This is a genomic window from Microbispora oryzae (genome assembly GCF_017896165.1).
Taxonomy (GTDB): Bacteria; Actinomycetota; Actinomycetes; order Streptosporangiales; family Streptosporangiaceae; genus Microbispora; species Microbispora oryzae.
Genome location: NZ_JAFCNB010000016.1, coordinates 1 through 57,238 on the forward strand (window position 1 = coordinate 1; position 57,238 = coordinate 57,238).

Sequence of the window (57,238 nt, forward strand, 5' to 3'; positions counted from 1 at the left end):
ACCCTGGCCAAGCGCGGCAAGAACGCCACCGACCTGCGTCCGTACACGCTGCTGTCCGCCTGGGCCAGCGTTGTGCCCGGAGTGCGTTCCACGGACTTCACCCCGGAGGAGGGCGGTCACCCTATCTACGGCGCGGACAACCTCTCGAACCCCTGGAGCAACCCGCAGATCCAGCGCGTGCAGGCGGCGTTCAACCCGGTGGCAGCGGTCGACCTCCCGTACTGGTCCGCCTCCGGCGCCTCGGACTCGAACGGCAGCTTCCCGCTGCCGCAGGCCGTGCCCACCTACGCCCCGAACGCCTCGGTGACCCGCAACATCACCGTTTTCAACGACGACTTCGCCGACACTTCGGTGGGCTTCACTTGGACGGCGCGGCTCGACGCGCCGGACGGCGCGGTCGTCGCGTCCGGAAGCACGACCTTGACCGTCCCGCTCGGCTCGCGGGTCACCCAGCCGGTCACCTTCACCACACCGGCCACCGGCAACCGCGTGTACCTGCAGCTGTCGACCACGAAGTCCGGTAGCCCCGTCTTCACCGACGCGGTGGAGTACTTCAACCTCGGCGGAAGCAGCGGAAGCGGACCCGCACCGGGCACCTACCGCATCGTCAACCGCAACAGCGGCAAGCCGCTCGCTGTCGCGGGCAACTCCACCGCCGACGGTGCCAAGGTGGTCCAGCAGAGCGGCACCGCCACCTGGACCATCGCCACAACCTCCGACGGCTCCTACACCCTCAAGTACGTCCCGAGTGGAAAGGTGCTCGACGTCAACGCCGGCAGCAGCACGGCCGGGCTGCAACTGCAGCAGTGGACGGCCAACGGCGGCACCAACCAGATGTGGTATCTGCGATCCACCGGCAACGGCTACTACACCATCGTCAGCCACAACAGCGGACTGGTGGCGGACGTCTCCGGTGCGGCGACGAGCGACGGGGCACCGGTCGTGCAGTGGGCCGCCAACGGCGGGGCCAACCAGCAATGGCAATTCAACCAGACCTGACCGGACGACCCGGTTCTCGCCTGCTGCCGCGGCGTCGACCGCTACCCCTGGCCGCTCCGCCCTGCGGCCAGGGGTAGCGGCGAGATGTCAACTCCGAACGTCGGCAAGCGACCACCACCGGGCACCTTGTCTCCGCTCCCATCGGTACGGCCCGGCAGACCACCGCGGTGAACGCATCGAACCGCCTCGCTCGCGAGCGGTAGGCGCTCGTCATTGATCGAACCCCCATGGGGGTTCGATCAATGACGGCTCAATGGACCCCCACGCTGATGGAAGTTCCTCAACCGCCTGGCTCTCCCCTCGTAGCGTGGAGACCTGACCTAAGGAGAAGGTTGGGTCGTGGGAGAGACCAGACGCAGGTTCGATCCGGAGTTCCGGGCGGGTGCGGTGCGCATCGTCCGTGAGACGGGTAAGTCGATCGCCCAGGTCGCAAGGGACCTGGGAATCAACTCGGGCACGCTGGCCAACTGGGTGCAAATGGACCGGCTGGCCCGAGAGCAGGACAGCGGTTCCGGCGGAGAGTTGGCCGAGTCCGAGCGTGAAGAACTCGCGCGGCTGCGCAGGCAAAAGGCCGAGTGGGCCAAGGAACGCGCTGAGCTGGAGATGGAGCGTGATGTCCTCAAGCGCTCCGTGGTCCTCTGGGTCAAGGAAGCGACGGGCCGGTGAGCGTGGCGGCCTTCATCGCTTCCCAGAAGACCGAGCATGACGTTCCCCATGTGCTGACCTGCCGGGTCTTGGGTGTCTCGCAAGCCTGGTTCTACAAGTGGCGCGATCGGGCGCCGACCGCCCGCCGGCAGCGGCAAGACCGGTTGGATGAGGCGATCGCGGCACGGTTCACCGCCTCCGCCGGGACTTACGGGTCCCCGCGAATCGCCCGGGATCTGCACCAGGACGGCTGGCGGGTCTCGGTCAACACCGTGGCGGCGCGGATGGCCGAACTCGGTCTGGTCGCCCGCGAGCGCCGCAAACACCGAGGGCTGACCAGGGCGGGGAAACGGGCCGCGGCGCCGGATCTGGTGCGACGGCAATTCACCGCGATAGCGCCGGACGTGCTGTGGTGCGGCGACGTCACCGAAATCCCCACCGGCGAAGGCAAGCTGTATTTGGCGACAGTGGAAGACCTGTTCTCTCGCCGGATGCTCGGCTATGCCATGTCCACCCACCACGACGCGGCCCTGACCATCGCTGCGCTGCAGATGGCGGCCGTCACCCGCGGCGGCACCATCGAGGGAGTGATCTTTCACAGCGACCGCGGCAGCGAATACACCGCCGCCCGTTTCCAGGCCGCTTGCCGGCACTGGGGCGTGGTGCAATCCATGGGCCGGGTGGGCTGCGCCCTGGACAACGCCGCGGCCGAGTCGTTCAACTCCACCCTCAAAGTCGAGTTCGTGCGCCGGCACCGCTTCGCCACCCGGGACCAGGCACGGATGAAGATCGCCATCTGGATCGCCGACTTCTACAACCCGCGCCGGCGCCATAGCGCCGCCGACGGCCTACCCCCGATCGAGTACGAGCAACGGATCATGGCCGCCCGAGCGACCGCCACGGCGGGGGCTCACGAAGCCATCGCCGCATAGAAACGTCTCCACGGTTTCAGGGGATTGCCACCGCTCTCCTCCCCACCTCGTGTCGGCCCCGCCCCCAACGATCTTTCGGTGGCCGGGTTACGCCCGATGCTCGTGCCCTCGTCACGCTGCAGACCTAGACTGAGGGCATGAGCGTCATGCGCGAGGAACTGCACTACCTCGTGGACCAGTTGCCGGAGTCGGAGCTACGCCCGGCTCTGGAGTTGATTCGCGGCCGTCTGGACGAGCCTGCCCCGGTGGAGCGTGACCTTCCGTTCTTCGCGTCGTTCGAGGCCGAGCCGGACCTCGCCGAACGCCACGAGGAGATCCTGCGCTCCGAGATGGGCCGCTGACGTGCTCCTGTGCGACACCGGCGTCCTTCTCGCTGCTGGCAACGCCAAGGACGAGCACCACCAGGCCTGTCTCAAGCTGCTGCGCCAGGCGGAGGGGCCGTTGCTTGTGCCGTCGCCGGTGATGGGAGAGGTCGGCTACCTCTTGGAATCGCGTGTCGGCCCGCAGGCTGAGGTCACGTTCCTGAAGTCTTTCGGCGGCAACGGGTTCCACGTGGCTGAGTTGGAGGACGAGGATCTTCCTCGGATGGCGGAACTCGTCGAGAGGTACGTCGATCTTCCTCTCGGATTGGTGGACGCTGCCGTCATCGCGATCGCGGAGCGTCTGGGGCTGAGGGAGGTCGCGACAGTCGACCACCGGCACTTCCGGATCGTGCGTCCACGCCACGTCGAGGCCTTCACGCTGTTACCCGGCTGATCACGGACGCTGCCGCCTGAGTGACTATCTGGGTGACAATCGCGGTGGACGAGGCCGGACGGCGGTGGACAACGGGGGACCGTAGGCCCAGGTCAGGGCGGGTAGCGGTGCTGGTCCCGCCCGTTCCTGGGTTGACTTACAAGCGAGGGGTCACTGGTTCGAACCCAGTACCGCCCACCTGCGAAAAGAGCCCCGTCTCCCATCAGGGAAAACGGGGCTGCTGGAACCTGGCCGAGCACGCCGGGTTGAGCGGCCCGCAGACCATGCAACGCCTGCTGCGCAGCGCACCGCTGCTACGCACCCACCCCGGCACCACTGGCCGCCCTGGTGCGCATCGCCGGCATCCGCTGGACGGTGGAGGAGTCCTTCCAGGCTGTCAAGGGCCAGGTCGGGCTGGACCACTACCAGGTCCGCAGCTGGGACGGCTGGCACCGCCGCATCACCTTGGCGATGCTCGCTCTGGCCTTCCTCGCGGCCCTGGCCGCATCCCAGCCCGACGGCGACGAAGAGCATCTGCCCTTGACCATGCCGGAGATCCGCCGCTTGCTGGCCGCCCTCGCCCTCACCCGACACCGCCGGACCGAGGAGATCCTGCACTGGTCACACTGGCGACGCCGCCATCAAGCCACCGCCCGCCGATGCCACTACCAGCGCAGATCCCAGCGCGTCAACATCAGCGAGCAGCACCCGGCCGCCTGCAAGGCCCCTCATCGCCCTGTCGTCGGAGGTGGAAGAGGCCGCCGCCGCTGCGGGCCTCAACCCGCTCCTGGTCGAGCTGCTGAAGATCCGCACCTCCCAGATCAACGGCTGCGCGTTTTACCTGCGCACGCACACCCGCGCGGCCCTCAAGAAGGGCGAAAATCCCGACCGGATCGCCGTGCTGCCCGCTGGGAAGAGACCGACTACTTCTCCGAGACCGACCGCGCCGCCCTCCCGCTCGGATCGGGACGGCGGCGCCGTGGGTGTGATCAGCTGGCCTCGCCGGTGGGCATGATCGTGACTTGCTGAAGGTTGACGCGTGCCGGCTGGGAGGCGAGGAAACCGACGGTGTGGGCGATGTCCTCCGCCGTCAGCCACTCCATCGTCTGCTTGGAACCCTCCAGCCACTCCAGTGCCCCGATGTCGGTCACGTGGCTCTGCAGTTCCGTACCGACAATGCCCGGCTCGATCGCCGAGACCCGCACCTTCTTCGGGCCCAGCTCCATACGCAGGTGCCGGGACAGGTGCGAGACATAGGCCTTGGTGGCCGAGTACACGGCGAAGTTCGGGAAGAGGTTCTGCGCGGCGATGGAGGAGGTGTTGATCAGGTCACCGACGCCGCGTTCGGCGGCCGCCTCGACCAGCTGGGGAACGAACGCCCCGATGGCGTTCATCAGGCCGGTGATGTTCAGGTCGATCTGGCGCTGCCATTGATCGCCGGCCAGCTCCTGGATCGGAGCCGGGAGCATCACGCCTGCGTTGTTGAAGAGCAGGTCCGCGCCGCCCAGGTCGTTCTTCACGCGGTCGGCGGCGGCGCGTACGGCTTGGGCGTCGGTCACGTCGGCGGCGATCGTCAGTGCGGTGCCACCGTTGGCTTCGATGCGGGAGACCAGCTCGGCGAGCCGGTCCTCGCGCCGGGCCAGCACGGCGACCTTCGCTCCCAGCGATGCCAGGTGCTCAGCGGTCGCTTCACCGATACCGCTGGATGCGCCGGTCACGACGGTGACACGGCCGGCAAGCGGGGCGACAGAGGTCTGCGAGGTCATGGAGGTACCTTCCGTGGAACTTTCGGGCGGTGGTCCGTTCATCCGGGCCGCCCATCCAGCACACCACCGCCGGACCCACCGCAAAGAGCACCTGCCGTACCCTGCGGAGACTGGTACCGGCAGGGTCACCCACGCCGGAAATGCCGGACACGCGAGACGTCACACTGGGGGTATGGACAGCCGACGCGAGCTCGCCGATTTTCTGCGTACCCGGCGTAACCGCCTGACGCCTGACCAGGCAGGACTGCCCGAGGACGGCCGCACACGCCGGGTTTCGGGACTGCGCCGGGACGAGGTCGCCCGGCTCGCCGGGATGAGCACCGAGTACTACACGCGGCTCGAACAGGGCCGGGCCGGTAACCCCTCACCGGAGGTCCTTGAGGCTCTGAGCCGGGCCCTGCACCTGGACGCGTCCGAGACGGAACACATGCGTGATCTGCTGACCCGGCCGAACGCCGCCACTCGCCGCGCCCACACCGGCCCGCAGAGAGTCCGTCCAGGCCTTCACCTGATGCTGCGGACGCTGCAGCACGTGCCGGCGTTCGTCCTCGGCCGGCGGACCGACGTCCTAGCCTCCAACCGACTGGCCCGGGCCGTCCTCACCGACTTCGACGCCCTGCCCGTGCCGGCCCGCAACCTGGCCCGCTACTACCTGCTGGACCCCTCCGCCCGGCAGACCGTCGGCGACTGGGAGCGCATCGCTGCCGAAACCGTGGGAATCCTCCGCCTGGAGGCCGGGCGCCGACCCCACGACCGGCAACTCGCAGACCTGGTGGGCGAGCTCATGCTGCGGTCGCCGCACTTCACGACCTGGTGGAACGACCACCGGGTGCTACGGTGCACCCACGGCGCGAAGCTTCATCATCACCCCGTCGTTGGTGACCTGCACTTCGCCTTCGAGTCCTTCCCGGTTCCCGGAGACGCGGAACAGACCCTGTACGTCTACAACGTGGAACCGGACTCGCCGACCGAACAGGCGCTACGCCTGCTCGAGTCCTGGAACGCACCCGCCCCTGACCGAGAATCGGCCCGGCCCGGGCCGCCCTCAGCCTGATGCCGCACAGCCCTCGGCCTCCGCGGGGATTCATTCCCCGCCGGTCTCCTGGATGAATTCACATAGGCGCCGCAGGAGCGTCTCCGGCTGTTCCTCGGCGATCCAATGGCCCGAATCTTCGATCGGCCGGACAGTGACGCTTTCCGCGACCTCGGAGAGCATCTTCTCGGCCACGGGCAGGAAAAAGCTCGCGGTCCCTCCGAGCCCGAGCACGGGCATATTGAGTTTACCCTTCTCTGACAGAACGCGCCGATTGTCATCTGCGTCCTTCTCGAAAGCCCGAAAGAGCTCGAGGCCCGCTCGCATGGCTCCGGGAGCCGTGTAGTCGGCGACATAGCGCTCCGCATCCGACAGCGAGATGGCATCGGGATTCGCGCTCAGCTTGACATAGAAATTGCGCAGATAGGGAAACTCGCTGCCGGCGATGAGCGTCTCGGCCTCGTTGCCTGCTGCGCCGTGGAAGTGGAAGTGCCAAAGCCTGTTCTTGCTGTATCTGGTCGTGGCCAGGCTGCTCTCGTACGTTTCGGTGCCCGGGATCGGAGCCTCCATGAGCACGAGACGCCTGACATCAGCCGGGTAAAGGGAGGCGTACGCGTAGCCGACCAACATCCCGAGGTCGTGACCGACAAGGGTGATGGGCTTCTGCACGCCGAGATGATGGAGCAGCGCCCTGATGTCTCCTGCCATCGTGTGCTTGTCGTAGCCGCTTTCGGGCTTCGACGACCCGCCGGCCCCTCGATAATCGGGAGTTACGACGAACCAGCCATCGGAATGGAGAGGCTCGATGATGTGACGCCACTCCCACCAGGTCTGGGGCCAGCCATGCAACAACACGATCGTCTGATCGTCCCCGCCATTGCCTGGAGGTGTTCCCGCGGTCACGTGGTGGATTCGGACCTCCACGGCGTCGAACATATTGTGGCGGAGTCCCTGCATATCCGTACCTCCTGACGAGAAGCGGCAGATTATGTGATCTTGAGCTCGCTACTTCGAGGCGGCCCGTACATGCCTGCGAATGTGCGCCGCCCAGGTTTCCGGGGAATCGACGGGGCTGAAATGCCCCGTGTTCTCCATGATGTGGAGGTCGTAGTCGCTGTAGTAGTCGTCGAGCGTGTCGCTCCATTCCAGGGGGAAGAGCGCATCGCTGTCCGGCCACAGGATGGTGATGTTCTTCGAAAACCTGTCACCCGGCGCCGGTTTGGTCTCGTTGGCGTAGTAGGTGATGGGGTTGCCCTCGGGGTGGCGGAACCACATCGCGCTGGCCAGAAATGCGCCTGGCTCCGAGTGATTCTCGGTGAGATGGTCGAGGAGCTCGTCGACCGCGGGGGAGCCGGGGGGCGACCAGCTCACCAGATTCTCCCGCAGTACGGCACGGACGGCTTCCGGCTTTCCGTCGATCAGGTCCTCGACCAGGCTGGTCTTGTACATGATCGCGTGCAGGAAGGCGTTGACGGCCTTCTCCTCCAGAATCCGCCGCCCGACACCCATGGTCGGCGGTGCGATGACCAGGGAGTGCGTCAGATCCGGGCGCTTCATGGCGATAGTCTGGACGGTGAAACTGCCCACGTCGTACCCGCACAGCACCGCGTTGGCGATGCCCAGTTCGTCGATGAGCGCGATGACACCGTCGACCTGGCCGCTGAGCGAATAGGCGTTACCGACGTCCTTCAGGTGTTTGTCGGACTTCCCGTACCCGCGCAGGTCCGGGGTCACCACGTCGACGGTGTCACCCAGAAGCGGCACCACACGCGAAAACTCCATGTGATCTCCCGGGTTGCCGTGTACGAGCACAACAGGCGTTCCGCGGCCCGAGCGTTCGTAGAAGTTTCTGAAGCCCTGTGTCGGCTGTGAAAAAGGCATGGAGAACGCCTCCAGTCGCCTCTCGGTGACTACCCGGAGATCAGCGCGGCCTGAGCGTGAACGCTGCTCCTCCCGTCGTGTTGTCCCCTCGTGAACGCTGTTGGAGTGTGCTGCCGTACCACACATCGGGGGGGCTCTTCGGGATTTTGACGCCTTGAATGCCGAATCATGGGCATGTGGAGACCTCGGAGTCCCTGGTTCTCCGAAACCTCATCGCGTCGAAGGTCATGGAGTCTGATCGGCGTGACGGGACCGCTCGTTCCGCTGTGTCCCGCTGTGCGGGCGGTGCCACACTAAGATCGCATCCCGTGCCTCCGAATAGCTTTTGGCGGATTATCAGGATTGTTTTAGCCTCGATCTTTCGTGCCCATCCGGTGGGCAGGGCCGTTGCGTTCTCGGATCATGAGTTGACAGGGCGGTGTGGCGATGCCCCCAGGGCTGCTTGCGCCTTGTGAACGACAAGCGCGGCCCCTGATGATCGTGGGTGTCTAAGCCAGTCGATCAAGAACAGGGCCGCGCTCGCGTGCCATCTTCCCCCACCGACGTGCTCGCTGGCCGTACTCGCCGCAGCGACCTCGCTCGCGGCCGTCATCAGATACATCACCGGGTGCGACCCGGCCCTCCTGGCACGTATCGGGCTGCCGGCCACGGCCACCCGGCTGGCGGCGACCACGCTGGGCCGCCTACTGTCACGGCTGGACGGTGATGCCCTGGACAGCGTGGCCGGCCACTACCTGGCGACGCCGGCCGGCACCACACATCCAATCCAACCGTCCGGCTGCTTTCAGGTATGGCCGCACTGGGCGCCGATCTGGGTGACAACCGCGATGGACGTGCCCGGACGGTGCTGGACCGTACGACCAGGTCGGGACTGGTGGTGGTGCTGGTCCCGCCCTTTCCTGGGTTGACCTACAAGCGAGGGTCGCTGGTTCGAACCCAGTACCACCCACCAGCCAAAACAAGCCCGTAGCGACCACGCCACGGGGCTGCGTGCGCCGGCACTGGCCGCGATCGTGTTCCCGGTGCGGCGGAGATCGTGGCGGTGGAGGCCGGGGACGGCTGCTCAGCGCAGGACGGCCGCCAGCAGGTCTGTGCCCAGCGTCGTCATCTCGGGCAGGTTGAGGGTGTAGTTGACGTAGCGCCCGCGCCGCCGGGTTGTGAGCAGGCCCGCGCGGCGCAGGACGGCGAGGTGGCGGGAGACCTCCGGGGGAGAGAGCTCCCAGGCGTGGGCCAGTTCGCCGGTGGTGTGCGGGCCGCGGGCCAGGGTGCGCAGCAGCCGCATTCGTACCGGATGTGCGAGCGCCTCCAGCCGGAGGGTGACCGTCTCCAGCGATACCGGCTCTGACGGACTCGGCTCGGCCACGGGGTACTGCACCACCGGCTGCCATCCAGGCGCGTGGATCACCACCAGGTGCGGGCGGCCGAAGTGACTGGGGATGAAGGTGACCCCGGTGTCGTGTGCGGCGGTTGCGTTGTCCTGCAGCTTGTCCACGATGATGCGGTCGCCGTCCGGTGCCAGGGTGACGGCGCCGGAGACCGAGGAGAGTGCCGCCCCGATGCCCTGGCGCTTCAGCAGGTCGTTCTTGAGACGCAGGTCGGTGGCCAGGTGTACCGCGACGCGCGTCCAGGCGGCGTCGAAGAACGCCTCTGCGCACTGTTCGAGGGTGTGGCGCACCCGCGCCCGCACCGCGGCCGGGTCGGCGAGCAGCAGCTCCGCGAATGCTTCTTGGAGTGCCCCGCGGGCCTGGGCCAGGTCCAGGGCCCGCTCGCGCGCGGTTGCGTCAGAGAGCGGCGACGGCGCGGTGAAGCGGACCCGGTTGCTGCCGCACGTGGTGGTGAGCGCGGCGGTCACATAGGTCTCGTCGTCGATCCGGTCCACATCGTCCAACTCCTCGGCGAGGGTCTGCCGAGGTCGGGCGGGGACCAGGAAATCGGCTCGTGAGGAACGCCAGAGGAACTCCGCCTCCCGTAACCGCTCGGCCAGCTCTGGCCGCAGCCCGGACCAGACTTCCCCGGCCCAGCCGGCCAGCCGCGGGTGATGCCCGGGTTCGGCCAGGACGTGCAACATCGCGGTCAGCTCGGCCAGCGGAGAGGCGGCGAACCGCAGCCGCTCGGCCGGTAGCCCGGTGATGTCGATGCGCAGCGTCATCCCCCCATCTTTGCTGGTCGGACGGCTGGCGGCGGCGTCGGTTGACGATGTCCGTCAACCGGCGTGCCGCATCCGGCTGCCCGGCACAACCGTAGGCGCCATGGCAACCACCACCGGAATCCAGCCCCGCGCCCTCCTCCGTGCCTCCGGAGGCCCCCGCTACGCCGTTGCCCTGGCCGTGGACGCGCTCGGCACCGGTCTGCTGCGGCCGTTTCTGCTGCTCTACGGAGTAACGGTGCTGAGGCTGTCCACACCGGTCACCGGCACCGCCATGACGGCCGGCGTCGTCGCGGGCCTGGTGTGCGTGCCTGTGGTGGGCCGATGGCTGGACCGGGGCGCACGCAGCACGGTTGTGGCGGCATCGATGCTGGTACGGGTGCTGGGCGTGGCGCTGCTGCTGGCAGCCCCGACGGGGAACGTCTGGCTGTTCGCGACAGCCTCGCTCTTCCTCGGCATCGGCAACCAGGCATGGCCGGCGGCCCACGCCGCCCTCGTGGCCACAGTCGCCCAGGGCCGGGAACGCGACGCCGCTCTCGCAGGGGGACGCGCCCTGCGCAACGCCGGCCTGGGCGCCGGCGCACTCGTCGCCACCGCCTGTCTGGCGGGTGGAACCACCGCATTGAGAGCGTTGGCAGGCGTGACCGGGCTCGCCTACCTCGCCGCGGCGGCCCTGGCGTGGTCGGTCCACGTGCACGCGCATCCGGCCGCCGCCGCCGCCGCTGGCGCTGCCAAGGACAGGGACAGGGACAGGGACGACGAGCCGACACCCCGGATGGGCGCGCTGCTGGCCGCCAACGTGATCTACGTCTTCTGCCTCAACGTCCCCGAAGTCGCCCTCCCTCTGGTCCTGGTGACGCAGATGCACGCCTCTCCGGTGTGGTCGGCGGCCATCTTTGTGGCCAACACGGTGCTGGTGGTCACCCTGCAGGTTCCGGTCACCGTCCTGACGTCACGCTTCCCCCGCCGGTCGGTGCTGGCATTCGCCGGCTTGGTGCTCACCGCGTCCTATCTCGGCTTCCTCGCCGCCACCTCACTGGGACACGGCTGGGGTGCCCCGGCGGTCGCCGCGGTGTCCGTGGTCTGCACCCTCGGCGAGATCATCTATGCGGGCAGCGCCACCGCGCTCGTCACCGCCCTCGCCCCGGCCCCTGCCCTGGGAGGCGCTCTCGCCCGCTTCCAGCTCTCCACGGGTTTCGGCCTCGCCGTCTCCCCAGCGGTCATCACCGCTCTCGCACCGCACGGTCCGGCTGCCCTGTGGGGCGGCCTCGCCGCCGTGACTCTTCTCTCCGCCTCCGCCGTTGTCCGCTGAGCATGATGCACCTCGAATTCCTCGAGTAGCTCGTTCGGTGGCCGGTGTCCCCAACCGCGCGTGTCCGCGCGGCTTTTATACGGGGAGGGCGTCTCCGGGGAAGCCGTGGCACGGGTGGACCTCGCAGCGCATCATTCCGGCTCGAACGCAGGGGTCCCCGGCCATGATCTCCGCGGCTTCTTCGGCCGGCACGGTCATGATCGCGACGCCGGCCACGGTGCCGGAGGCGACCGGGCACAGGATCGCGATCACCCCCTCAGCGCGCAGCGACACCATGCGTCGCTGGTGTTCGAGTTCGATGGCGTCCGCGTTGTCCATGGTCCGCTCCGGCCCCCACTGAAGGAGCGCCAGGCTGTAGGGCTTCGCGGTCGCGGCCAGAGCCCGAATCTGTTCGTCGGTCACGGTCGTGCTCATGATGTCTCCTTATTTCTCGATGCGCTCGGCCAACGAGACGATGATTCCTTCGGGTCCCCGGACATAGGCCATCCGCCACACGCCTTCGTATTCGCCGATGCCTCCCACCAGGCCGTAGCCGTCGGCTGCGGCGTGGTCGACTGCGGCTTGGAGGTCGTGCACCTCGAAGGCGACGTTGCGCAGGCCCAGCTCGTTGGCCGGCGCGGCAGGCGAACCCGGGAGGTGGTCCGGCCGCGTAAAGCTCGAGAGCTCCAGCGTCGTACCTCCGCCGGGCGCTCGCAGCATGACGATCTCGGTGCGGGCGCCGGTCATGCCGATCACCGTGTCCAGGAACTCGCCTTCGACGGCCATCTTCCGATCGGCCTCCAGACCGAGGCTGACGAAGAACGCCGTCACGGCATCGAGGTCGGCGACGGTGATGCCGACGTGGTCGAAGCGCCTTATGAACGTCATCGGATCCCTTTCGAGGTTTCTTCAAGAGACGCTAAGAAGGTAACACCCTGGGTTCCTTAAGGGAACTCAACTTGCTAGGTTGCTGCCATGCAGCGAACGCGGTTCGGGGAGATGGCGTGTTCCATCGCGCGTACCTTGGACGTGATCGGCGAGCCCTGGTCGCCGCTGATCCTGCGCGACGTCTGGGCCGGGGTGCGCCGCTTCGATCACATCCAGGCCGACCTGGGGATCTCCCGCAAGGTACTCACCGAGCGGCTCAACCACCTGGTCGAACAGGGTGTGCTCGAGCGACTGCCCTACGATGCCCGCCCCCGCTACGAGTACCACCTCACCGTCAAGGGCGCCGATCTCGTCGAGATGCTCATGGTGATGGCCCGGTGGGGTGACCGCTGGCTCGCCGGCGAGGCCGGGCCTCCCGTCCTGTACCGTCACCATGCCTGCGGGCGGATCGGACACGTCGACCCACGCTGCAGTCACTGCGGAGAGCCGATGCACGCCGACGACGTCGACCTCCTCCCGGGCCCGGGTTCGGCCTGATGACAACGTCGTTGTAGCCCCACCCAGGCTGATCGCTCACGAACCGCCCCTGGCAGAAGTGCTGCCGGACGTGTCGGAGTGGCGACGCCATCCGCGACGGCTACCAGTCCGATGAGCGAAATGGCTCGTACTTTGGGCTGATTGTGGGTGGCGGCGGCTCTCGTACGATGACTTCGTGCCCGGCCTTATTCGCTCTGTGTGGTACGAGCCCCGTTCCCCCAACGCACCACGGCGGGTGTGGCGAGACTGGGTGCTCCTGGGGGTGTTGCCGCTGGTCGCGCTGCTCGAAGGAGTGGTGCGGCCGGACATGCCCTCACGGGTCATCTCGGTGAGCCTCGCGGTCGGGCTGGTGCCCACCTTGTTGTGGCGCCGTACCCAGCCGCTGCTGATGGTCCTGATCGCGTTCGGGCTGTCGGGTGTGGCCCAGGTGCTGGCGGGTGGCGACTCGCCCGAGTCCAACACCATGATCTATCTGCTTCTCCTGCCGTACGCGCTGTTCCGGTGGGGGTCCGGGCGAGAGGCGATCATCGGGTTGGCGGTCATTCTCGTCAAAGCCACGTTCTCCGTGGTCGTGGACTATCCCGGTCCCGGCGACACGATCGCCGCCTTCGCCGTCGTGTTCTCGGTGAGCGCCGTGGGAGCGACGTTCCGGTACCGGACGAGGGCGCGGACGCGGGAGCTCGATCAGGTCAAACTGCTCGAACGCGAGCAACTGGCCCGGGATCTGCATGACACCGTCGCCCATCACGTCTCGGCGATGGCGATCCGGGCACAGGCGGGATTGGCGACGGCGGCGTCGCGGCCGGACGCCGCCACCGAGGCGTTGCAGGTGATCGAGGCCGAGGCGGCCCAGGCGCTCGCCGAGATGCGCGCCATGGTTCACGTCCTGCGCCGGAACGCGCCCGCGGACCTGGCGCCCGGGCGGAGCATCGCCGATCTCTCCCAGCTCGAAAGCCCGGCGCAATCCGGCCCGTCCGTCCAGGTGGAGATCGAGGGCGACATCGTCGGCCTCCCTCCTTCCGTCGAGGCCGCGATCTACCGCCTCGCCCAGGAGTCGGTCACCAATGCCCGGCGCCACGCGCGGCACGCCACCCGAGTCCTGGTTCGGGTCAGCGCCGACGACACGTCGGTCCGTCTGAACGTGAGCGATGACGGCGATCCCGTTCGCCCCGCGGGGACACCCGGTTACGGGATCACCGGCATGATCGAACGGGCCGATCTCCTCGGAGGGACCTGCGTGGCGGGCCCCAATCCCGACCGGGGATGGAGCGTCACCGCCGTGCTCCCACGTGCCGGAGTGGCCAGATGAGCATCAGGGTGCTGGTCGCCGACGACCAGGAGATCGTCCGTACCGGACTGGTGATGATCCTCAACGCGCAGCCGGGGATCGAGGTGATCGGCGAGGCCGCCGACGGGCGGCGGGCGGTCGAACTCGCCCGGCGGCTACGTCCGGATGTGTGCCTTTTCGACATCCGGATGCCCGTGGTCAGCGGCATCGAGGCCACCCGGATGCTCGCCGGGCCCGCCGTCGGCGACCCACTCGCCGTCGTGGTCATCACTACCTTCGACCTCGACGAGTACGTCTACGCGGCGCTGCGCGCGGGAGCCCGGGGGTTCCTGCTGAAGAACGCCGGCGCCGGGCTGCTCTCCCAGGCCGTACACGCCGCGGCGGCCGGTGACGCCATCATCGCTCCGAGCGTCACCGCCCGCCTGCTCACCGCCTTCGCGCACGCCGGGCCCGCCGCGCCGCCCGTCCGTCCCATCGAGGCGCTCACCGAGCGTGAGGAGCAGATTCTCGTCACGGTGGCCCGGGGGCGTACCAACAGCGAGATCGCCGACGAACTCCACATCTCACTGAGCACCGTCAAGACCCATATCGCCAGCCTGATGGCCAAGCTCGGCGCCCGGAACCGGGTGGAAATCGCCATGTGGGCGTACGAGACCCATCGGGTCAGGAACTAGCGTCTCCGGATGATCCACTCGGCCACGGCGAGGTTGATGACCCATCCGGCGGCCACGAGCAGGGCTCGGGGGATCTCGCCGAGCGGGCCGACGAGGAGCATCCAGGGGAGCTGGGTGAACGCCTGGGTGCCCGCCGCCACACCGATCGCGTAGGCGCGGATCATCCAGGCGCGGTGGCGGCGGAGATCTCTCCGCCGGACGGCGGCGAAGCCGAGCACGAGGGAGGCCGCCATCGCCGTGCCGAACACGAGCCGGAACGCCTCCAGGAGATCGCCGTCACCTTCCGGGCGAGGATAGAACAGGGTCATCCACAGCCCGGAGAGTGCGGCGACGAGTCCGCATGCAACGAGGATTCGTCCTGCCATGCGGTGCCAGCCCGGCCTCCGGCGACGGAACCTCTTCGCGAACTGGAAGGCGCCCACGATGCCGTAGAGCGACGCTCCGATGATGTGTGCCACCACGGGCAGCGGTGTCGCGAAGAATCGCGCGTTGGCGGGGGTGACGGCCGCGCCACCGGCCAGTTCCCCCAGACGCAGCGCACCGGCGACCACTGGAATGACGCTGAGCAGGATCAGGCCGGTGGGCCCCATCCATCCGGGGACTTTGGTGTCCCGTCCGCCGGGCCGTACCTTCTGGGGATTGGCGCCCCGCACGCTGCTTTCTGTCATGAGGGGATCGTGGCTTCTTCGCCCAGGCGGGTTCATCACGCGAACGGCCCGATTCGGGTCAGCCGATCATCCAGCGATCAGGCGTACTTTCGGCTGATCCGGTGGTCCGGTCGCGTTTCTTAGCCTTTGGCTGCCTCCGCACTTGCATTGACTCGCATAGGGAGATGGCGATGAAGGCGTTCGTCTCACGCTCGTACGGGCCCCCCGACGTCCTGGCGCTTACCGAAATCCCCGTCCCCGTTCCTCGCGACGACGAGGTCCTGGTCCGGATACGTGCGGGCTCCGTCAATCCGTACGACTGGCATAACATGCGCGGGGAGCCGTACCTGGCCCGCCTGATGCCCGGCGGTCTCGCGCTCCGCACCCCCAAGGTCACCATCCTGGGCGCCGACATCTCCGGTCAGGTCGAATCCGTCGGCAGGAACGTCACGGAATTCCGTCCCGGCGACGACGTATTCGCCGTCATCAACGGCGGCGGCTTCGCCGAATATGTCTGCGTCCGCGAATCCGACCTCGCCCCGAAACCGGAGAACCTCTCCTACGAGGAGGCCGCCGCGGTTCCCATGGCCGCCAACACGGCCCTCCTCGCCCTGCGCGACGAGGGCCAGATCCTGCCGGGCCAGCGTGTTCTCATCAACGGCGCGTCCGGTGGGGTGGGCACGTTCGCCGTGCAACTCGCCCGTGCCCTCGGCGCCGAGGTCACCGGCGTCTGCAGCGCCCGGAACGTGGACCTGGTCCACTCCCTCGGCGCGACCAAGGTCATCGACTACACCACCCAGGACTTCACCCGCGAGACCCAGCGCTATGACCTGTTCCTGGACATCGCCGGGAGCCGATCCGTCTCCGTCTCCCGCCGCATCCTGCGCCCCAAGGGGTCCTACGTAGTGGTCGGCGGCCCGCCCGGCCGCTGGATACAACCCATGGGCCATGTGCTCTCCGCCCTGGCGGCATCCCGCTTCGCCGGCCAGCGGATATCGGTGGCTGACGCCCTCAAGTGCCCCAGCCCCAAACAGAACCTGCGGACGTTGAGCGCGTTCCTGGACGACAAACGAGTGATCCCGATCATCGACCGTCGCTACCCCTTCGAGGAAATCCCCAGGGCGATCGGCTACCTGGAGGAGGGCCACGCCCCCGGCAAGGTCGTCATCTCCGCCTGAGCGCCGGGGCAGGCCGGGGAAACCTGGCAGCCGTGGACGACGGCTTGACCTTGACACAGTGACAAGGTCTTCACTGTGGGGCCAAGGAGGTGGTCCCGGTGACCATGCAGAAAGACACGGACACGACGCGAGCTCTCCAGGGGTTGGAGAGCGGCAGCTCGTCCGTGCGGCTGCAGGCGGCGCTGACGGTCGGCACGACCCCAGACCCGCGGTTCATCGACAAGCTCATCGAACGGTGCGGGATCGAGCCCGACTTCTTCGTACGCGACATGCTTACGTGGGCACTCACCCGCCACCCGGCGTCGCTGACGGTCCCGAAGCTCGTCGGCGAACTCCGCTCGGAGCGCGCGCAGGCCCGGAGCCAGGCCCTGCACACGCTCTCCAAGATCGGGGATCGGCGGGCGTGGCCGGCGATCACACGGGCACTGCTGACCGACGCCGACGAGGAGGTGGCGCGGAGCGCCTGGCGAGCGGCGGTCGTACTCTTGCCCGAAGGCGAAGGACTCGAGTTGGCCGGAGTGTTGACGACACAACTCGGGCGTGGCGAGCGAGAGACGCAGTTGAGCCTCAGCCGGGCGCTGATCGCACTCGGTGAGGTGATCATGCCGGCCCTGCGCGCCGCGACGCAGGATCCCGATCCTCGCGTGCGTCAGCACGCGATCGCCACGGAACGGCTGTCGCGCGACCCGGATGCCGGATTCGAGTTCGCGATCGAGGAGGCGAAGCGCATCGCCGTTCTCGGCACGACCAGCCAGGAGGAATGACAGGCAATGTTGATCGGTGATGTGGCACGGCGGTCCGGGGTCAGCGCCCGCATGCTCAGGCATTACGACTCGCTTGGCCTGGTGCGGCCAACGGGTCGTACCGAGGGCGGCTATCGGGAGTACTCCAGCGAGGACATCCGGCGAATCTTCCATATCGAGAGCCTGCGGTCGTTGGGGCTGTCGCTGCGTGAAGTCGGGCGTGCGCTGGATGATCCCGCCTTCAGGCCCTCCGAGCTCGTCGGCGACCTCATCCGCCAGACGCGAGAACGGATCGCGGGCGAGACCGAGCTGCTCACGCGACTGCTCCGCATCGGTGCCGCGGAACCCGCCGACTGGGAGGACGTCCTCCGCATCGTGGCACTCCTTCAGGCGCTGGGGTCGGAGAGCGCTGGAAAGCGTCAGCGCGCGGCCCTGTCCTCGGTCGAGGATTCGCCGGTGCCGGTGGAAGCTCTGGTCGAGGCGGCGCTGACCGAGACGGACCCGAACGTCGCCGGAGCCCTTCGATGGGCTCTGGCGCGTTCGGGCGACGGCGGAGTGGCGCTGCTGGCGGAGGGCCTCGGCTCACCGGCGGCCGAGGTGCGGAAACGCGCCGTCCTGTCCATCGCCGAGATTCCCACCGGTGAAGCGACCGCACTGCTGCGGGGCGCCCTCACGAACTCCGACATCGTGGTCCGCAGGTGCGCGGCGCTTGCGCTCGGAGCGCGTGGCGTGGCCGAGGCGGTCCCGACGCTCATCGACATGATCGTCGAGGGAGCGAACGACGTCGATGCGGCCGACGCGCTCAGCGCGCTGGCGAGTGATCCAGCGTTGGCGGATCAGATCGCTACCAGGCTCGTCGACCGCCTCACCCACGGCACCGTCGAGCCGTCCGGACGTCAACGGCTGACGCAGGCGCTTGCGGAGGTCCCGGGAATCACGACGTCACGTGCCCTCGCGGACCTGTCGCATGACGAGGACCGTGTCGTCGCCCTTACCGCGACCTACATTCTCAAGCTTCGCCAGGCCCGCTGACGTGAGAAAGCGCACCCGGCTCATTCGCGCGGTGAGGGCGGTGACGATCGTGCTGGTCAAATCCGCGAACTTCCGTCCCAGCAGCTCGGGCTCTACGATGGCGCGGCGACCGACTCGTGATCATGGTCTCGGGCAAGATCACGAATCTTGAAAGCGGCTGTTTCGCCGTTTCTTGAAGATCGGCTGCGTCGAGAACAGCCATGGTCTACGAGAACCGCGGGCGTCTTTCGTCCAGGGCCGACCGCTACCTCATACCGTCGCTTACAGTGATCTAGCGGTTATCCCGCCCTCCCCGATCGAAGAGCCATGAAGGTAGTCGTTCGAGACCGTTCGCAGTGGGGCAGATCGCGTAGGCGCAGTTGTTCAACTCGCGGGCGAGCCTGCTCGACGGCTCGATCGACATCGCGTCGTACCCGTTCGACGGCATGGCCTGTGGACCGGCCCTGCTGTCGGAAGGCCGCTCGCTGGCCGTGGCCGCCGATCACCCGCTCGCCCGTGAGACGTCGGTGTCCCTTGAGGTGCTCGCCGAGCACCCTGTGATCCAGTATCCCCAGGTCACGTCGGCAGGGTTCAAGCGCGACCGCACGCCTGACCACACGCCGTCAGGCAGGCCCGTGCAGAAGGGCCCGGCGGGCAACACCTTCTCCGAGATGTTGTCGCTGGTCGCGATGGGCAAGGGCGTGCTCCCCGTGGGCGAGCACAGCCGCCGATACTATCCCCGGCCGGACATCGCCTACGTGCTGATTCACGACGCGCCCCCGATCGAACGGGGCCTGGTGTGGCTTGAGACCAACACCACCGCCCGGGTCCGCGAGTTCGTGCGCGCCGCGACGGACGCCAACCGCCGGGCCACCGCGGATGCCGGCTCCCGTGCGGTGACGCCGTCCACGCGACGTCATCAGGTTCGTACGGTTCATCCGGCCGGCGGGGCCGGCGACTGAGTGGAAGGCGCTGCGAGCTCGGTCGCGGGACGGAGTCGCGCGTCGGCCTGCAGGCGGCATCATGTTCCCAAGTGGTGCGATTGCCTGGGCCGCGCCGGGTACCCGTACGTACACTGGCGGCATGAGCGCGCAACCGCAGGACTTCACTTCCGAAGGTTCTCTTCCGGAGAAGAATCTGCGCGCCATCCGTAGAGCGCTGGTCGTGCCGCAGGACCGAGATGGGTTCGACGCAGGTCTTGACGTCGTCCTGGCTGAGGTCCGCGCGAGTCTGGACCTCGGTCGGCTGAGCGAGTTCGTCCACACCTGGTGGCTGATCGCGTGTGATTCGGTCAAAGATCCGCAGGGCCGCAGAGACGTCTATGAGCGGGCTGTCCGCGTCCAGGAACTGGCCGACGCCGGTGAACCGGTTCCTCGGGGCGGCAAGACGTGGCGCCAACTGCTGGCCGAGCGCGGGGTCGAGCGGTAGGTGTACTCGATCGTCGAGCCCGATCCTGTCGCCCAAGAACAGATCGCGGCTCTGCCAGAGGATGCCTTGCGGTATCTGGCTGGGGCGCTGGACCTGATCGAGCTTGAGCCCTGGGCCGGTGGACCGCAGTCGCCAAGCAAACCCGACGGCAACATGCGGGTCATGCCGTTTGGGGAGCGTGGGCTGGTGACCTATCTCGTCATGGAGCCCCAACGCGAGGTGTACGTCCTTCGCGTGCAATGGATCTGATTGGTGTCCCTGCAGTCGCGCCAACGACTTGCCTCTGGCTCAGTGGGGGCGGAGGCCGTCGAGGACCAGGTTCACCGTCCGGCGGCGTAGGTCGTCGGACCAGCCGGCGGCCATGGCGCCGTGGGTGGTGGCGGTCAGGAGGGCGATGACCTCGTCGGGGCGCACGTCCGGGCGGACGGCGCCGGCCTCTCGTGCCGCGTCCATCAGCGTGCCGAAGGCGTGGGTGAGAGCCATGATCTGCTCGCCCGGCTCGATGGACGGACCCTCCTCGGCGAGGAGGTTCACAACTGTGCCGATCTTGGCCGAGCTCTCGACCAGGTAGGTGAAGTAGTCGAAGAACGCGGTTTTGGGGTCGCCGTTGGCGATGAGGGCCTCCGCCTTGTCGATGAGACGCCGCCTCAGGTCCTTCATGATCGCGGCGAGCAGGTCGCGCTTGGCGGGGAAGTGGCGGAAGACCGTCCCGATGGCGACACCCGCGCGGGCGGCGACCTCCTCGGTGGACGCCGAGGCGCCGTGTTCGGCGAACACCTCTTCGGCGGCGGCGAGGATGCGGGCGCGGTTGCGCCGGGCGTCGGCGCGCATGGGTCTGCTCGGTGTCATTCGTCCACTCATTGACAAGCTGAGTCGCGACTCATATTTTCAACATGAGTCGTCACTCATCTTATCGGAAGGATTCTGATGTCCGAGCAGACCCCGCGAGACCTCTTCGCCCGCTTCCAGCGCAACGCCCTCGCCGGAGAGGCCGCGCTGGACGAGGAGATGCTGGCCGACGACGTCGTGGTGGAGTGGCCGTTCGGTCGGGTGGGGCACCGCAGGATCAAGGGACGCGAGCAGGTCGTGGCCATGACGCGGGCGGGCCGTGAGGCTCTGCCCGTCGTTTTCGAGGAATTCCGCGACGTGATGATCCATGAGACCGCCGATCCGGAGGTGATCGTCGCCGAATATCAGATGGTGGCCACGATCCCGGGGAGCGGCAAAGAGGCTCAGGCCCCGTTCGTGGTGGTGCTGCGCGCCAGGGACGGACGGATCGTGCACTGGCGTGAGTACCAGGACCAGGCGATGATCGCCGAGGCCCTGTCCTGAGGGCGCGCTAGACTCCCGTGCCATGCCGGAGACCCGCCTCGACATCGATCGGATCCGGGCGGCTCGCCGGATGATCGACCCGGTTTTCCTCGACACTCCGCTGTATCGCTGCGATGCGCTCGACCCGGCCCTCGGGTGCGCGGTGAGCATCAAGCTCGAAACGGCGAACCCGGTCCGCAGCTTCAAGGCCCGCGGCACCGAGTTGATCGCCGGCCTGCTCGCGGGCGACGGCGCGGGAGCGGTGGTGTGCGCCAGCGCGGGCAACCTCGGTCAGGCCCTCGCCTGGTCCGGCCGTGGCCGTGGGCTCGACGTCACCGTCGTGGCGCCTCGCTCCGCGCCCGCGGCCAAGCTTGATCGCATCCGCGCGCTGGACGCCAGGTTGGAGCTGGTGGACGGTGACTTCGACCTGGCTCGCGAGCGGGCGGCGGCCGTCGCGCGGTACGAGGGCATCCGGCTGATCGAGGACAGCCAGGACATCGAGACCTGCGAGGGCGCGGCGACCATCGGCCTGGAACTGGTGGGCGCCGTGCCCACGTTCGACGCCGTTCTGATCGCTCTCGGCGGCGGGGCGCTGGCCACCGGTGTGGGGCATGTGGTGAAGGCGCTGGCGCCCGAAGTCGAGGTGATCTGCGTCCAGCCGCTGGGCGCGCCGGCGATGACCCACTCGTGGCGCCAACGGCGCGTCGTCACCACCGGCTCGACCGACACCATCGCCGACGGTGTCGCCGCCCGGCGCCCCATCCCGGCCGTCCTCGACGACCTCCTCCTGGTCGCCGACGACGCCGTCCTGGTCCAGGAGTCGTCGATCATGGCCGGTATGCGGATGCTCCTCGACCACGCCGGTCTCGTCGTCGAGCCGTCGGCCGCGCTCGGCGTCGCGGCGATCCTCGAAGACCGCGACCGCTTCGCCGGCCGGCACGTGGTCACCATCGTGTGCGGCGGCAACGTCGACATGGACGCCTATCACCGCTGGGTCGGTGTGGCCCCCGACCACACGCCCTGACAGCCGCCCGCGCCGAGGTACGGAGGTCAGGCGGTCAGAGGGCGGCCGATGAGGTTGTCGAGGATGTCGCGGGCGGCCGTCATGTCGTCGATCGCCGCGGTCATCCGGGCGCGTTCCTGTGCCAGTCCGTCGAGAAGCTCCTGGCACTGCCCGGTCAGCACCACGGTCTCGTCGATGGTGCAGGGGAGGATCTCCGCGATGACCGAGGTGCCGAGTCCCGCCGAGAGCAGGATCTGGATGCGGCGCACGGTCGCCACGGTACCTTCGCCGTACTCGCGATAACCGCTGGGGAGCCGCTCCGGCATGAGCAGACCCTGTTCCTCGTAGTAACGCAGGGAACGGCGGCTCACGCCGGTCCGCCGGGACAGTTCGCCGATCTTCACGAACCCGAGTCCATCAAGGCTTGACCCTCACGTCAATGTGAACCTTTACCGTCCTCGCATGACATCGACCACTCCTGACCCCCGCCTCCCCTCCGCGGAAGGCTCGGATGCGGTGCCCGTCACCGTGCTGGGCCTCGGACCCATGGGCCGGGCTCTGGCGTCGGCGTTCCTGGACGCCGGCCACCCGGTGACCGTATGGAACCGCACGCCCGGAAAGGCCGGCGACCTCGCTGAACGTGGTGCCGCCGTCGTCGCCGGTTCCGTCGGCGACGCTGTCCACGCCGGACAGGTGATCGTCACGTGCCTGATCGATTACGACGCCGTCCGTTCCACGCTCGAACGCGCCGCGTGTGATTGGGCGGGACGCACGTTCGTCAACCTGACCAGCGGTCATCCGGCCGAGGCCCGTGAGATGGCGCGCTGGACGTCGTCGCGGGGCATCGACTACCTCGACGGCGCCATCCTGACCCCGACCCCCGCGATCGGCACCCCCTCGGCCACCGTCCTCTACAGCGGTGCCGCCGATGTCCACGCGGCGGTGGAGGTGACCATGCGGGCGCTCGGCGGCACGGCGGTGTACCTGGGTGACGATCCTGGCCGAGCGTCCGCGTACGACATCGCGCTCCTCGACATCTTCGGCACGTCGGTGAGCGGAATCGTGCACGCTTTCGTCCTCGCCGAGGCCGAGGGCATCACGCCACGGCGGTTCGCCGCCTTCGCCAGGGGGGTCGGCGCTCTGCTCCCCGAAATGATCGACCGCTTCGCCGAGCAGATCGAGGCCGGCGACTACCCCGGTGACCGTTCCACGATCGTCTCCGCGGCGTCCGGAATCCGGCATGTCATCGCCGGCGCCTCCGGCCACGGCATCGACGTCGGGGTGCTCGCCGCCGCGAGGTCGATCATCGACCGGGCCGTCGCCGACGGCCACGGCGCCGACGGCCTGGCCCGCCTCACCACAGTCCTCCGCGCCGCACAGTAAGTTCGGCTCAGGGGGGCCGGTGCGTCGGCGAGAGGCGCGCTCAGGTTCGCCCCGCCGCCGGCGGCCGGCCGCCGCTGTGACCCGGGGAGCTCGAACAGCCACGTCGTGCGCGCCGCCAGGAGCCCGCGGTGGATCGCCAGACTCAGGCCGATCACCACGGCGGTCAGCAGAATCGGGTAACCCACCACCGCGAGCGCCTGCCCCCCGCCGCCCAGCCCGGACATCGGGCCCACGAGAAAGCGGTGCAGCAGGGCGAGCAGCGGCATGTGGATGACATAGATCGGCAGCGTGCGGCGTCCAAGGGCGGCGAGCGCGCCGCCCACCGGCCGCCACCTGCTCACCCGCTCGGCGGCCGTGAGGCCGAAGGCCACCGCCGCGATGGACACCACCGGCCACGCCCCCACCCAGCGCTGGGCGCCGGCCAGGGCCATGACCGTCAGCGACGCGGCGTACACGACGAAGGTCAGAGCCAGGCGGCGGTTCGTGGCGGTCGCCGCCCACCGTTCGACGTAGGTCTTGAAGTACAGACCGCCGAGGAAGAACACCAGGTTCTGGAAGACGCCGCCGCGGTCGCCCGGGGTGGCGAGCAGACCGGCGGCCGTGATGACGGACAGGGCCGCGGCGGCCGCGAGGATCACCGGCCGCGGCGCGCGTCGTACGGCCTTGGCGCAGGCGAAATAGAGCGCGAGGGCGTACAGGTACCACAGGTTGGACGGGGTGATGGTGAGCTGTTCCACCAGCCCGAGCACGGAGCCGGCGTGGGCGGTGGGGAAATCCGGGACCGCGCCCAGGATCGCGGTGTGGATGAGCAGCCAGACGGCGTACAAGTACAGAAATTTGGCGATACGGGTCCTGCCCAGCACCCGCCACGGACGGTTTACGGCGTTCGCCGCGAAGACCCCGGAGATGGTGAAGAACAGCGGCATCCGGAGCGGCAGGAACTGCTCGCCCAGTGTTCCCCAGGCACTGGGGACGGGAGAGCCGACATGCCAGCTGATCTGCAGATAGTCCTTGACGATGACGTGCCACAACACCACGAGGATGATGCATGCGCCCTTGGCGACGTCCGCCCACTGTGCCCGTTGCCGGGACGCGTCGCCGGGCGCGGTCCGGGCGTTCCCGGCGTGAATCCGAACGGTCGTCACGATTCTCCTTGGTCATGCGTGAGGAAGGGCGCGCCGGAGCCCCCGGGCGGCTGATTCGGTTTCCGGCCGGGCTTCCTGTTTCAGGGGGGCAGCGGCCTCTCAGGGCCAGGGGGCGCGGGGGTGGGAGGCTCCGCTGAGCGGACCGGGGGAGCCTCCCGAAGGCGGCTGTCGGCTCGGGAGAAGTTTCGCCGCCGGGCCCGGGACGGCACATCGGCCCAGGGGCAGGTATCTACCCGGCACCGGCTCTGCCTTTCGGCCGATATCGGCACTCCGCACTCTGACTACGCTGGTCACGATGACGACGCCGCAGATCCGACGCTTGTGGTCACGCCTGGGCCAGGTGGCCGGGCTCACGGTGATGGCGGTGCTCGGGATCATCGACCTCCGCTACGGCATGCTCCAGCTCTCCCGCGAAGGCCTTGTGCTGTCCCTGGTACGGGTGGGGCTGGCCGTGGCCACCGCGAGGGTCTGGCTGCCCGCGTACCCGCAGAACTCCCGGCGCCTGCCGTCGCTGGCTCTGCTGCTCGCCGCGGCGTCGATCGCCGTCACCGTCGCCACGCTGACCGCCGGGTTCGGCCCGACGGGCGTGTGGGGCTTCGCCGAGACCTGCGGCCTGCTCGCGAGTCTCTACGTGGTGGCGCGCCGGGGGGCGCCCAGGTCGTCGGTCGCCGCGGTTCTGGCCCTCGGGCTGGCCGTCATCGTGCTGCCGTTGCGCGGTGTCGTCGACGACACGTACGTCATAGCCGCGCTCCTCCTTGCCCTCGGCGTGGCCGGCGCGACCACGGGTGGGGCCTACATGCGGTTCCTGGACCGTGGGCGGGAGCAGGCCCTCGCCACGATGCGGGCCGAGCAGCGCGCCGAGTTCGCCCGGGAACTGCATGACTTCATCGCCCACCACGTCACGGGAATCGTGGTCCAGGCGCAGGGCGCGCGGTTCATCGCCGAACAGGACCCGCAGCGGGTCATCCTCGCCCTCGAACAGATCGAGCAGGCCGGCGCGGAGACGATGAGCTCGATGCGGCGGATGGTGGGCGTGCTGCGCGACCCCGACGCCGCGCCGGACGCGCCGTTGACGCCGCTGGCGGGGCTGACGCACCTCGACCCGTTGCTTGCGGCCTTCAACGGTTCGGGTGCGCCGGTGGCCCACCTGCACGTCGACGGAGATCTGGACGGGATCCCCGTCGAGGTCTCCACCACGGCCTACCGGGTGGTGATGGAGGCGTTGACGAACACCCGCAGGCACGCGGCAGGCGCCCGGTCGGTGGACGTGCGGATCTTCCGCGGCCCGGAGTCGCTCTTCGTCCGGGTGACCGACGACGGCGCCACCCCGCGCGCCGCCGCGCCCCGGGGACAGCACCGGTACGGCCTCATGGGCCTCACCGAGCGGGTCCGTGCCCTCGGCGGACGGTTCTCCGCCGGGCCCGGTGCCGTCGGCGGCTGGGTGGTCGACGCGGAGCTGCCGCTCGATCAGGAGGCGGCGCGGTGATCCGGGTGATGGTCGCCGACGATCAGGCCATGGTCCGGACCGGCTTCAGCATGATCATCGACAGCCAGCCGGACATGCAGGTGGTCGGCGAGGCGGCGGACGGCGTGGCCGCCGTCGACCTGGCCCGGCGGCTCCGGCCCGATGTGGCGCTGCTGGACATCCGGATGCCCAGGATGGACGGTCTGGAGGCGCTGCGGCTGCTGGCGGGCAGAGGCGTCGCCGACCCGATCAAGGTGGTCGTGGTGACCACCTTCGATCTCGACGAATACGTGCACACGGCGCTGAGCACCGGCGCGTGCGGGTTCCTGCTGAAGGACTCGGGGCCGGCACTGCTGGTGGAGGCGGTCCGGGCGGCGGTGTCGGGCGACGCCCTGATCAGCCCTTCGATCACGGTGCGGCTGCTGGAGCATCTCAGCCCCCCGGTCCTCGCGCGCGACGACGCGGGCCTGTCGCCGCGGGAGCTCGACGTGGTGAAGCTGGCCGCCCGCGGCCTGACCAACGCGGAGATCGCCGAGCGCCTGTTCATCGCGGTCGGCACCGTCAAGACGCATCTGGGCAGCGTGCACATGAAGCTGGGCGCCCGCAACCGGGTGGAGATCGCGGCGTGGGCGTGGGAACGCCGCCTCGTCGACTGAGCCGCCGGCGTGTGTTCCGGTCACCCGCCATCCCGTAGTACTTCGGAGCTACGCGGGAGGTCCACTCTCCAGCGGGAGGCCGACCACGGGGGCCGCCGCGTAGGTTCGGCGCCGTCAACCCCCGAAGCCGTACAGAAGGGCCTCTCCCGTGGCCGCCCCCATGCGTATGAGTCGTCTGCGCCGCGCCCTGCTCTCCACGCTCGTCACCGCGTCGGTCGCCGGTCCGGTGGCGGGCGCGGCCCGTCCCGAGGCCGTACGAGCGCCCGCTCCGCCCGCCCTCGCCCCGCTGCGGTGGTTCACTCCCGCCGCGCTCGCCGGACGATACGCCGCCACCCGCGACGCGATCCGGGCGGCCGGGCGGACGGCCGCCGCCCACGGCGACCGGTGGCGTGCCGCGATGCTGCGCGCCATGGCCGACCCGGCACGGCGTTTCCTGTTCTTCGACGGCCGTGACGGCGGCCGCGCCGTCGAGGTCTTCGGTGACCTGGCCCAGGCCGAGCGGATCGTCGTGCTGGTCCCGGGCTCGGACACCAACCTCGACAAGTACGGGCTCCTGCGCGGCGGCGCGATGAGGCTGCAGCAGGTGCTCGGCGGCCGATCCACGGTGATCGGCTGGCTCGGGTACGAGACGCCGAGCACGGTGAGCGCCGACGTGCTGACCACCGGCCGGGCCGACCGGGCCGCCCCGGCACTGCGCGCCTTCGTGCGGGAGCTGGCCGCGGCCAGGCCCGGCGCCCGGATCTCGCTCCTGTGTCACTCGTACGGCTCGGTGGTCTGCGGGCGGGCGGCGTCCGGGCTGGACGTGGCCGACATCGTCCTGATCGGCAGCGCCGGCGTCGGCGCCGACGACGTCGGCGCGCTGCACACCCGGGCCACCGTCTGGGCCGGCCTCTCCGGCGGCGACTGGGTCGGCGACGTGCCGCACACGCGGCTCGGGTTGCCCTTCGCCACGGTCGGGCTGGGCGCCGACCCGGTGTCGTCTTCGTTCGGCGCCCGGGTCTTCGCGGCGGGTGACGGCGGGCACAGCGACTACCTCAGACCGGGGACGGCCCTGACGAACATCGCCGGGATCCTCTCGGGGCGGACGCCGTCCGCGGAGCACCCTCGTGCGTGACCTCATCCTGCGGATCGACGCGGCGACCCCGCCCGGCCGCGACCGCGCCGCCGACGCGTTGCGCGCGCTGGCCATCCTCGGCGTGGTGCTCGGTCACTGGCTCGTGACCGCGCTGGTCGTCGACAGCGGAACGGTGCGCGTCGCCAGCCCGCTGCGCGGCATGCCGCACCTCGCTCCGGTCTCCTGGCTGCTCCAGACGCTGGCGGTCTTCTTCCTGGTGGGCGGGTATGTGGGCGCGAAGAGCCTGGCCGCCGCACGCGCTCGCGGCGTGACGTACGGCCGGTGGCTCGCCACCCGGATGTCCCGGCTGTTCCGGCCGGTCGCCGCCGTACTCGTGGTGTGGACGGTGGCGGCGGGCGCCATGCTCGCCTTCGGGACCGACCTCGGGACCGTGCGCGCGCTCGTGAAGATCGTCCTGTCGCCCCTGTGGTTCCTGCTGGTCTTCGCGGCGCTGACCGCGGCGACGCCGACGGCAGCCCGGCTGCACCCGGTCGTGCCGCTCGCCGTCGTCGCGCTCGTCGACCTCGTCCGGTACGGCCTGGGCGGCCCCGCCTGGGCCGGCTGGGTCAACCTGGCCGCCGGGTGGCTCGTGCCGTACTGCCTGGGGACGGCCTGGGCCCGCGGCGACCTGCGGGACCGCGGGACCGGTTGGGCGCTGCTGGCCGGCGGCGGCGCCGCCACCGCCGGGCTCGTCCTGCTGGCGGGCTACCCGGCCGACATGGTCGGGGTGCCCGGCGCCGCGATCTCCAATCTCGACCCGCCCACTCTCGCGGCCGTCACCTTCGGTCTCGCCCAGTGCGGGGCGGCCCTGCTGCTGCTCGGGCCGCTGCGGCGGGCGCTGCGCCGCCCTGCCGCATGGGCGGTGGTCGCCCTGGTGAACCTGGCGGCCATGACGGTCTTCCTCTGGCACCAGACCGCGATGATGGTGGTGGCCGCGATCGGCCTGCTGTGGGGCGGGCCCCTGCCCGGTCTGCACACCGTCCCTGACGGCTCAGGCTGGGTGCTCGCCCGGCTGGCCTGGCTGCCGGCGTTCGCGGTGGCGATGTCCGTGTGCTGGGCCGCGTTCCGCCCGTACGAGCGGGGAACGGCGCGGACCCGGGACGGTGCCGGGGAGGAACGTCGCGCGCCCGCTTTAGGGTGGATGTCGCCGGTCAAGGAGTCGAAGGCGGTAGACGGCGCGTGGGGCGAGAGCTGATGAAGGCGCTGAGGGCGGTGCCACGTGTCCTCCGCGCGGACCTGTTGACCTGGGCCTACGATCCGCTTCCGGCCATGGCCGGGCCCCGCTGGCTGGCCCGGTTTCCGCACGTGCTGGTCGTGGGTTTCGCGTTCTTCGCGGTCGCCGGCGCCATCGGAAGCCTCCGCTCCGATCCGTGGATCACGCTGCTCGCCCTGGCGCAGGCGGGAGCGCTCGTCGCCGCGATGTCCCGCCCGATGCCGGCCTGGTGGGCGTCGACGGCCGTCATGGCCGTCGCGGCGATGGTCCTGGAACATCCCGCCGCGTCGTGGGACGATCCGGGGCTGGCCGCGCCCGGCGTCATCTCGATCCCCTGGCCCGTTCATCTGATCGCGCTGCAGACGGGGGTGCTGTTCCTGGTGGCGCTGCGGGTGCGTCCCAGGGCCGTGGGGCAGGCGCTGGCGATCAGCGTGCTGACCGGCCTGACCTGCGTGGTGTTGATCAATCCCGGCATCGGTCCCGGCCGGATCGCGCTGACGCCGCCCTTCTACGTGACGGTGGCGGTGGCCGGCGCCCTGGCCGGGGTCGGCTCGATGATCCGTGGCGAGCGCATGGCCCGCGAGCGGCTGTTCACACAGGAGGAGATCACGGCCGGGGAGCGGGCCAGGCGCACGGTGCTGGAGGAACGCGGCCGGATCGCCCGGGAACTGCACGACGTGGTCGCCCACCACATGTCGTTGATCTCCATCCAGGCGCAGGTGGCGCCCCACCTGGTCAAGGACCCGCCGGACGAGCTGAGGGAGAACCTCGCGGCCATCCGCCAGAGCGCGGTCGAAGCCCTGACGGAGCTGCGGCGGGTCCTGGGCGTGCTGCGGTCGGAGGACGCGATGGCCGACGAAGCACGGCACGCGCCCCAGCCCACACTGGAACGGCTGAGCGAGCTCGCCGCGACGGCGCGGAGCGCGGGTCTCGTGCTCGCGATCGAGACCGCCGGCGAGCCGCGCCGGCTGCCGCCGGGCGTCGAGCTGTCCGCGTTCCGCATCATTCAGGAGGCGCTGTCCAACGCGATGCGGCACGCCCCGGGGGCGGCGGTGCGCGTGCTGCTCGGGTATCGGCCCGACGCGCTGACCATCCGCGTCGTCAACACCGCGCCCGACCGGCCCGCGCCGTCGTCTCCCGAGCCGGGGCACGGACTGCTGGGCATGCGCGAGCGCACGGTGATGCTGGGAGGCGAGCTGGTCGCCGGCCCGGCACCGGACGGAGGCTACGAGGTGCGCGCCACTCTGCCCGCCGCGGCCGGCGAACCGCCGGCGGGCAACGCCGGGAAGATGGGGAACACTGCGTGACGGCCATCCGGGTGCTGATCGCCGACGACCAGATGATGGTGCGTCAGGGCTTCGCGGTGCTGCTGAACGCCGAGCCCGGCATCGAGGTCGTCGGCCAGGCCGTCAACGGTCTCGACGCCGTCGCCAAGGCCGCCGAGCTCGCACCGGACGTCGTGCTGATGGACATCCGGATGCCCGAGCTCGGCGGCATCGAGGCGACCCGCCGCATCCGCGGAGCGGCCGGGGCCGCCGTCAAGGTCCTGGTGCTGACGACCTTCGACCTCGACGAGTACGTGTACGAGGCGCTGCGCGCGGGGGCGTCCGGATTCCTGCTGAAGGACGCGTCGGCCGCCGAGCTGGCTCACGCCGTGCGGGTGGTTGCGGCCGGCGACGCGCTGCTCGCCCCGGCCGTCACCAGGCGCCTCATCGCCGAGTTCTCACGGATGAGCGCCGCTCCCCGGGCGCCGCTCAAGGAGCGGGTCGGCGACCTGACCGAACGCGAGACCGAGGTCCTGTGCCTCATCGCGCAGGGCCTGTCGAACGCGGAGATCGCCGGACGCCTGGTGGTGGCCGAGCAGACGGTGAAGACCCATGTGAGCCGGATACTCGTCAAACTGGGGGTGCGCGACCGCACCCAGGCCGCCGTCTACGCGTACGAGACGGGACTGGTCCGCCCGGCCGGTTATCAGTAGCGCCGGGCCTGTCTCGGTGCCCCCCGACGCGCTTGTCCGCCTTAGCGGCGCCGCACCACCGTGCCGGGGTGGAGCTCTTCTCGCGTTCGTGGAAGGCGTTTGCGCGCGGCTGTCGCCGAGGTCCCCGACGAGGACTTCACCCGGCCGTCCGGCTGCACCGGCTGGCTCGTGCGGGACCTGGTGTGTCATCTGGTCATCGACGCCCAGGACTTTTTGATCACCCTCGTGACCCCCGCGGGAACGGAACCGACCCGGGACGCGGTGACCTATTGGAACGTCGCCGGAACGTCGCCGGAACGCCGCCGACCGGCGACGACCCGCTCGACGCCCTGATCGTCCGGCTGGCCGCCGCGTAGCTGCCGGACGCCGCGCAACCGCCCGCTCCTCGGATAACCGGCCGCCGGATTCCGCACCAAGCGACGCGGGGCGAGGAATGGCCGCACCGAAGTCTCCGGCCTCGGGCCACGCCACGGCGCTAATGACCGCCGTCGTCACGCTCGGGCGCATTGTCGTTACACGGCGGACCAAGGCGTCGTAACCAATCGCGGAAGGGGATTCCGGCGTCGCGTGTGGGCGTCACTCTCCATGAGGGGAATGTTCAGGGGGCGCCGGCGCGAGCCTGTCTATTAATTCACCTGTCTCGGGTAATTCAACCGGCCGCCGATCCGCAGAGTCCGTTCCGTTCTCCTCGTTCGACCTCGGTCAAGTCGCCGGGCGGGACCACGCCTGAGCGCCGCCGGGCCGAGGCGATGTGGAGGGGGCCCGTCGCGCGTGCGCCGGACCGCAACGCCCCTGTCGCGGTGGCGGGTCACGCGCCCGGCGCGGCCGATTCGCTCACACGGCCGGTTCGGCCGCGATGAAAGATTCACATTCAGGCTGTGTTTACCGTGAAGTCAAGGTATTGTGAAAAAAGGGGTTTGTGGATTTGGGTGTGAGCAAAGACCTGAATAGTGGGCGACTGGAATTCGGGGGTCGCGCCGGTTCTCGCCACCACTTCTCCCCAAAGGGGGACGGTAAGTACGTCCCCGACGTGAGGATTGTCATATTCTGAGTTAAAGCTGATGGTGTGTCCGTCTCAGCTGCTGAGAATATCCTGTTCCCCGGCGGGTGGCCTGAGTTAGCGTCGACGCGGAAGCGAGACGGCGAGCCCGTTTGCCTCAGCGACAATTCCTCTTTGTTTCGCCTGGGTGTCAGAGTGGACGCCCTTACCGAGGGATTCGGGCGGCCGGGCCCTGTCTGTGCGCTCCTTCAAAACTCATTTTGTTTCGGTGAGGTTTCAGGTCGTGGAGCAGGTGCCGGTTATTCACGCCCCGCTGACGTTCGGTCAGCTTTCGCTTTGGCGGTCGATCCAGAGACTTCCCTCGGAGGCCTGCAACCTGCCCCAGACATGGGCGCTTCCCGACGGCGCGAGCCTCCCCTCGGTCGAGCAGGCCCTGGAGGCGCTTGAGGAACGGCACGAGTCCTTGCGCACCCGGTACGAACCCGACGGCGAAAACGACCTGGTCCAGGCTGTCTGGCCGGTCGCACCGGTCCGCCTGGACACGGTCGAGGGAGGCGACGACCCCGCCCGGGTGGCGGAGGACGCGGCCGCGCGGGCCGGGGCCGACCCCTTCGACCTCGCCAAGGACCGGCCGTGGCGCGCCTGCGTGGTCACGTCAGGGGGAGTCCCCGTCCGCCTTGTCATCTGCTTCCACCACATCGCGGTCGACGCATGGGCGATCAATCAGCTGCACCAGGAGTTCCTGCTGCTGGCGGACGGGTTGCGCATCACCGAGCCGGCGCCGACCGGCCGCGAACTCGCCGCCGAGCAGTGGTCGGCGGCCAGGGAACGACGGCGGAAGGCGGCCCGGAAGTTCTGGGAGGGCGTCTTCGAGGCCGCTCCCGCGATGGAGCGGGAGCCGGGTACCGACGGGCCGGAGGGCACGGCGACGCTGTCCACCCGCTGGGCCAGGCTCGGCTCAAAGGAGGCGGGTGACGCCGCCAACCGGATCGCGGAGCGGCTGGAGGTCTCGCTGCCGTCGGTCGTGCTCGCCGCCTTCTGCCTGGCCGTCCGGCGCAGGACCGGCCGTGACCGGATGCTGGTGGCGGTCTACGCGCACAACCGCAGCGACCCCCAGTGGGAGAAGCTGGTCGCCGCCCAGAACCAGATCGTCCCGCTGGTGGTCGCGCCGGAGCCGGGGGAGGACTTCGGCGAACTGGTACGCCGGGTCCACTGGGACTCCCTGCGCTCCTACCGGCACGGCGCGTACAACGTGGACGACGTCCTCGAACTGGGGCGCGTCCACGGCTACAGCGGCTCGGTGAACGGCTCCTTCGACGGCTCGGTCAGCGGCTTCTTCCGCTACTTCTTCAACTACCTCGGCGAATATCAGCAGGAGCACACCTCCGTCGACGAGCAGATCCGGACCGGCACCGCGGGACGCAACATCGGCGCCCCCCTCTATCTCCAGGTGCAGGCCGGGGAGGCGCTCACCTGCACCCTGCGGGAGAACTCGGCCGGCACCGGTTTCGACGAGGTCACCGGGCTGCTGCTGCTCCTGCGGGACATCCTGGTCGCCGCCGCGGGTCCGGAGTAGGCCTCAACCCGCTCCCACTCACCGGCGGCCCGGCCGCCCGCAGACCGATCGTCGTTGGCAAACCACGGGGAGGGTCAGTGCCCGACCACATCATCGTCATCCACCGGTGGAGCGACCGTTACGCGGACTACGCGTCGTACGCCGACCACGGTGCCAATCGCGTCAGCTACGTCACGACCGTGCGCGCCGCCGCGTCACTGCCGGAGGGCGCCGCGGCGGTGCGGACCGTGCGGAGCACGGAGGACGGCAAGGCCGTGCGCGCCGCCGTCGCCTCCCTGATCGAGGAGTTCGGCCGGCCGGCCCGGATCATCGCGCTGCACGAGGTCGATCTCGACATCGTGGCCGAGCTGCGCGAGGAGCTCGGCGTCCCCGGAGAGACCCCCGGCGAGCTCGCGCCGTTCCGCGACAAGCTGGCCATGGCCCGCCGCCTGGCCGCGGCGGGCGTCCCCGTCCCGGCCACCGAGCCCGCGCCGGACCGCGAGGCGATCGCCGCCTTCGCCGCCGTCCACGGCTGGCCGGTGCTGGTCAAGCCGGTACGCGGGACCGCGAGTGCCGGAGTGACCCGCCTCGGCTCGCCCGGGGAACTCGACGCGTACGTCTTCCCCAGCGACATGCCGATGCTGGTGCAGCCCTACGTGCCGGACGAGATCCTGCACGTGGACGGCGTGGCGACCGGAACCGGCCTCGGGGCCTTTCGGGCCTCGCGCTATCTCAACACCTGCCTGGAGTTCACCGAGGGGGCGGCCCTCGGCTCGGTGGAGCTGGATGATCCGGGCCTGACGAAGGCGATAGGCGAGTTCACCACCCGAGTGGTGCGCGCGCTGTCCGACGGTCCGTGGGTGTTCCACCTGGAGCTGTTCCTGTCCGGCGTCCCCGAGGCGCCGGAGCTGCGGGTGCTGGAGGTGGGTGCGCGGCCGGGCGGCGCGGAGGTGCCCTTCCTGTGGCAGGAGGTCCACGGCGTCGACCTGATGGCGGCCGCCTTCGCACTCCAAATGGGCGAGCCTCTGCCCGACGTCCACCGCGCCGAGCTGGATGCCGAGCTCGGCGGCTGGCTGCTCGTGCCGACGCCGGTCGCCCGCCCGTGCCGGGTCGTGGCGGCGGGGACGCGCACGGACGACGGGACCGACGGGGACGCCGGTCCCTACGCGCGGCGGGTGCCGGTGGTGGGCCAGACGCTTGCCGATCTCCCCGGCTACGAGCACTCCGGCGCCCGGTTCCGGTTCCGGGGCCGGAGCACCGCCGAGGTGGAGACGGCGATCCGCCGGACGATCCGGGAGTTCGACTTCCGCTGCGTCCAGGTCGACCCGGACGCGCCCGAGCGGATCGTGCTCGTCGGCAGCGGCGGCCGGGCCTATCGGGAGTACGCGTTCGCCGACGCCGCCGCCAGGTGCGAGGTGGCCCTGGTCGGTCCCGCCGAGCCCACCTGGCAGTCGGGTTATCTCGCCGGGCACGGCGTCGTGGCGGACTCCGGGGTGGACGCGCTGACCCGGGCGGTGGGTGCGTGCGTCGCCGCCGCCCCGGGCCGGGCGGGGGTCTTCACCTGGGACGAGGTGGTGCTGGAGGTGACCGCCGCCGCGGCCGCGCGCCTCGATCTGCCGCACATGTCCCCGGCCGCGGCCCGCAACTGCCGGGACAAGCTGACGACCCGCCTGCTGCTGCGCGAGGCCGGGCTCCCCGCGGTCGGGTTCGCCCACGTGCACGACCAGGAGGAGGCCCTGCGCGCGGCGGAAACGCTCGGTTATCCGGTGGTGGTCAAGCCGCGATCGCTCGCGGGCAGCGTCGGCGTGCTGGTCGTGCACGACGCCGGCGAGTTGCGCGGCCTCTGGCATCACGCGGCCGGCGCCGCCTACCCGGGTCTCGAACCGCTGGACGGCCTGCTGCTGGAGGAGTTCCTGTCCGGGCCGGAGATCAGCGTCGACTCCGTCGTCCACGACGGGGATGTCCGGCCGGTGAACGTGGCCCGCAAGCGGCTCGGCTTCGACCCGTTCTTCGAGGAGGTCGGTCACCTCGTCTCGCCCTGGCGGCGGGAGCCGTGGGCGGACGACCTGGTCGACATGGTGGTCGAGGCCCACCGGGCGCTGGGGGTGCGGACCGGCCTCACCCACGCGGAGGTGCGGCTCACCGCGGCGGGGCCGCGGCTGGTCGAGCTCAACGGGCGCCTCGGCGGCGACTTCATCCCCTACCTCGGCAAGCTGGCGACCGGCGTCGACCTGACCGCCGCCGCGGTGGACCTGGCCCTCGGCGTACGGCCCGCGGCGACGCAGGTCCGCGACATCTGCGCGGAGGTCCGATTCGTCTACCCGCCGCACGACTGCGTGGTCCGCTCGGTCGACGTGTCCGCCGCCGCGGCCGTGCCCGGCGTGGCGGAGGTGGTCCGGCTCGCGGAGCCCGGAGCCCGGCTGCTGCTGCCGCCTCGCGGCGTGGTGCCGCGGCTGGCCGCGGTGATCGTCACCGGGGAGACCCCCGATGACTGCCGCCGGGCCCTGGACGAGGCGTCGGAGCTGGTGCGTGCGGAGATCGAGCCGCTGACGGCCGGTGATGCCCTGTGACCGGCTCGGCGAACGGACCTGCGAACGGCTCTGCGAACGGGCGGGCGCACCGCGCGGCGAACGCGCTACGGGGCCTGCTCAGCAGCTACGTCCTGCCCAACCGGGCCGGGCGCGTCATCGTGGCCGCCGTCGTGGTCTACGCCACCGGCAGCGGTCTCTACCTCGCGGGCGGCACCGTCTTCTTCGTCAAGGGCGTCGGACTGAGCACCGCCGAGGTCGGCACCGGCCTCACCGTCGCGGGGCTGGCCGGCTTCCTCACGACGGTGCCGGTGAGCATGCTGGCCAGGCGTTTTGGACCGCTGCAACTGCTGCGCATGGTGCAGGTCTGGCGGGCGGCCTGGCTCGCCGCCCTGGCCTTCGCGGACAACGTCTGGACCTTCACCCTCTTCGCCTCCCTGTTCATGATCTCGCAGGGGCCGGTGCTCCCCATGGTCCAGCTGGTGGTGGGCGCCGCCGTCGGCGAACGCGATCAGACCAAGTCGCTCGGGGTCATCGGCTCCGTCTCGAACGTGGGCATGTGCCTGGGCGCCCTGGCCGCCGCGCCGTTCCTGAGCTTCGGCGACGTCTGGATGCTCCGGTCCATCCTGCTGCTCGGCGCGCTGTGCTGTGTCGCGTCGGCCGGGCTCTTCGGGCTGGTCCACGTCGAGGTGCCGGCTCCCGCGGACCGGCCCGCCCGCTGGCACAGCGGGCTGCTGCCGGTCCTGCGGGATCTGCGCTATCTCGCGCTGACCACCGTGAACGGCGTGCTCTTCCTGCACACCGTGCTGTTCGGCATCGGCCTGCCGCTCTGGCTGGTGGAGTCGACGGACGCCCCCGCCGGCCTGCTCAGCGCCCTGATCACGGTGAACACGGTGCTGGCGATCGCGCTCCAGGTGCACTTCGCCAAGCGGGTCGGCGACTCACGCGGCGGCACCCGGGCGCTGCGCGGCGCCGGTGTCGTGCTGGCCGCGTCCAGCCTGACCCTGGTCGCCTCGTCGTACTCCCGGACGTGGCTGACGATCGGCCTGCTGGTGGTCGCCACCATTCTGCTGACCTGCGGCGAGATGCTGCAGGCGGTCGGCGGCTGGGAGCTGTCCTACCGGCACGCGCCCCCGGCGCTGCGCACGGAGTATCTGTCGGTGTTCAGCCTCGGCGGGGCGGCGGTGGGCATCGCGGGCCCGCTGCTCCTGGCCGTGGTCCTCAGCCTGCACACCGCGGGGATGATCGGCCTCGCCGTCCTGTTCCTGTTCACCGCGGGCGCCGCCTCGCTGGTGGGGGCGAGACTCGCGCGCGCGGAGCACCATGACGCGCTGGAACCGGAGCCCGATGGGGCGGCCGCGGCGTAGCCACGCACCCGCCGCCCACGGCCGCAGGAAGTCCGATCGTCCAGCCCACAACGGAAGGCCACTGTCATGCACGACCAACTGCTCGCGTTGATCACGGGTGTCGTCGAGGAGCTCAATGAGCGCAGGAGCGAGAAGATCCCGACCGAGGATCTGCCCGGCGTGGTGCTCTACGGCGACGCGGGTGTCTTCGACTCCATGCACCTCGTCAACTTCCTGGCGCTGGTGGAGGAGGCGCTTGAGGACGAGTTCGACGTCGAGATCTCACTGACCTCGGAGAAGGCCGTCTCCCGCCGGGTGAGCCCGTTCAGCAGCGTCAGGCGGCTGATCGACTTCATCGACGAGGAGATGCGGCTCGCCGCCGCCTCATGATCATCATGATCACCGGCACCCGGACCGGTATCGGCAGGGCTCTGGCCGAGCACTTCCTCGACCGCGGCCACCAGGTGGTGGGATGCAGCCGCAGGGCGTCGACCATCGATCACCCCGGCTACCGCCATCACGAGGTGGACCTCACCGACAGCAGAGGGATCAGGGCGATGTGCCGGGCCGTCCGGGCCGAGTACGGATATCTCGACGCGGTGGTCAACAACGCCGGGGTCGCGAACATGAACCATTTCATGATGACCCCCGAGGACGTCGCCCGGAGGATCTTCGATGTCAACTTCTTCGCCGTGCTGAACTGCTGCCGCGAGAGTGTCAAGCTCCTCCAGAAGAGCGGCGGCTCCCCGGCCGTGCTCAACGTCTCCACGGTGGCCGTGCCGTGGGCGCTGGCGGGGCAACTGGTCTACTCGGCCAGCAAGAGCGCGGTCGAGCAGCTCACGCGGGTGATGAGCAAGGAGGTCGCCGACCTCGGCATCCGGGTGAACGGCATCGGCCTGCCGCCGGTGCACACCGTCCTCACCCGGACGGTGCCCAGGGAGAAGATCGACGACCTGATCGGGCGGCAGACCCTCAAACGCATGTGCACGATGGCCGACATCACCGGGCCGGTCGAGTTCCTGATCTCTCCGGAGTCCTCGTTCGTCACCGGGGAGACGCTCTTTCTTGGGGGTGTTCACTGAATGCGGGACGCGATTGTCAGGAGATTCGACGAGCTCGGTGACCGGGTCGCCGTCGTCGACGCGGACGCGGCGTACAGCTACCGGGACCTGGCGGACGAGATACGCCGGCTGGGGGCGGTCCTGGCGGAACACCGCGTGCTGCCCCACGACGTGGTCGTCCTCAACGGCGACTTCTCCTTCCCGTCGATCACGGCGCTGCTGGCGCTCCACGTCAACCGGAACGTCGTGGTGCCGGTGGTGACCCTCACCGAGACGGTGCTCACCACCGTCACGGCGTCCTGCTCGCCGCGGCATCTGCTGCGGACGGGCGCGGACGTGGAGATCGAGGCGATCGCCGGGGCGCCGGACGCCGCCGGCGCCTACGACAGTCTCGTAGCCGCCGGGGCGTCCGGCCTGGTCCTGCTGAGCAGCGGCAGCACCGGCGTGCCCAAGGCGATCCTGCACAACCTCGACGCGATCGTGGCGGAGAAGCTCGGCACCCGGGCACGGGCGGCGGGCCGCCCGGCGAACATCCTGATGTTCCTTCTCTTCGACCACATCGGCGGGCTCAACTCGCTGCTCGGCGCGCTGCGCGTCGGCGGAACCGCGATCGTGCCCCGGCGCCGCACACCTGACGAGATCTGTGCGCTCATCGAGAAGCACCGGATCAGGCTGCTGCCGACCAGCCCGACGTTCCTGAACCTGATCCTGATCGGCGGCTACCACCGCGAGTTCGACCTGAGCAGCCTGCGCCTCATCACGTACGGCACCGAGCCGATGCCGGAGGAACTGCTGGCGCGGATCAACGCGGCCTTCCCCAAGGTCAGGCTGCTGCAGACGTTCGGCACCAGCGAGACCGGGATCTCGACCACGACCAGCGAGTCGTCGCGCAGCACCTTCTTCCGGATCGACGACGCGAACGTCGAGCACCGCGTCGTGGACGGGGAGCTCCAGCTCAGGAGCCGCACCCAGTTCCTCGGCTACCTCAACTACCCGAGCGACGCGCTCACCGAGGACGGCTGGTTCCGCACCGGCGACCTCGTCGAGCAGAACGCGGACGGCTTCATGACCGTCAGGGGCCGCGCCACGGAGGTCATCAACGTGGGCGGCGAGAAGGTGCTGCCGCTGGAGCTGGAGTCGATCCTGCTCGGCAGCCCGCTCATCGACGACTGCGTGGTCTACGGCAGGCCCAACGCCATCACCGGCCAGACGGTGTGCGCGGACGTCAGGCCGCGCGGCGAGATGACCCGGGCGGAGCTGCGCAGACACGTGGTCGACTTCCTGACGGACAAGGTCGACGCGTTCAAGATCCCGACCAAGGTCAACCTGATCGACTCGGTCACCGTCTCCGAGCGCTTCAAGAAGAAGAGGGCGCTGTCATGACCGGCACCGGTCTCGTCGTGATCGGAGCGGGCACGTTCGCGGTCGAGGTCGCCCGCTACCTCGGCGACCTCGTGGCGGCCGGGCACGACGACTACCGTGTGGCGCGCTACCTGGCCGTGGCCGGGGAGCCGGTGCACGCGCCCGTGGAGCTGTGCGCCGCGCTGGACGACTTCGCCCCCGAGCCCGGCACCCGTGTGGTGCTGGCCCTCGCGGACCCGGCCCTGCGGCGCCCGCTGATCGACGGCCTCATCGCCGGTCACGGGCTCGACGCGGTCAACGTGGTGCATCCGGCCGCGCGGGTCGGCCCCGCCCAGATCGCCGGCGCCGGCAACATCATCGGGCCGGACTGCTACGTCGGCGCGGACGCCGTCCTGGGCGGTTTCAACGTCGTCCACTACCACTGCTCCATCGGGCACCACTCGCGCGTCGGCTCGAACAACTTCTTCGCGCCGAACTTCCACTGCGGGAGCGATGTGGAGATCGGCGACGACAACTACTTCGGCCTGAGCTGCACCATCGCCCCGGGAGTGGATGCGGGCAGCGGCAGCAGGTTCCAGGCCGGGATCACCCTGTTCGAGAACCCGGCGAGCGGTCACTCCCACCTGGTCCCCAGCCGGATCAAGTCGATCAAGACGTCCTGAGGAAGGCAATGATGAAGCGAGCGAAGGTCACCGTGATCGGCGCCGGTCCCGCCGGCTGTGTGGCCGCCCTGACCCTGCACAGGCTCGGCCACGAGGTCGAGGTCTACGAGAAGGGCCACTTCCCCCGATACCGGGTCGGTGAGTCGTTCCTGCCCGGAACGCTGTCGGTCCTGCACCGGCTGGGCCTCCAGGAGAAGATCGACGCGGCGGGCTTCGTGAAGAAGCCCTCGGCGACCTTCCTGTGGGGTCAGGACCAGGCGCCCTGGACGTTCTCCTTCGCCACCCCCAAGACGGCCCCGTGGGTCTTCGACCACGCCATCCAGGTCAGGCGCGAGGAGTTCGACGCGCTCCTGCTCGGCGAGGTGCGCGAGCGCGGGATCGCCGTCCACGAGGGCACCGCCGTCACCGACGTGGACGTCTCCGGCCCGGACGGCGTCACGCTGAAAGTGCGGCAGGGCGACGACTCCCGCGTGGTCGAGAGCGACTTCGTCATCGACGCGGGCGGCGCCGGCAGCCCGCTGGCGCGCCAGCTCAAGATCCGCCGCTACGACGAGTTCTACAAGAACTTCGCCGTGTGGTCCTACTTCAAGCGCAAGGAGCCGTTCGAGGGCGACCTCAAGGGCACCACTTTCTCGATCACCTTCGAGGACGGCTGGGTCTGGATGATCCCGCTCAAGGACGACAAATACAGCGTCGGCCTGGTGGTCGACCGGTCCATGGCGGGCAAGGTCAAGGAACTGGGCCCGGAGCGCTTCTACCGCGAGACCCTGGCCAAGGCCGTCCGCGCCACGGCCATCCTCGGGGACGCGGACATGATCGACGAGGTACGCATCGTCCACGACTGGTCCTACGACTCCGAGTGGTTCTCCGCCGGCCGCTACTTCCTGTGCGGCGACGCGGCCTGCTTCACCGACCCGCTGTTCTCCCAGGGCGTCCACCTGGCCACCCAGTCCGCGGTCTGCGCGGCGGCCGGGATCGACCGGATCACCCGGCACGAGGACGAGCGCGACGCGGTCCACGCCTGGTACAACCGCAGCTACCGCGAGACCTACGAGCAGTACCACGAGTTCCTGGCCTCCTTCTACACCTTCGCCTCCTTCACGGAGCCGGAGTCGGAGTTCTGGCTCAAGCGCCGGATCAGCGAGTCGGACGACGACCGGTTGAGCCGCCTGCGGTGGTTCAACCGGCTGGTGGCGGACGACTCCGCGAACCCGGAGGCCTCGGTGGCCGACTTCCGCGACCGGGCGTCGACGATGATCGCCATCGGCCGGCACCAGCGGAAGGATCTGAGCGACGAGTTCTCCGAGAACGAGCTCAACTTCGCCCGGGTGCGCTGGATCAGCGGGCTCACCAAGCAGCTGAACCGCATCACGCGGCTCCAGTGGACCGGCGACGAGGTGCGGCTCAAGCCCTACTACAAGGTCGAGCCGCTGAGCTTCCGGCTGGAGCGCAAGCAGGTGCTGGCCAACGAGGACGACCTCGATATGATCAAGTTCCCGGTCGGGGAGGAGCAGCGGGAGATCTTCCAGAGCGTCACCAAAGAGACGGTGAGCTACCGCACCCTGATCAAGCAGCTCAACGACTCCGGGATGCAGGAGGTGAGCTCGCAGATCGTCATCCGGCTGTTCGAGGCGGGCCTGCTGTCCGGCTTCGACAAGAAGGACGAGCGCGTCTTCATCCAGGATCGCCTGCGCTTCGACGGCGTCGGCGTCGAGTACGAGGTCTGAGCATGGATTTCACGCACGGCCCCACCGCCACGCTGGTCTACCTCGCCGGGATCGGCAACTCCGGGCCGGGGCACTGGCAGGCCCGGTGGCACGCCCGGGTGCCGGGGGGCGTCTGGGTGGAGCACAGCTCCTGGGACGACCCCGTCCGCGACGTGTGGGTGCGCGACCTCGACGAGGCCCTGCGCGCGGTCGAGGGTCCCAAGATCCTCGTCGCGCACAGCCTCGGCTGCGCGCTGGTGCCGCAGTGGGTCGCGGAGCACGCCGACGAGTGCGAGGACGCGGGCGTGGCAGGCGCCCTCCTCGTCGCCCTGCCCGATCCGGGCGGGCCCGAGTTCCCTTCGCAGGCGGTGGGGTTCGACGCCCCCAAATACCAGCGGCTGCCGTTCCCGGCGGTCGTGGTGGCCAGCGAGGACGACCCGTACGGCTCGCTGGGACACGCCACCGAGGTCGCCGGGATCATGGGCGCCGACCTGGTGAACGTCGGGCGCAAGGGACACATCAACGCCGACTCCGGCCTGGGCGACTGGCCCGAGGGCTGGGCCCTGCTCACCGGGGCCTTCACCGGCTGACCGCCCGCCGGGCCCGGGACGCGGATCCCGGGCCCGGCCGCGCCTGGCCCCCCGCACGATGACCGTGTTTCGGGTACGTCAAGGGCGTGATGCGTTCGATACACAGGACCTCACGGTGCGTCATGGCGATGGAACGGCGCGTGGTGATCCTCCTGTGTGACAGGTTGTCAGACGGCAGGCGGGAGAGACCGGTATGGCGTCCATCTTCGATCAGATCGGCGGGGCCGGAGCGGTGCACGCGACGGTGGAGGAGTTCTACACCCGTGTGGTGGGCGACCCCGCCCTCCAGGGCTACTTCGCGGACGTCGACATGAAGAAGCTCAAGGCCCACCAGCGGAGTTTCGTCGCCGCCGCGCTCGGCGGCCCGCAGGAGTATCGCGGGAAGTCGATGCGCGAGGCCCACGCGGGACTGAAGATCCCGGGGGAGCACTTCGACCTGGTGGTTGGTCATCTGGCCGGGGCACTCGCCGCGTGCGGCGTGCCGGCGGAGACCATCGGCGCCATCGCGTCGGCCCTGGCCCCGCTCAAGGCGGAGATCGTCGACGGCGCCGCGGTCGCGTGACGCCCGGCCCGTCGCCTCAGCCCACCTGGTAGCCCTCCGCCTGGATGGCGAAGAGACCGGCGTACAGACCGCCGAGGCGGAGCAACTCGTCGTGGGAACCGCGCTCGGCGACCTGTCCCTCGTCGAGGACCACGATCAGGTCGGACTCCCGGATCGAGCCCAGGCGATGGGAGATAAGGAGATTTGTCCGGCCCGCCCGGTGCCGGCGCAGCCCACTGTGGATCTCGTGCTCCGCCTCCGCGTCGAGACCGGAACTGGGTTCGTCGAGGATGAGCAGATCCCGCCCGCCCCTGAGGTAGGCGCGGGCCAGCGCGAGCCGCTGCCACTGGCCGCCGGACAGGTGGACGCCCGTCTCGCCGCCGTCGAGGAAGATCCGGGACAGCAGGGTGTCGTAGCCGCGCGGCAGCGCGGCGACGAAACCGGCGGCCCCCGCCCGTCCGGCCGCCTCGGCTATCCGGTCGCGATCGCCCATCGCGGCGAGGTCGCCGAGGCCGATGTTCTCCGCCGCGCTCATGTCGTAGGTCATGTAGTCCTGGAAGACCGAGCCGATCCGCCGGCGCAGCTCCGCCGGGTCGAGGTCCCTGAGGTCGGCGCCGTCCCAGAGGATCGAACCGCGGTCCGGGTCGTACATCCGGCACAGCAGCTTGACCACCGTGCTCTTCCCCGCGCCGTTGCGCCCGACGAGGCCCACCGAGCGGCCGTACGGGACGGTGAACGAGACACCCCGCAGCACCCATTCGTGCTCGGGGGAGTAGCGGAACCAGACGTCGCGGAACTCGATGCCCCGGGCCAGCGCGGGCACGGGCCGTGGGTCGGGCCGCACCGGAAGGTCCGGCACGGCCGTGAGCACCGTCAGGTAGTGGCCGAAGAGCAGCGTCTGCCCGTGGATCGTCGCGATCTCGCCGACCAGGCCGGTGATCGCCGCCTGCACTCCGGCGACGGCGGCCACGAACAGCGAGATGTCCCCGACGGTCCGGCCGCCGCCGAGCGTCTCCACCAGGGTCCAGAGCAGACCGGCTCCCGCCAGCAGCGCGCTCGCGCCCCCCATGACGCCCTGCACGGTCAGCTCCCGGCGGTCCGCGCGGCGGCGCTCGGCGTTGGCGGTCGTGCGCTGCTCGCGCATCAGCCCGCGCAGGTGGCCCGCGAGGCCGAACAGCCTGATCTCCTTGGCGGCCGGCACGCTCAGCAGCAGATCCTGGTAGAAGAGCTCCCTGCGCTCGTTGGGGCCTATCCCGATCAGCATCGCGGCGCGGCGCCGGGACAGCCAGATCTCGGCCGCCAGGGCGGGCGCCGCGGTGATCGCCACCAAGGCGGCCATCCACGGGCTGATCAGCGCGAGCGCCCCGAGGAACGCGGCGCAGGCCAGCGCCGACCTGACGACGCCGAAGGCCGCCATGACCACCATGCCGGGCGTCGCGCCGCCGTACTGCAGGGCGAGCCTGAGCGTGTCGAGGAAAGCGGGATCCTCGAACCTGGCCAGCCCGGCGAACCGTTCGGTGGCGCGGAACAGGCGGTCCTGCGCGACGACGCCGACGCGGCGGCCGATCTCCTCCCGCAGGTAGAGGGTGACCTGGGGAAGGACCGCCGCCGCCGTCCCGCATCCGGTCAGGGCCGCGCCCAGCCAGGCGATCGCGGCCGGCGTCGCCGCACCGTGGGTGAGCAGGTCGAGCACCGCCCTGGTCAGCCAGGCGACGGCCGGCGGGATGAGCGCGCCGGCCGCGGTGAGCGCTCCGTAGGCGGCCAGCCGCGCCCGGCCCGACTCCCAGGCCAGCCGGACAGCCGCCCAGACGGCTCTCACGCGCCCAGGCCGTCCATGCTCGTGCCGCTCGCGACGACGGTGCGGGAGGCGTCGACCAGCGCGAACGCGGGAAACCCGTTGACCGACAGCGCCCGGGTGAGGCCGCCGCCGGACGTCTCGATCACCACGCGGGCGACGGGTTCGAGCGCGGCCCGCTCGGCCGCGACCTCCTCCTCGCGTCCCGCCAGCACGGCGAGGACCGACGCTCTGCCGCCCGCGCGGTTCTTGGCCGCCTCGACGAACGACGGCATGCGCTCGGCACAGGCCGGGCAGCCCGGCGAGAAGACGCCCACGAGTGTGGACGTCCCGGAGAACGCGTCGTCGGAGACGGTCTCCCCGTCCGTGGTGACGGCGGTGAACGGCCCGACGGGCGAGCCCGCCGGGGCCATCACCGCCGGCCCGCGGCCGAGCGCGGACAGCGCCTCCGAGTGCTCCCGGAGCCTGCGGATGATGCCCACGGAGAGGACCAGGTCGACGGCGCACAGGACGCCGACGAGCACGACGAGGGCGATGAGGAAGGGCATGGGATCTCCCTGCTCGGGCCGGATGGGAAGACAACAGGACTCATAGAAAGGCGAAGGGACTCATGGAAAGGCGACGGCGCTCATCGGCCGGGCCGCCGCAACGGCCTCAGGACGACGCCCAGGACCAGCTCGGCCGGTACGAAGCCGCGCTGGCGCGAGTCGAGGCTGGCATGGGGGTTGTCGCCGAGGACGACCAGATGGCCGGCGGGCACCCGGTCCGCGTCCCGGAGCGCGGGCGCGTCCGCGACCCGCGCGGGCACGGGATCGCCCCCGACCGCCGCGACCCGCTTGACGTGCCACCTGTGTCCGGGCTCCGGCTGGTGGGCCCGCGGCCGCGGCGCCTCGACCACCACGACCTCGCCGGTCCGCACGCTCCGGGGCGGCACGCGGCGCACCAGGACACGATCCCCGGCGCGCAGGCTCGGCCGCATGCTGTCACCGGAGACGTCGACCACCACGAACCGCCGCCGCAGCAGGGCGACCGCGGCCAGGCCGCAGACCGACGCGGACAGCGACACGGCCACGGCGACGAGCACGACCGTCAGCACGGCGCGGGTCCCCGCGCGACCGGGCGGGCCGCGCTCACCGGCTCTCCCCGGCGAGCCCGAAGAGGTCGGCGATGTCTCCCGACAGCACGACCAGGACCGTGACCAGCAGCGCGGCCAGGGCCGCGACCACCGCTCCGGCCGGCTCGACCGTCCCGCCGGTGGGGACGAGGACCGTGAGCGTCAGGCCGCAGAGGGCGACGGTGGCGAGCACGGCGTTCCGCGCGAGGTCCGCGGGCCCCACCGGCAGGTTCCGGCCGCCGAAGCAGCGGCACGGCACCGCCAGGCCGCGGCGGATCGCCCCGCGGATCACGAAGGAGAACGCCGCGAGGGCGGCCAGCGCCAGCGCGAACCCGGCGGGCGCCGTGGCGGGAACGGCCGCCAGCACGACGACCGCCGCCTCCACGGCCGCCACGACCGCGGGCACCGCCGCCGCCGGGCGGCGGGCCGCCGGGCGGCGGGCCGCCGTACGGCCGGGCAGCAGTCGCGCCGTCGCCTCGGCGAACCGCGACCAGGATTCCCGCCCGCGCACTTTCGAGGCGACCGAGACCAGGAAGGTCAGTCCGACGGTCATCCGGCAGGCGAGGAGCAGGTAGTCCACGGATTCCCCGTTCGGCTTGGCTCGGGTGGTCACGCGCCGCCCCACGCGGCGGGGGGCGCGGGCCGCGCGGACGTCGCCCGCCACGGCCCGCCGTACCCGGCCTCAGCAGGCCTGGGAGTAGCAGTAATAGCCGTAGTTGCCCCCGTAGCAGCAGATCTGCCGCACGCCGTTGTTGCAGGGGCAGTTCGGGCCGGGCTGGCTGTAGCCCGGACACCAGCACGGCACCGCGGCCGACGCCTCGGTCCTCGGCACCAGGCGGGCGAGCAGGCGGTCACCCCAGGACTGGAACGTGCGAACCATCGGACTCCCTCCTCACGGCTGATCAGGCGAAGCAGCCGCTCTCACGTTCTCACCGGGGTGCCGGAGATCAACGCGGTGAGGCCCTGGCGGCGGCGCGCGGGGCCCGGCGGTCAACCGCCTCGGCGCCGTGACGTGCGGGGTCGCCGCCGGCGGTGCGGGCGGGATGACACGCGTGGTCATGAAAGGTTCAGGGGCGACAGGGGGCGCCGCCGGAAACCCGTACGTCATCCGCGGGCCGCGCCCGCCCCGGCCGGCCCGGTCTGGCGCCGGACCCCCCGCCCTTGACATCATGACCGATCATGGGAGCGGCCGCTCGGCCGCCCGACCGTCCCGAGACGGAACCCGGCCGCGATCATGACCGTCGGCGCGGTGGTTCCCCGGCCGGGTGGGGGAAGGACCGGTCCGACAACAGGTGCGAGAGGAGAGCGGCACGTGACGGCGTTCGCCCAGGAGACCGACCGCGATCCGGAACGCGGGGAGCCGGCCGGGCCGGTCCGGCAGGAGCCCGAGCACGGGGACGCGAGTCCTCCGCCCGGCGAGGTCGCCGCCGAGCCGGTATGGAGGAGCGCCACCGCCAGGGACGCGCTGCTGATGTGGATCGGCAGCAGGGCCGGCATGATCATTGTGGCTGTATACGGGATCCTGCTCGTCTCCGGCCAGAACCACGCCCCGCTGCTGGAGCGGTGGAAGTACTGGGACGTCGATCTCTTCCGGAAGATCGCCCAGTTCGGCTACGACGGCGACCCCGACCTGCCGCCCGATCCCGGGTTGCCCGCCATCTTCCCCGGACTGCCGCTGGCCCTGCGCGCGGTCCATCTGGTGATCGACGACTGGACCCTGGCCGGGCTGATCATCTCGTTCGTCGCCGGCGGGGTGGCCGTGGTGGCGCTGGCCCGGCTCGCCGACCTGGAGGGTCCCACCGGCGCGGGGCGCTGGGCCGTGCTGGCCCTGCTGCTGTGCCCGCCCGCCGTCTTCCTCTTCGCCGGCTACTCCGAGGCGCTCTTCCTCGCCTTCGCGCTGCCCGCCTGGCTGGCCGCCCGGCGCCGCGCCTGGCCGCTGGCCTGCGCGCTGGCCGCCGGGGCGTCCTGCGTGCGGATCACCGGCCTGTTCCTGGCGGTGGCGCTGATCGTCGAGTTCGTCGTGAGCCGGATCCGGCGGGACGGCTGGGCGGGCTGGTGGCGAGGGCTCTGGCTGGCGCTGCCGTTCGCGCCGCTCTTCGCGTACGCCGCCTACCAGTACACCCGTACGGGCAACTGGCTGGCCTGGAACCACGCCCAGGAGACCGGCTGGGGCCGGAAACTGGTCTGGCCGTGGGACGCGTTCCGCACCACATGGGACTCCACCGGCGGCGACGAGGGGTTCGCGCCGATGTTCCGGATGGAGATCGCGGCGGCGATCGTGGGGATCCTGCTGCTCCTCTGGCTGCTGTTCGCCCGCCGCTGGGCCGAGTTCGTCTATGTGGGACTGCAGGTCGGCGTGCTGGTCACCTCGACGTTCTACATGTCGATTCCCCGCTCGGCGCTGCTGTGGTGGCCGTTGTGGGTCCTCATCGGCCGGGCGGGCGCCCGCCGCCGTTCGGTGATAATCCTCTACGCCACGGTGATCGGGCCGCTCATGGTGACGATGCTGATGTCCTTCATGAACAGCTCCTGGACCGGCTGACCGGGCGTCCCCGGCCCATGTGGGCCGGGGACGCGTATCGGCGCTACTTCAGGCCGAGGGCACGGACGACGGTCTGTTCGACGCCGTTTCCGGCCGTGTCGGCGGCGGTGGCGCGCAGGGTGAGGTCGACCGCCTCGCCGGGGGCGTGCAGCGTGGTCGTCCAGCCGTCACCCTTCCGGTCGAGGCGCTGCTCGTGCCACGTGGCGCCGTCGTCGTAGGAGACGGCGAGCCCCACGGTGCGGATCGTGCCGGAGCCGGGGCCTCCGGGCAGATGGGACGGCGTGAGCGTGAGCTTCGCCGACCGGGACGCCCGCCCGGCCGCGTCGGTGTCCACGCCGTAGTCGAGCTGGATCAGCGGCAACCGGGCCGGCCGTCCCGGCTCGGCGGTGCGCGAGGTGAAACGCCAGGTGGTGCTCGTCTTCACCGAGTACGGGTAGACCGCCGGGTCGCGCTCGGTCGTGGTGGTGAGGGCGTAGTCCAGCCGGCCGGGACGCAGGCCGGCGTAGAGGTACGACCCCTCCGTCTCGGCGACAGGCGTGCCGCCCTGGGAGAGGGAGACCTTCTGGGAGAGCTCGCCGGGCACGGCGAGACCGGCGTGGTTCGCCCCGGAGTCACCCCAGCCCGGCACCTCGACCTCCAGGGTGTCGCCGTCGCGCAGCGGGGCGCTCACGGCGTCGTTGATCCTCGGCCGCTGGATGGGGCCGAACCACTGCTCGTGGACCGTCTGCCCGGCCTGGTACGACACGCCGCCGCCGTACTGGATCGACTCCCTCGGGACCTCCGCCTCGCTCATCCACCGCGCGGGGGTGACCCAGTCGGTCCGGTGTCCCTTCGACCGGCTGAGCTGGGTGGTGCCGACCTTCGCGGTCAGGCCGGGGGACAGGTCGTAGCGGTACTCGTCCACCTCGTCGGCGGCGTCGTTGCGGAAGTCGACCTCCACCCTGGCGAGGTCGCGCTGCGCGGGCGCGTAGGTGAGGTCCGCAGGCACCGTGCCGCTCCAGGTGCGGACCAGGTCGTACAGGTAGTCCGTGACGGGGTGGGAGGTCACCTGGAGCCGCACCCGGCCGTGTCCCAGCTGCGCGATGAGTCGTTCGCCCTCGTCCTTCGTCAGGGACGCCACCGTGAGGGGCGTCCGGCTGAGGGGCTCGCGGAGCCGGCCGGGCTCGTCGTTGACGATCAGCAGCAGCTTCACGCCTGCGCCGACGGCCGCGGGCACCTGCACGTCGGTGTCGCCGTAGCGGACGACCGCGACCTTCCCCTTGGCGTCGATCCCGGCGTAGTCGGCCGGGGCGCCGCCGCCCGCGAAGACGGCGTCGACCTTCGACGTGCCCTCAGGGAGCAGTCCGCCTCCGGGCTGCAGCCACAGATCGTCGTAGGAGTCCGCGCCGTTCGCCACCGACAGCGGCGGCTGCGTCCTGCGCCAGCGCGCGGTGACCGACAGCTGGCCCGCGGCCGGCTTGGCGGTGGGATTCGTCCACACGCTGTCGTACACGGTGTCGCCCGCGACGGAGTCGGTGACGGAGGCCGTGTCGCCGAGGGTGCGGTGATAGTCGACGCGGACGCTCGTGCCGGCCGACTCCTTCGGCGTGACGGCCTTGACCTCGCGGAGCGCCGACCCGTCCAGCTTCAGCGTGGCGTCGCCGTCGACGACGACCGTCGGGGCGCTGAGGAGCGCCATGCCCAGGGAGTCGGGGCCGTGGGTGCCGCGCACGTCTCCCCACATCCAGACCGAGTACGTGCCGTTCGGGAGCAGCGCGCTCACCTGTCCGGAGAAGGTGACGAACGAGTAGTACAGGCCCGCCGGGTCGCCCTCGCGCATCATGCTGATCAGGCCGGGCATCGGCTCGCCGTCCCGGCCCGTGGCGGTGACCGTGAGACGGCTGGGCCTCTCCCCGGTGCTGACGCCGACGACGCTGTGCGCGACGACGGCGCCGTCCGAACCCTTGGCGAGCACCTGACCGCCGTACGTCGTCTGCGGTTCCGCCCGGGACAGGTCGGCGGCGACGGTGACGGTGCTCTCCCCGTGCGCGGGAATCTCGACCCGAGACGCGGACAGCGACCACAGGCCGGCGGGGAGGCCGGAGCCGTCGAACGACAGGTCCAGGGTGACCGGGGCGTCCCCGGTGTTGGTGTAGGTCAAAGTGCCCTCCGGCCTGGCGTCCGGCTCCTTGGTGGGGGAGTGGATGCCCAGGTAGGCGCTGCCCGTGGCGACGACGGCGGCCCGGGTTGCCGCGGCGACGTCCACGCGCCCGGTGCCCGCCTGGTAGGGGCCGTAGCCGGGGGTGAGCTTCGCCGAGCTCATCAGCGCGTCCTTGAGCCGCTGCCCGGTCCAGTCCGGGTGCTCGGCGGCCAGCAGCGCGGCGCTCCCCGCGACGTGCGGCGTGGCCATCGACGTGCCGCTCAGCGTGAGGTACTGCCCCTCCCCGCGCGGGGAGTACTGCGAGCGGGCGGCGAGGATGTCGACGCCCGGCGCGGTGATGTCGGGTTTGAGCGCGTCGTCCACCAGGCGCGGGCCGCGGCTGGAGAAGTCGGCGAGCTGGTCCGCGCCGTCCACCGCACCGACGGTGAGCGCCGCGTCGGCGGCGCCGGGGCTGGCGACCGTGCGGTCGCCGTTGAGTCCGGCGTTGCCGGCGGCGATGACGAACAGCGCGCCGGTCTCGGCGCTGAGCTCGTCGACGGCCTGGCTCATCGGGTCGGTGCCGTCGCCGGGCGAGTCGCCGCCGAGGCTCATGCTGATGACCTTGGCGTGCGCGTCGCGGGCGGCCCACTGCATGCCGGCGATGATCCAGGAGTCCTGCCCCTGACCCTCGTCGCTCAGCACCTTGCCGATGTGGAGACGGGCGCCGGGGGCGACGCCCTTCTCCTCGCCGCCGGACGCGGCGCCGGTGCCGGCGACGGTGGACGCGACGTGGGTGCCGTGCCCGTGCCGGTCGGTGGCGTCCTCGCCGGGCACGAAGCTGACGCTCTCCGCGACCTGCGCCGACAGGTCGGGATGCCCGGCGTCGACGCCCGTGTCGAGGACGGCGACGTCCACGCCCTGGCCGGTGTCGCCGCCCGCCCACACGCCGGGCGCGCCGATCTGCGCCACGGAGTCGCTGAGGTCGGCCTTCACCTTGCCGTCCAGCCAGACCTTGGCGATCCCGGCGGCGAGGGACGGCGCCGCGGCCCGTGCCTGTTCCGGTTCCCGGGCTCGCCCCCGGGGCGTGGAAGCGGCGGCGGCGCCGGTGAGGGCGGCCCAGAACTCAGCGGCCCTGCCCCGGTCGGCGGCCCACGCGGCGCCGTTGACGCTGCTCAGCGCCCGGACGTCGGTGACGCCCTCCGGCGCCCGCTGGGCGCGGAGCCCGGCGGCGGACTCCTTATAGGTGACGATCAGCGGCAGGTGATCGACGTGGGCGTCGTCGTAGCCGTAGCCGAGCAGCCGGGTGACGTCGAAAAGCCGCCGGTCGAGCAGCCCGGCCGAGACGTACGGCACCGCGCTGTCCGGGTAGACGTACGTGTCCGGTCCGGCGGTGGTGACGTGCGCGCGCGCCGGCGTGCCGGCCGGCGTCAGCACCGACACGGTGCCGGCGGGCCCGACGACGACACGGTCGCCGGTGATCAGAGTGATGGTGCGCGGCCCGCCGGCGGTCCCGGCAGCGGGGCCCGCGCCTACAGGGGCCGGGCTCGGAGGGGCCGGAGCCTGGATGTCGGCGTGCGAGGGCGGGATCACCGCGAACGACGCCAGGGCCGCGGCGACGGCGAGTAGCCGTCTCCCGAGGGAGGGGGGATGTGACACGAGAGCTTCCTTGTAAGGGGGTGAGGGGATGAGGCGGCGGTTCCGCGGGTCAGTAGTGGAACCGCTCCAGGCCGTTGCCGTACGGGTTGACCACGTAGCCGGTCCGGGTGGCGGGATCGAGGAAGAGGCCCCGCCTGCTGGTGAAGTCGAAGTTCGACATGGCGAGGGTGGAGTTGCCCAGGTTGATGACCGGGTGACGGGCCAGGACCTCGCCGGTGGCCGGATCGATGACCGTGATCTCGCTCTGGGCGTTGTTGTCGTCGGTGGTGTTCACCTCGTACAGGTGGGCGACGACCGCGACGTGGTTCACCTCGTCCAGAGCGGCCCAGGCGGGGCCCCGGGTGCCGAGGTCGGCGGGGGACGGCCCGGTGAGCGTGGACTGGTCGGCGGCGAGCCAGCTGCTGGTCGGGAAGCGCCCGCTGCTGTAGTCGGGGGTGGCGGCCCCGCTGAGCAGGTAGACCTTGCCGCCCTTCCCGTCGGGCAGCAGCCCGGCGGCGCAGGCCGGAATGGTCGTGAGGGGCGAGGCCGTGCCCGCGTCGAGGTCCACCCGGACGGCCCAGTACGGCACCCGGCCGGACAGGCAGGCGCCGAGCGTGCCGGAGGTGGCGACGAAGAACGTGCCGGTCGACTCGTCGACGCTGAGGTTGCTGAACGAGCGTCCGGGAGAGGCCGCGTTGACCGGGATCGGGGTGCCGATCCCGCCCGTCGCCATGTCGACCGGCCAGACCCGGGCCAGCCCCGAGCTCACGTCGTAGGTCGCGAGGGCCGCCCGGTGGCGGGTGTGGTCGATCGCGCCGCCCTGGAACAGCGTCCACTGGGCGTTCACGCCGTCCGTGAGCGGCGCCTCGGCGATCTTCGCTCCCGTACGGGTGTCCCGCAGCTCGATCTGCGCGGGCGCGCTGACCCCGAACGACGGCCGGACGATCAGCGTGTGACCGGTGCCGGGGTCGGTGCCGACGACCTCCTGCATGCGGGAGCCGTTCGACTCACTGGCGATCGGGTCGCCGAGCCTGCCGGTCTTCAGCGAGTACGGCGTCGTCGCGGACTTCGCGACATGGGTCGAGCCGTCGGCGGCGTCGGCGAACTCGTCCGTCGCGATGAGCGCGGTGTCGCCCTCGACCTCGAAGTTCTCCAGCGCGCCGGTGACGAGGTCGCCGTCGCGGTACTCGACGAACGAGGTGGGCGACGCCTGGCCGACCGGCACGCCCTTGCGGGTGGCGAGGACGCGCACCGGATACTGCACGCCGGTCGGCAGGCCCAGGGCGGTGAGGTCGAGCACGGTGGTGCCCTTGGCCGAGGGCAGCGCGCGGAGCAGCGTGGAGGCGTGGTCGACGCCGTTGTCGTCGCGGCCGCTGCCGTTCTGGTTGGTGACCGTGTTCAGCGAGCCGTAGAGGGACGGCGCGGGGGTGAGGAACTCGACGGCCGCGCCGTCCGCGCCCGGCACCTTCCGGGTGTCCCACGAGATCGTGAGCTTCGGCGCGGATCGGGTCAGGCCCACGGCGTGCGCCTGCCCGCGACCCCCGGTGGACAGCAGCGGGGCCTCCGGCCGCTGGCCGGCCCCCACGCCGACGCGGATGGCCCGGAAGTCGCCGAAGATCACGCCCTGCTGGCTGACGCCGACGCCGTAGATGCCCGCGCCGCCCGGGGCGAAGGCCGACGCCGGGATCGTCACCGTCCCCTTGAGGGCGGTGAGCGGGGTGCTCCACTGCACCCGGAACTTCTCGCTGAGAGCCAGGGGGCTCCAGTGGCCGACGGACGACAGCACCAGGGCGGGCTCGGTCAGGTTCCGCACGCCGGTGAGGTCGTACCGCACGGTGACCGGCGAGCCGAGCGGCGCCGAACCGGGCAGCTCGGGCGCGAGCGGGCCCGTGTAGGTGCCGTCCGTCGCCGTGAAGGTGAGCCGCTCCGGCCGTGAGGCGACGACCTTGCCGCGGTCGAGCGCCTCGAACACCACCGGCACGGTCCGGTCGGAGCCGGCGGCCTGCGCCATCCCGGCGGCCGCGAGGATCTCCCGGGGGAGCAGCCGCAGGCTCGGGCCGTCCGAGGCGATCACGCCGCGGTCGCCCACCCGCAGCCGGTACGTCAGGCCGTCGTGGCGGCCGGTCAGGTCGAGCCCGAAGGTGATCGGGGAGACCACGTTCTGGCCCGATGGGGTGCCCCAGAAGTCGGCGGGGCCGTTCAGGTCCAGGTGGGCCGGGTCGGTGGCCTCGACGAACGACGTCGCGCTGTCGGACGACAGCAGCTGCCGGTGGGCCACCGACAGCCGCACGGCGGAGGTCTCGATGGAGAAGCGCCGGGCGAGCACCTTCTCCACCGCGGCGGTGACGTCGAGCTGGGGACCGACGTGCAACTCCTGGTCGCCCTGCGGCGGCTGGGCCACCGGCCGCCCGGTGGCGATCAGCAGATCGCGGACCTGTGCCGGCGTGAGCTTCTGATGGGTGGCGGAGGCGGCGGCCAGGACGTTCGCCGCGGCGGCGGCGATCATGGGCGCGGACGCGGAGGTGCCGCCGTTCAGCACCAGACCGGTGCCGTCGGAGGTGTGGATCAGCGTGGGCAGGTTGTCGCCGGGCGCGGCCAGGTCGACCCGGCTGCCGAAGCCGGTGGAGTAGCTCGTCACGCCGTTGTAGCGGGTCGCCGGATAGACGGCGGTCCGGACGTCCGGCGAGGTCAGGGTGTCGTCAACCGTGGTCCCGCCGGCGTCGATCACGCCGGTGTCCCGCACCCTGGAGGGAGTGGTGGTGGGCGCGACGTCGTCGATGCTGGTCTGCTCGGCCGCGCGGGAGGTCCGTTCGGTCGGGGTGCTGCCGCCGTCGGGACCGATCGAGACGGGCAGCGCCAGCCGTGTCCCGTCGTTGGCCGAGACGACCACGACGACGCCCGAGTCGACGATGTCCTTCAGCGTCGCCCGGATCTCCGGGTCGTCCTCCAGCCACCGCGAGGGGAAGCCGAGTGACATGTCGGTGCCGAAGCCGAGGCTGGCGGTGATGACGGTGGGACGCGGACGCTGACCGGCGGCGGCGCGCAGCGCCACGGCGATGCCGTGCGCCGACGGCTCCTCGGGGACGACCAGCCGATACTGCGCGCCGGGGGCGATGCCCAGCAGGTCGGTCGCGCCGCTGCCGGTCGCCTCGGGGCGCTGCCGGTCGTGCGGCAGCGGCGCCATGACCGAGAAGTCCATGAGGACCTCGGACAGGTTGGGGTCCTGACCCTCGATCGCGCCGGACGGGTCGAGGTGGCCGTCGTTGTCCGAGGTGTACGTCGGGATGAGCGGCATCGACGGGTAGTCGAGATAGCGCCGGCCGTCCTTCACGATCGTGGTCGGCCCGTACGCGCGGACGTACTCGTCGCCGGAGTCGGCCATCGACTGGTCCGTGAGGTCGCCGAGGGAGACGTTGGTGACGATCTGCCCGGCGCCCGGCAGCGCGTTCAGGTAGGTCGCGGTGTCCGCGAAGGCGCCGACGGCGTTGACGCCCCCGCTGTTCAGGTACGACTGGAACGACGTCGTGAGCCCGGCGTTGGCCGGCACCGCGCCGGGGGAGGGGGACGGCCGGGGCGTCGCGGTCTGCGGCGTCGCCCGCGCGAAGGCGTCGGCCCCCGACAGCACGGAGGAGGGAATCGCGACCGGGCCGTAGTTCATGGTCTGGGGGCGCACCGCGGAGCCGGCCGCTCCGACGGCCGAGCCCACGGTGTACGGGGTGAGGCGGGAGGCGTCCACGCGGCGCCGCAGCAGGTCGGCGGTGGGTGCCAGCGGAGTGCCGAGTGAGGTGCGGCCGTGCGGCCGGGGGACCGGGAACGGCCGCGTCGTGCCGGACTTGCCGGTCAGGGTGCCGGTGCCGTCGTCGAACCAGCGGAGCACCGATCCGTCGGTCAGTTTGAGGGTGTGCGCGGCGGGCGCGTCGGCGGCCGGCGGATCGTCGTCGGCCGCGGCGGGTCCTCCGGTGAACATCGCGGTGGCCAGGAGCGTCCCGGCCGCGAATAAGGCCGGAACACGTCTGAAACCTATGGACATGGTTGTCCCTTCCAAATGACAAACATGTAAACTGACCTGTTTGTCTGATCAGCCGTCGATCACCTTCGCGCGGCGCCGCCCCGGCCGACAAGGACCTGACGCTGCGGGTTCGCGCAGCTGCGCAGGTGAGAAGGGGCGTCCGACGGGGAGAGGACCCGGTCGGCCGTGGCGGGGCGAGCGGCGTACGATCGGCGGCACGCGCACGTACGCCAGGGCCAGTGGGAGTGAACGATGGACCTGTCCCCCGGGGGATCCTGGGCGGGCACGGGTCTGCCCTTCCTCGCCGTACGGGTGCTGGAGCATCTGGTGGGCCATCCGGACGCGGTGGAGGAGGCGGTTGCCGCCGCTCTGTCCGCCGCGCGCGACGACGTCGCGGCCGCTCTTGCGGCGCTGGAGGCGGAGGGCCTGGCGGTTCGCATGGGCGGATCGCCCGCCCGCTGGCGCGCCGCCCCGCCGCGCGCCTCGCTCGGGCCGCTGCTCGCCCGCAGGCGTGAGGAGCTCGCGCTGGCCGAGCTGCAGGTGGAGCGGTTGCACGACGCGTACCGGGCCGCGGCGGGCCGCT

The 57,238-nt window shown here is 70.7% G+C and carries 55 protein-coding genes and 2 pseudogenes (1 of these 57 cut by a window edge); 40 read left to right on the forward strand and 17 right to left on the reverse strand.

From position 1 onward, the window contains the following. From JOL79_RS24375 to JOL79_RS35880, 7 genes and pseudogenes are all read left to right on the forward strand, one after another. Positions 1–999 (forward strand): RICIN domain-containing protein (locus JOL79_RS24375; RefSeq protein WP_210158215.1); only part of this gene is annotated, 999 nt, incomplete at its 5' end. A gap of 339 nt (positions 1,000–1,338) precedes the next feature. Then, complete coding sequence (locus JOL79_RS34405) at positions 1,339–1,665, forward strand: transposase (RefSeq protein WP_182901553.1); 327 nt, start codon at positions 1,339–1,341, stop codon at positions 1,663–1,665. Further along, a complete protein-coding gene (locus tag JOL79_RS24385) occupies positions 1,662–2,576 on the forward strand; it encodes an IS3 family transposase (RefSeq protein WP_210158216.1) in 915 nt (304 codons plus the stop codon). The genes JOL79_RS34405 and JOL79_RS24385 overlap by 4 nt, the downstream gene beginning before the upstream one ends. Positions 2,577–2,713: 137 nt before the next feature. Further along, a complete protein-coding gene (locus tag JOL79_RS24390; protein WP_182901550.1) occupies positions 2,714–2,917 on the forward strand; it encodes a hypothetical protein in 204 nt (67 codons plus the stop codon). Position 2,918: 1 nt separating this feature from the next. Continuing rightward, on the forward strand, positions 2,919–3,332 hold the full coding sequence (locus JOL79_RS24395) for a type II toxin-antitoxin system VapC family toxin (protein WP_182901549.1): 414 nt from the start codon (positions 2,919–2,921) through the stop codon (positions 3,330–3,332). Positions 3,333–3,611: 279 nt separating this feature from the next. Continuing rightward, positions 3,612–3,995 (forward strand): annotated as a pseudogene (locus tag JOL79_RS35975) (transposase); the annotation flags it as partial. A gap of 64 nt (positions 3,996–4,059) precedes the next feature. Continuing rightward, positions 4,060–4,326: a carboxymuconolactone decarboxylase family protein gene (locus JOL79_RS35880; RefSeq protein ID WP_372446810.1), complete on the forward strand. Its 267-nt coding sequence runs from the start codon at positions 4,060–4,062 to the stop codon at positions 4,324–4,326. Here JOL79_RS35880 and JOL79_RS24405 read toward each other — a convergent pair. Beyond that, entirely contained in the window at positions 4,301–5,077 is a 777-nt protein-coding gene (locus JOL79_RS24405) for an SDR family oxidoreductase (protein ID WP_230985387.1), read from the reverse strand. The two genes, JOL79_RS35880 and JOL79_RS24405, sit on opposite strands and share 26 nt — an antisense overlap. 172 nt (positions 5,078–5,249) lie before the next feature. On the opposite strand from JOL79_RS24405, the gene JOL79_RS24410 reads away from it, so the two are divergent. Next, on the forward strand, positions 5,250–6,131 hold the full coding sequence (locus JOL79_RS24410; protein ID WP_210158219.1) for a helix-turn-helix domain-containing protein: 882 nt from the start codon (positions 5,250–5,252) through the stop codon (positions 6,129–6,131). 30 nt (positions 6,132–6,161) lie between these two features. On the opposite strand, the gene JOL79_RS24415 is transcribed toward JOL79_RS24410, so the two are convergent. The 3 genes from JOL79_RS24415 to JOL79_RS24425 form a co-directional block, all read right to left on the reverse strand. Beyond that, positions 6,162–7,046, reverse strand: coding sequence for an alpha/beta fold hydrolase (locus tag JOL79_RS24415; RefSeq protein WP_210158220.1), 885 nt, complete (start codon positions 7,044–7,046; stop codon positions 6,162–6,164). Between the two features lie 69 nt (positions 7,047–7,115). Beyond that, complete coding sequence (locus tag JOL79_RS24420; protein WP_210158221.1) at positions 7,116–7,991, reverse strand: alpha/beta fold hydrolase; 876 nt, start codon at positions 7,989–7,991, stop codon at positions 7,116–7,118. Positions 7,992–9,054: 1,063 nt separating this feature from the next. Continuing rightward, positions 9,055–10,140 (reverse strand): DUF5937 family protein, encoded by a 1,086-nt coding sequence (locus JOL79_RS24425; protein WP_230985388.1) that lies wholly within the window; start codon positions 10,138–10,140, stop codon positions 9,055–9,057. A 100-nt stretch (positions 10,141–10,240) separates the two neighbouring features. Here JOL79_RS24425 and JOL79_RS24430 point away from each other — a divergent pair, with 100 nt between their 5' ends. Then, a complete protein-coding gene (locus JOL79_RS24430) occupies positions 10,241–11,449 on the forward strand; it encodes an MFS transporter (RefSeq protein WP_210158222.1) in 1,209 nt (402 codons plus the stop codon). A 75-nt stretch (positions 11,450–11,524) separates the two neighbouring features. Here JOL79_RS24430 and JOL79_RS24435 read toward each other — a convergent pair whose 3' ends face one another. Beyond that, the gene (locus tag JOL79_RS24435; RefSeq protein ID WP_210158223.1) at positions 11,525–11,863 is read right to left on the reverse strand and encodes a YciI family protein; all 339 of its coding nucleotides are present in this window, start codon (positions 11,861–11,863) and stop codon (positions 11,525–11,527) included. A gap of 9 nt (positions 11,864–11,872) precedes the next feature. Then, positions 11,873–12,316 (reverse strand): VOC family protein, encoded by a 444-nt coding sequence (locus tag JOL79_RS24440; protein ID WP_079318383.1) that lies wholly within the window; start codon positions 12,314–12,316, stop codon positions 11,873–11,875. An 87-nt stretch (positions 12,317–12,403) separates the two neighbouring features. Between JOL79_RS24440 and JOL79_RS24445 the strand changes: the two genes are divergently transcribed. The 3 genes from JOL79_RS24445 to JOL79_RS24455 all read left to right on the forward strand — a co-directional run bounded on the left by JOL79_RS24445 (position 12,404) and on the right by JOL79_RS24455 (position 14,815). After that, positions 12,404–12,853, forward strand: coding sequence for a winged helix-turn-helix transcriptional regulator (locus JOL79_RS24445; protein ID WP_210158224.1), 450 nt, complete (start codon positions 12,404–12,406; stop codon positions 12,851–12,853). Positions 12,854–13,028: 175 nt separating this feature from the next. Further along, positions 13,029–14,162, forward strand: coding sequence for a sensor histidine kinase (locus JOL79_RS24450; protein ID WP_307848699.1), 1,134 nt, complete (start codon positions 13,029–13,031; stop codon positions 14,160–14,162). Continuing rightward, positions 14,159–14,815 (forward strand): response regulator transcription factor, encoded by a 657-nt coding sequence (locus JOL79_RS24455; protein ID WP_210158225.1) that lies wholly within the window; start codon positions 14,159–14,161, stop codon positions 14,813–14,815. Before JOL79_RS24450 ends, JOL79_RS24455 begins: the two co-directional genes overlap by 4 nt. Here JOL79_RS24455 and JOL79_RS24460 read toward each other — a convergent pair. Further along, positions 14,812–15,483, reverse strand: coding sequence for a DUF2306 domain-containing protein (locus JOL79_RS24460; protein WP_210158226.1), 672 nt, complete (start codon positions 15,481–15,483; stop codon positions 14,812–14,814). The genes JOL79_RS24455 and JOL79_RS24460 overlap by 4 nt on opposite strands. Positions 15,484–15,653: 170 nt before the next feature. Between JOL79_RS24460 and JOL79_RS24465 the strand changes: the two genes are divergently transcribed. From JOL79_RS24465 to JOL79_RS24490, 6 genes are all read left to right on the forward strand, one after another. Next, the gene (locus tag JOL79_RS24465; RefSeq protein WP_210158227.1) at positions 15,654–16,640 is read left to right on the forward strand and encodes an NAD(P)-dependent alcohol dehydrogenase; all 987 of its coding nucleotides are present in this window, start codon (positions 15,654–15,656) and stop codon (positions 16,638–16,640) included. Between the two features lie 89 nt (positions 16,641–16,729). Then, positions 16,730–17,404 (forward strand): HEAT repeat domain-containing protein, encoded by a 675-nt coding sequence (locus JOL79_RS24470; protein WP_372446808.1) that lies wholly within the window; start codon positions 16,730–16,732, stop codon positions 17,402–17,404. A 6-nt stretch (positions 17,405–17,410) separates the two neighbouring features. After that, positions 17,411–18,415, forward strand: a complete 1,005-nt coding sequence (locus JOL79_RS24475) for a MerR family transcriptional regulator (RefSeq protein WP_210158228.1) — start codon at positions 17,411–17,413, stop codon at positions 18,413–18,415. A gap of 359 nt (positions 18,416–18,774) precedes the next feature. After that, on the forward strand, positions 18,775–19,356 hold the full coding sequence (locus tag JOL79_RS24480) for a LysR substrate-binding domain-containing protein (protein WP_230985389.1): 582 nt from the start codon (positions 18,775–18,777) through the stop codon (positions 19,354–19,356). A gap of 121 nt (positions 19,357–19,477) precedes the next feature. Further along, entirely contained in the window at positions 19,478–19,822 is a 345-nt protein-coding gene (locus JOL79_RS24485; RefSeq protein WP_210158229.1) for a DUF6247 family protein, read from the forward strand. Beyond that, positions 19,823–20,071 carry a hypothetical protein gene (locus tag JOL79_RS24490; protein WP_210158230.1) on the forward strand — a complete coding sequence of 83 codons (249 nt, stop codon included), beginning with the start codon at positions 19,823–19,825 and terminating at the stop codon, positions 20,069–20,071. A 39-nt stretch (positions 20,072–20,110) separates the two neighbouring features. Here JOL79_RS24490 and JOL79_RS24495 read toward each other — a convergent pair whose 3' ends face one another. After that, positions 20,111–20,671: a TetR/AcrR family transcriptional regulator gene (locus tag JOL79_RS24495; protein WP_210158231.1), complete on the reverse strand. Its 561-nt coding sequence runs from the start codon at positions 20,669–20,671 to the stop codon at positions 20,111–20,113. A gap of 78 nt (positions 20,672–20,749) precedes the next feature. Between JOL79_RS24495 and JOL79_RS24500 the strand changes: the two genes are divergently transcribed. Together JOL79_RS24500 and JOL79_RS24505 are read left to right on the forward strand one after the other, a co-directional pair. After that, entirely contained in the window at positions 20,750–21,154 is a 405-nt protein-coding gene (locus JOL79_RS24500) for a nuclear transport factor 2 family protein (protein ID WP_230985390.1), read from the forward strand. Positions 21,155–21,176: 22 nt separating this feature from the next. After that, positions 21,177–22,157: a threonine ammonia-lyase gene (locus tag JOL79_RS24505; protein WP_210158232.1), complete on the forward strand. Its 981-nt coding sequence runs from the start codon at positions 21,177–21,179 to the stop codon at positions 22,155–22,157. Between the two features lie 26 nt (positions 22,158–22,183). On the opposite strand, the gene JOL79_RS24510 is transcribed toward JOL79_RS24505, so the two are convergent. Beyond that, on the reverse strand, positions 22,184–22,540 hold the full coding sequence (locus tag JOL79_RS24510) for a MerR family transcriptional regulator (RefSeq protein WP_210158233.1): 357 nt from the start codon (positions 22,538–22,540) through the stop codon (positions 22,184–22,186). 58 nt (positions 22,541–22,598) lie between these two features. Between JOL79_RS24510 and JOL79_RS24515 the strand changes: the two genes are divergently transcribed. Further along, on the forward strand, positions 22,599–23,519 hold the full coding sequence (locus tag JOL79_RS24515; protein ID WP_210158234.1) for an NAD(P)-dependent oxidoreductase: 921 nt from the start codon (positions 22,599–22,601) through the stop codon (positions 23,517–23,519). A gap of 143 nt (positions 23,520–23,662) precedes the next feature. Here the strand turns inward: JOL79_RS24515 and JOL79_RS34415 are convergent. Then, positions 23,663–24,664: pseudogene (locus JOL79_RS34415) on the reverse strand (acyltransferase family protein); the annotation flags it as partial. A gap of 295 nt (positions 24,665–24,959) precedes the next feature. Between JOL79_RS34415 and JOL79_RS24520 the strand changes: the two are divergent. From JOL79_RS24520 to JOL79_RS24600, 17 genes are all read left to right on the forward strand, one after another. Continuing rightward, positions 24,960–26,150 carry a sensor histidine kinase gene (locus JOL79_RS24520; protein ID WP_210158235.1) on the forward strand — a complete coding sequence of 397 codons (1,191 nt, stop codon included), beginning with the start codon at positions 24,960–24,962 and terminating at the stop codon, positions 26,148–26,150. Between the two features lie 8 nt (positions 26,151–26,158). Further along, the gene (locus tag JOL79_RS24525) at positions 26,159–26,785 is read left to right on the forward strand and encodes a response regulator (protein ID WP_210158350.1); all 627 of its coding nucleotides are present in this window, start codon (positions 26,159–26,161) and stop codon (positions 26,783–26,785) included. A gap of 160 nt (positions 26,786–26,945) precedes the next feature. Further along, positions 26,946–27,899, forward strand: coding sequence for an alpha/beta hydrolase (locus JOL79_RS24530; RefSeq protein WP_210158236.1), 954 nt, complete (start codon positions 26,946–26,948; stop codon positions 27,897–27,899). Then, complete coding sequence (locus tag JOL79_RS24535) at positions 27,892–29,094, forward strand: acyltransferase family protein (protein WP_210158237.1); 1,203 nt, start codon at positions 27,892–27,894, stop codon at positions 29,092–29,094. Before JOL79_RS24530 ends, JOL79_RS24535 begins: the two co-directional genes overlap by 8 nt. After that, positions 29,079–30,419 (forward strand): sensor histidine kinase, encoded by a 1,341-nt coding sequence (locus JOL79_RS24540; protein ID WP_307848700.1) that lies wholly within the window; start codon positions 29,079–29,081, stop codon positions 30,417–30,419. Before JOL79_RS24535 ends, JOL79_RS24540 begins: the two co-directional genes overlap by 16 nt. Then, a complete protein-coding gene (locus JOL79_RS24545) occupies positions 30,416–31,090 on the forward strand; it encodes a response regulator (RefSeq protein WP_210158238.1) in 675 nt (224 codons plus the stop codon). Before JOL79_RS24540 ends, JOL79_RS24545 begins: the two co-directional genes overlap by 4 nt. A gap of 99 nt (positions 31,091–31,189) precedes the next feature. Continuing rightward, positions 31,190–31,423: a maleylpyruvate isomerase N-terminal domain-containing protein gene (locus tag JOL79_RS24550; protein WP_230985391.1), complete on the forward strand. Its 234-nt coding sequence runs from the start codon at positions 31,190–31,192 to the stop codon at positions 31,421–31,423. A gap of 935 nt (positions 31,424–32,358) precedes the next feature. Further along, positions 32,359–33,666: a condensation domain-containing protein gene (locus JOL79_RS24555; protein ID WP_210158239.1), complete on the forward strand. Its 1,308-nt coding sequence runs from the start codon at positions 32,359–32,361 to the stop codon at positions 33,664–33,666. Positions 33,667–33,743: 77 nt separating this feature from the next. Further along, positions 33,744–36,215, forward strand: coding sequence for an ATP-grasp domain-containing protein (locus tag JOL79_RS35570; RefSeq protein WP_210158240.1), 2,472 nt, complete (start codon positions 33,744–33,746; stop codon positions 36,213–36,215). Continuing rightward, on the forward strand, positions 36,212–37,540 hold the full coding sequence (locus JOL79_RS24565; protein WP_210158241.1) for an MFS transporter: 1,329 nt from the start codon (positions 36,212–36,214) through the stop codon (positions 37,538–37,540). The genes JOL79_RS35570 and JOL79_RS24565 overlap by 4 nt, the downstream gene beginning before the upstream one ends. A 66-nt stretch (positions 37,541–37,606) precedes the next feature. Then, positions 37,607–37,909 (forward strand): hypothetical protein, encoded by a 303-nt coding sequence (locus JOL79_RS24570; RefSeq protein WP_210158242.1) that lies wholly within the window; start codon positions 37,607–37,609, stop codon positions 37,907–37,909. A gap of 5 nt (positions 37,910–37,914) precedes the next feature. Continuing rightward, on the forward strand, positions 37,915–38,601 hold the full coding sequence (locus JOL79_RS24575; RefSeq protein ID WP_210158243.1) for an SDR family NAD(P)-dependent oxidoreductase: 687 nt from the start codon (positions 37,915–37,917) through the stop codon (positions 38,599–38,601). After that, a complete protein-coding gene (locus JOL79_RS24580; RefSeq protein WP_210158244.1) occupies positions 38,602–39,963 on the forward strand; it encodes an ANL family adenylate-forming protein in 1,362 nt (453 codons plus the stop codon). Further along, complete coding sequence (locus JOL79_RS24585; RefSeq protein ID WP_210158245.1) at positions 39,960–40,604, forward strand: LbetaH domain-containing protein; 645 nt, start codon at positions 39,960–39,962, stop codon at positions 40,602–40,604. Before JOL79_RS24580 ends, JOL79_RS24585 begins: the two co-directional genes overlap by 4 nt. Positions 40,605–40,615: 11 nt before the next feature. After that, positions 40,616–42,331, forward strand: coding sequence for a chloramphenicol-biosynthetic FADH2-dependent halogenase CmlS (cmlS, locus tag JOL79_RS24590; protein ID WP_210158246.1), 1,716 nt, complete (start codon positions 40,616–40,618; stop codon positions 42,329–42,331). 2 nt (positions 42,332–42,333) lie between these two features. Next, a complete protein-coding gene (locus tag JOL79_RS24595; RefSeq protein WP_210158247.1) occupies positions 42,334–42,900 on the forward strand; it encodes an RBBP9/YdeN family alpha/beta hydrolase in 567 nt (188 codons plus the stop codon). A 193-nt stretch (positions 42,901–43,093) separates the two neighbouring features. Then, the gene (locus JOL79_RS24600) at positions 43,094–43,462 is read left to right on the forward strand and encodes a group I truncated hemoglobin (protein WP_210158248.1); all 369 of its coding nucleotides are present in this window, start codon (positions 43,094–43,096) and stop codon (positions 43,460–43,462) included. A gap of 16 nt (positions 43,463–43,478) precedes the next feature. Here the strand turns inward: JOL79_RS24600 and JOL79_RS35575 are convergent, their stop codons facing one another. From JOL79_RS35575 to JOL79_RS24625, 5 genes are all read right to left on the reverse strand, one after another. Next, positions 43,479–45,260, reverse strand: coding sequence for an ABC transporter ATP-binding protein (locus JOL79_RS35575; RefSeq protein WP_210158249.1), 1,782 nt, complete (start codon positions 45,258–45,260; stop codon positions 43,479–43,481). Then, positions 45,257–45,784, reverse strand: a complete 528-nt coding sequence (locus tag JOL79_RS24610; RefSeq protein ID WP_210158250.1) for a TlpA family protein disulfide reductase — start codon at positions 45,782–45,784, stop codon at positions 45,257–45,259. The genes JOL79_RS35575 and JOL79_RS24610 overlap by 4 nt, the downstream gene beginning before the upstream one ends. 80 nt (positions 45,785–45,864) lie before the next feature. Next, positions 45,865–46,332 (reverse strand): signal peptidase I, encoded by a 468-nt coding sequence (lepB, locus tag JOL79_RS24615; RefSeq protein ID WP_210158251.1) that lies wholly within the window; start codon positions 46,330–46,332, stop codon positions 45,865–45,867. Positions 46,333–46,366: 34 nt separating this feature from the next. Next, positions 46,367–46,963 carry a MauE/DoxX family redox-associated membrane protein gene (locus JOL79_RS24620; RefSeq protein ID WP_210158252.1) on the reverse strand — a complete coding sequence of 199 codons (597 nt, stop codon included), beginning with the start codon at positions 46,961–46,963 and terminating at the stop codon, positions 46,367–46,369. Between the two features lie 69 nt (positions 46,964–47,032). Beyond that, on the reverse strand, positions 47,033–47,230 hold the full coding sequence (locus JOL79_RS24625; RefSeq protein WP_210158253.1) for a hypothetical protein: 198 nt from the start codon (positions 47,228–47,230) through the stop codon (positions 47,033–47,035). 432 nt (positions 47,231–47,662) lie between these two features. Between JOL79_RS24625 and JOL79_RS24630 the strand changes: the two genes are divergently transcribed. After that, the gene (locus JOL79_RS24630) at positions 47,663–48,892 is read left to right on the forward strand and encodes a putative hexosyltransferase (RefSeq protein WP_307848701.1); all 1,230 of its coding nucleotides are present in this window, start codon (positions 47,663–47,665) and stop codon (positions 48,890–48,892) included. 43 nt (positions 48,893–48,935) lie between these two features. On the opposite strand, the gene JOL79_RS24635 is transcribed toward JOL79_RS24630, so the two are convergent. Together JOL79_RS24635 and JOL79_RS24640 are read right to left on the reverse strand one after the other, a co-directional pair. Further along, complete coding sequence (locus JOL79_RS24635) at positions 48,936–52,667, reverse strand: S8 family serine peptidase (protein WP_210158254.1); 3,732 nt, start codon at positions 52,665–52,667, stop codon at positions 48,936–48,938. A gap of 49 nt (positions 52,668–52,716) precedes the next feature. Further along, on the reverse strand, positions 52,717–56,676 hold the full coding sequence (locus JOL79_RS24640; RefSeq protein WP_210158255.1) for a S8 family serine peptidase: 3,960 nt from the start codon (positions 56,674–56,676) through the stop codon (positions 52,717–52,719). Between the two features lie 231 nt (positions 56,677–56,907). Between JOL79_RS24640 and JOL79_RS24645 the strand changes: the two genes are divergently transcribed. Continuing rightward, positions 56,908–57,238: the start of a helix-turn-helix domain-containing protein gene (locus JOL79_RS24645; RefSeq protein WP_210158256.1), read on the forward strand. Its footprint extends 707 nt past the window's final position; 331 of the gene's 1,038 nt are visible here — the first part of the coding sequence; its start codon is at positions 56,908–56,910; the stop codon falls past the right edge of the window.

Coding starts and splice junctions, on each gene's coding strand:
- JOL79_RS24390 (WP_182901550.1), top strand. CDS start 2,714: ATGAGCGTCATGCGCGAGGAACTGCACTACCTCGTGGACCAGTTGCCG.
- JOL79_RS24405 (WP_230985387.1), bottom strand. CDS start 5,077: ATGACCTCGCAGACCTCTGTCGCCCCGCTTGCCGGCCGTGTCACCGTC.
- JOL79_RS24410 (WP_210158219.1), top strand. CDS start 5,250: ATGGACAGCCGACGCGAGCTCGCCGATTTTCTGCGTACCCGGCGTAAC.
- JOL79_RS24415 (WP_210158220.1), bottom strand. CDS start 7,046: ATGTTCGACGCCGTGGAGGTCCGAATCCACCACGTGACCGCGGGAACA.
- JOL79_RS24420 (WP_210158221.1), bottom strand. CDS start 7,991: ATGCCTTTTTCACAGCCGACACAGGGCTTCAGAAACTTCTACGAACGC.
- JOL79_RS24425 (WP_230985388.1), bottom strand. CDS start 10,140: ATGACGCTGCGCATCGACATCACCGGGCTACCGGCCGAGCGGCTGCGG.
- JOL79_RS24430 (WP_210158222.1), top strand. CDS start 10,241: ATGGCAACCACCACCGGAATCCAGCCCCGCGCCCTCCTCCGTGCCTCC.
- JOL79_RS24435 (WP_210158223.1), bottom strand. CDS start 11,863: ATGAGCACGACCGTGACCGACGAACAGATTCGGGCTCTGGCCGCGACC.
- JOL79_RS24440 (WP_079318383.1), bottom strand. CDS start 12,316: ATGACGTTCATAAGGCGCTTCGACCACGTCGGCATCACCGTCGCCGAC.
- JOL79_RS24445 (WP_210158224.1), top strand. CDS start 12,404: ATGCAGCGAACGCGGTTCGGGGAGATGGCGTGTTCCATCGCGCGTACC.
- JOL79_RS24455 (WP_210158225.1), top strand. CDS start 14,159: ATGAGCATCAGGGTGCTGGTCGCCGACGACCAGGAGATCGTCCGTACC.
- JOL79_RS24460 (WP_210158226.1), bottom strand. CDS start 15,483: ATGACAGAAAGCAGCGTGCGGGGCGCCAATCCCCAGAAGGTACGGCCC.
- JOL79_RS24465 (WP_210158227.1), top strand. CDS start 15,654: ATGAAGGCGTTCGTCTCACGCTCGTACGGGCCCCCCGACGTCCTGGCG.
- JOL79_RS24475 (WP_210158228.1), top strand. CDS start 17,411: ATGTTGATCGGTGATGTGGCACGGCGGTCCGGGGTCAGCGCCCGCATG.
- JOL79_RS24485 (WP_210158229.1), top strand. CDS start 19,478: ATGAGCGCGCAACCGCAGGACTTCACTTCCGAAGGTTCTCTTCCGGAG.
- JOL79_RS24495 (WP_210158231.1), bottom strand. CDS start 20,671: ATGACACCGAGCAGACCCATGCGCGCCGACGCCCGGCGCAACCGCGCC.
- JOL79_RS24500 (WP_230985390.1), top strand. CDS start 20,750: ATGTCCGAGCAGACCCCGCGAGACCTCTTCGCCCGCTTCCAGCGCAAC.
- JOL79_RS24505 (WP_210158232.1), top strand. CDS start 21,177: ATGCCGGAGACCCGCCTCGACATCGATCGGATCCGGGCGGCTCGCCGG.
- JOL79_RS24515 (WP_210158234.1), top strand. CDS start 22,599: ATGACATCGACCACTCCTGACCCCCGCCTCCCCTCCGCGGAAGGCTCG.
- JOL79_RS24520 (WP_210158235.1), top strand. CDS start 24,960: ATGACGACGCCGCAGATCCGACGCTTGTGGTCACGCCTGGGCCAGGTG.
- JOL79_RS24525 (WP_210158350.1), top strand. CDS start 26,159: ATGGTCGCCGACGATCAGGCCATGGTCCGGACCGGCTTCAGCATGATC.
- JOL79_RS24530 (WP_210158236.1), top strand. CDS start 26,946: ATGCGTATGAGTCGTCTGCGCCGCGCCCTGCTCTCCACGCTCGTCACC.
- JOL79_RS24570 (WP_210158242.1), top strand. CDS start 37,607: ATGCACGACCAACTGCTCGCGTTGATCACGGGTGTCGTCGAGGAGCTC.
- JOL79_RS24575 (WP_210158243.1), top strand. CDS start 37,915: ATGATCACCGGCACCCGGACCGGTATCGGCAGGGCTCTGGCCGAGCAC.
- JOL79_RS24580 (WP_210158244.1), top strand. CDS start 38,602: ATGCGGGACGCGATTGTCAGGAGATTCGACGAGCTCGGTGACCGGGTC.
- JOL79_RS24585 (WP_210158245.1), top strand. CDS start 39,960: ATGACCGGCACCGGTCTCGTCGTGATCGGAGCGGGCACGTTCGCGGTC.
- cmlS (WP_210158246.1), top strand. CDS start 40,616: ATGAAGCGAGCGAAGGTCACCGTGATCGGCGCCGGTCCCGCCGGCTGT.
- JOL79_RS24595 (WP_210158247.1), top strand. CDS start 42,334: ATGGATTTCACGCACGGCCCCACCGCCACGCTGGTCTACCTCGCCGGG.
- JOL79_RS24600 (WP_210158248.1), top strand. CDS start 43,094: ATGGCGTCCATCTTCGATCAGATCGGCGGGGCCGGAGCGGTGCACGCG.
- JOL79_RS24610 (WP_210158250.1), bottom strand. CDS start 45,784: ATGCCCTTCCTCATCGCCCTCGTCGTGCTCGTCGGCGTCCTGTGCGCC.
- JOL79_RS24625 (WP_210158253.1), bottom strand. CDS start 47,230: ATGGTTCGCACGTTCCAGTCCTGGGGTGACCGCCTGCTCGCCCGCCTG.
- JOL79_RS24640 (WP_210158255.1), bottom strand. CDS start 56,676: ATGTCCATAGGTTTCAGACGTGTTCCGGCCTTATTCGCGGCCGGGACG.